The sequence below is a fragment of the Sphingobacterium psychroaquaticum genome (assembly GCF_900177625.1).
GTDB classification, from domain to species: Bacteria; Bacteroidota; Bacteroidia; order Sphingobacteriales; family Sphingobacteriaceae; genus Sphingobacterium; species Sphingobacterium psychroaquaticum.
In genome coordinates this window covers 57,672-115,342 of record NZ_FXAU01000008.1, presented here as the reverse complement: position 1 = coordinate 115,342, position 57,671 = coordinate 57,672, and the positions used below count along the sequence as shown (strand labels likewise).

The following is a 57,671-nucleotide window of genomic DNA, read 5'->3' as shown; positions in this document are numbered from 1 at the left end:
AGGGTCGGTTTTCTTATATTTCAGGAATTGAGTGAATGCGGTTAAAAGCATAACCACTACAGCAAAAGCTCCTTGCCATTTATTATAGTGTGGTATAGGGTCGATCGGCGGTGCCACTTTTGTACCAAATAAAGCATTGAAAACCGGAATAGAGGTCGTCGCAATCATTTGTACACAAGCTACCGTTAAAACGAGCGCACCTATAAACAACCAGAACTCACGGGAGTAAATATCTTCCTCTTGTTTTGTTGTTGGTATATCCTTATATCGCCAGATCAATAGGCTAACCATAATGATTAAAAAGGATATATTAAAGATAATCAGCTGTCCGGACATACCCAGACTGGTAAACGAGTGAACGGAGGTCTCCCCTAAGATACCGCTTCGTGTAAGGTAAGAAGCATAAATTACCAATACGAAACTAATAAGTGTAAGGAAGGTTGCTGTAAAGAAACCTTGTCCTGAGTGTTTAAAAGCTAATATAACGTGTACGGCAGCAATTAGTGTTAACCATGGAATGATTGATACATTTTCTACTGGATCCCACGCCCAGAAACCGCCGAAGTTTAATGCTTCATATGCCCAAAAAGAACCCATGATAATTCCCGTTCCCAATATCATTACAGCAAATAATGCCCATGGTAATCCGGGAGCTGCCCATTCTTTGTAGCGCTTAGTCCAAAGGCCCGCCGCCGCATAGGCGAAAGGTACAATCATGGAAGCAAAGCCCAGGAATAGTGTAGGAGGGTGGATAACCATCCAATAGTTTTGTAATAATGCGTTCAAACCTCGACCATCCGGAATTAGAGATAGGTAGTTTGGATCACTGAATATTGGTGCTTGCAGGGCGTCACGTAGTAATATAAATGGAGAACTACCGATACGGGTACCGAAAAACTCAACACCTAACAACATGGACGCTAGGAAAGTCTGACATAGCATCACAAAGGTCATTACGGGTGATTCCCAAGACTTTGCTTTAAAGAGCAGAATAGAGCCGAGAACAACTTGCCAGAACATCCATAGCCAGAAACTACCTTCTTGTCCTTCCCAAAAAGAAGAAATTATATAATGTGTGGGAAGAGATTTAGAAGAGTGTGCATAGGCATAATGGTACTCAAAGAGGTGATTATAGATAATGTAAAAGAGTATACTACCGATGGTCACGACGGATATCAGGTTTACCCAAAAAGATATTCTACCTATCTTTTTCCAAGTACGATTTTCGGGTTCTTGTGTTGCGAAAAAATAACTGATCAGCGACAGTAGTGCTGCCCCAAATGATAAAATAACAAAGAATTGACCGATTTGACCCGGTAGTAGATTTTCTCCAACGTAATTGACGTCCATTTAGTAAGGAATATTAATATAAAAGATTAATTCATTGCTGTTTGCGGAGCGGCATTTGTTTCAATCACCTCTACCTCATCTTGATTGTATTTTGATGGACATTTCATCAAAATTTTACTTGCATGAAAAATGTTACCTTCCATTTTACCGGTAAGAACAAGCTGCTCGGAACGTTCTATGTCCTGCGGCTTGGAACCATTAAAGACAACCTGACACTCCGTGCTATCGTTGTCATACATGTAGAATGAAAACCGATTTGCGTCCTTGATAGGATCGTAATGAAGTTCCTTTTGTTTGTTAAGTACACCAACAACATATAGCTCGGTTTGCTTCTCCTTGGCTTCCGAAAATGTTGAATATGTACTGGAATCCGTATAGATTACCAGTATCATAGCGATCGCTACGGCGATGATTGCGATTAAGATAATTGAGCTTTTCTTCATATTACACTATCCCTGTATTACTGCAAAATTACGAAATGCTTTTTGAAGGTTATAATTTGCACCTGAAGTGAGGTTATTTGTAGTCGTTCTAAATAGCGGTGCTTTGCTTTGTTAAAACACTTGTTTTGAGGTGTTTGTGTATTTGTTTTGGTCGTTCGTTTAGAGGCCGAAGCTCATTCCCAACATCAATATTACACGAATTAAACAAATATTTTATATCGTTTTTCTAATTCTATCTGCTTATGTTTCAATATCGTTGACCTCTGTGCTGAATTTCTCGCCAGAAAATCGGGTAACTAGCATAGCTGCTACGGTATCTCCCGTTGCATTAAGCACGGTTGCTAACGGATCAACAAGCGTCCCTATAATCATAACAGCTGGTATTGCTTCCGGTGGTAAGCCATATACAGAAATCATAAGCATTTCTCCAATGTAGCCACCATTAGGAATTCCGCCTGCTACGATCGTTACCAAAACTGTGATGCCGACAGCTGTCAATATGGTATCCCACTCGAAGAAGTTCCACCCTAGTAGGGTAAAGGCTACATATATTTTAAGGATTGAGGAGATAGCAGATCCATTTTTGTAAAGCGTATTGCCTAATGGAATAACCACGTTGGCTATTGCAGCAGGTATACCTATTCGTTTGGCGGCTGCGAGATTTGCCGGCATGGTTGCTAAGCTGCTACAGGTACTAAGAGCTGTTAGTGAAGGATAGATGTTGTTGCGCCAGAATAAACTTACTCCTTTGTTGCCGTACGCAATAAAGGCATAGACACTAAAGGCAACAAAGAAAAAGACAAGGCCGAAAATATAATACAAGGCTAAAGGTTTAGCATAAAAACCGAATAATTGGGGGCCTAAAGTTTTTACTTGAAACGCAAAATAAGCCCCGAGTCCTATGGGCGCACCCTTCATGATAAGAATGAGTAATTGTTTTAGGACTTCATTCCCGGACTGTATGAAAGAAATAAAAGGTTTTGCTTTTTCACCTGTATTGCGCGCAGAAATTCCAACTAGAAAAGAAAATATCACAAAGGCAAGTATGCTCTGGCGTGACAAGAGATTTCCAAATTCGCTTACTGTTAAGAAGCTTACGATACGATCGCCCCAAGACGATGTTGATGCATCCAGAGGGTCATCTACAAAAGAGCCGGTATCTACAGCCGAATTTACGGGGAATATATAAAGTACTGCAACAGTGGCTAACGCTGCAATAGCAATGGTGACCAAAAACACACCCGCCATGATACCGATTATTTTGCCCAGTTTATTCTGTTCTTCGATATTAGCAACGGAAGAGGAAATGGCAAAGAATAGGAGTGGGATTATGGAAACAAACAGTAGATTGAGGAATATATCACCCAAAGGCTTGATATAGACCACCAAGTCTGGGAAATAAAGACCAATAATACTTCCCGCTATAATACCGAGAATCAAGAGGATAATACTCCCGTAGTTTTCTAATGTCTTGTTCATATAGTACGACTAAAATAGTAGTTTTTTATATTAGTTTTGTTAAAAAATGTAGGATATGGAATTTGTGACCACGGGCGATGGCTCGAAGACCCTTTACCATGCTGCTGTAGGGGAGCATTATCACTCGACACACGGTGCTTTGCAAGAAAGTAAACATGTTTTTTTGCAATCTGGAATGGTTTATTTTTTGAACTTGTATGGCCGCCAAGACTGTTCCATTCTTGAGGTGGGTTTTGGTACAGGTCTAAACTTTCTAATGACAGCAGATTATGCTGCTGAACATCATGTTACGGTTGACTACTGTGGTATTGAAGCTTTTCCGTTACCACAGGAGACTGTGGCGGCTACGGGGTATGGTGATTTTGTGGGCGATGATGTGTGGGAGCACTTTTGTGCGGCTTATCCACAAGCGCTAGAGGAACAAGTTGCGCTTGGTTCCGAACTGACGCTAACTATTGCGCCCCAAAAAGTTTTGGACTTTGTTAGTGAAAAGCAATTTGATGTTATTTATTTTGATGCATTCGCGGCGGTTCACCAACCTGAAATGTGGAACGATGAAACTCTAGCACATGTGTGTCAGTTTCTGAAACCAGGAGGAGTCTTCGTTACGTATGCTATAACGGGAAACTTAAAACGGTCGATGAAAGCATTGGGATTCAAGATCGAGAAGGCGCCGGGCGCACCTGGGAAGAGAGAGATGTTGCGTGCGGTAAAGGTTTAATTATTCCTTCGTATCGGTCTTGAGTTAGTTTTTTCTTTGCTGTGAAAAAAAATAAAATAAATTGTAACGTTTTATGTAAAGGGTGTACTTACTGGATAAATAGCAATTCAAAATTGCTACGAAGCATTTAGAAAACGCTAAAAACATATAAACATGAGACAAGAAACATACAGTTGGAAAAATAATATCTGGGGTACACGTATTAATCTGTATCAAGATAAGACATTGCTTGGAAAGATGAAAAATTTCACGTTCAAGCCAACCTCAGAGGTTATTTTGGGGGATGAAAAATACCATTTCGAGACGAAAGGTCTTTTTGAGCAGTATACACGGATTGTAGATAAAGAAGGACGTATCGTTGGAGATATTGATTACGAAGCATGGAGTAATAAGGCAACGGTACAGTTGTTTGATAAAAAATATTTCTGGAAAGCAGATGACTGGATGCGTTTAAGATGGCGGTTGGTAGATGATAAAGGTGTAGCGTTGGATATCCAAAGTAGCTATGCAGGAAAAGGAGAAATACGCAGTGAGGGGGGGAGTGAATTATTGTTGATGACCGGTATTTTCTTACAGAACTACTTTATGAGTTACGGGAGTGTGATGTTAATGCTGCTCTTAGTCCTTCTGTGTGTTTAAAACATACCGATCGTAAATTTGAGATTAAAGAAAAGAGCTGTCCGAAGGGACAGCTCTTTCATACTCAATATGTGTTATTCTATGGGTTTATGCACCTAGTTGAACACGTTTGAAAGCTGTTACAGTCAATCCTTTAGATACAGAATCTAAGAATTGAGCAATAGTTTTAGAAGAGTCTTTCACAAATTCTTGGTTTAACAAAGTACTTTCTTTGTAGAATTTGTTCAATTTACCTGCTGCAATTTTCTCTACCATTTCTTCTGGTTTGCCTTCTGCACGGATCTGCTCTTTAGCAATTTCTAATTCACGCTCGATAGTATGTGCATCAACACCATCTTTATCGATAGCAACTGGGTTCATTGCTGCGATTTGCATAGCAACGTCTCTACCAGCTTCTTCTGCACCAGCAGCATCAGCTGAAAGACCTACTAATACACCTAAACGGTAGTTACCGTGGATGTAAGCAACGATTTTATCACCAGATACGATTTCGTATTTAGAAACATCAATTTTTTCACCAATTACACCTGTCTGCTCGATTAAAGAATCAGCGATGTTTTTACCATCAAGTTGTAAACCTTTTAGTTCGTCTAAAGAAGCTGGTTGGTTTGTTAATGCTACATCTGCAATTTTCTCTGCGAAAGCGATGAAGTCAGCATTTTTAGCTACGAAATCTGTTTCACAGTTTACTTCTACTACGATACCTGATTTTCCATCAGCAGCAGCTTTAGCAATGATAACACCTTCGTTAGAGTCACGGTCTTGACGGGCAGCAGCTAATTTAGCTCCTTTTTTACGTAAATAATCAACAGCCGCTTCGAAATCACCATTCGCCTCAACTAATGCTTTTTTACAATCCATCATACCTGCGCCTGTTTGTTGACGCAATTTGTTTACATCTGATGCAGAAATTTGTACTGACATGTTTTATTTCTTTTAGAATATTTACAATTTAATGGAAAAACCGGACAAACCCATGTTTACCATTTGAAGCAGGCTTCAAAAAGGCTAACACTTGTTTATCCGGTTTTAAATAAGAATATTATTCTCCGTCTTTCGCTTTACGAGGGCGTTTTCCAGCGTTAGCATCTGAAGCATCTGTTGTATCTACAGCAGCTTTAGCCGCAGCAGCATCTTTTTCAGCTTCTTCTTCTTTGTCGCGTTTACGCTCTTCTAAACCTTCTTGGATAGCTTTACCAATGATACCAGCGATTAAGCTAATAGATTTTGTAGCGTCATCATTAGCTGGGATTGGGAAATCAATGTTTGAAGGATCAGAGTTTGTATCCACCATAGCAAATGTAGGGATGCTAAGTTTCAACGCTTCAGCAACAGCGATATGTTCTTTCTTCACGTCGATGATGAACAATGCTGCAGGAAGACGGTTCAAATCAGCGATACCTCCTAAAAGGTTTTCTAATTTGATACGCTCACGCTGAATCATTAATTTCTCTTTTTTAGATAGTACATCGTATGTACCATCTTTTTGCATTTTATCGATGTTAGACATCTTTTTGATAGACTTACGCACTGTTGCGAAGTTTGTAAGCATACCACCTAACCATCTTTCTGTAACGAAAGGCATGTTCACGTCTTTCGCTTGTTGTGCGATAATTTCTTTCGCTTGTTTTTTCGTAGCTACGAATAAAACTTTACGACCCGATTTAACGATTTGTTTGATAGCTGAAGCAGCTTCTTCTAATTTCGTTAATGTTTTGTTCAAGTCGATAATGTGGATACCGTTGCGTTCCATGAAAATGTACTTAGCCATTTTCGGATCCCACTTACGAGTAAGGTGACCAAAGTGAACACCTGCATCCAATAATTCTTGATATGTTGCTCTTGCCATTTTGTGTTCCTCCTTTGATTAACGTTTACTGAATTGGAATCTTCTACGTGCTTTACGACGTCCTGGTTTCTTACGCTCAACCATACGGTCATCACGTGTAACCAAACCTTTAGCACGTAAAGCTGGTTTAGCTTCTGGGTTAAGCTCTACTAATGCTTTAGCAATCGCTAAACGCACAGCTTCCGCCTGACCTTTTACACCACCACCTTGAACGTTAACTTTCACATCAAAATTTCCAGCAACACCTGCTACTTCTGTAGATTGAGTAACGATGTATTGCAATGGCAATGTTGGGAAATATTCTTTGTAGTCTTTACCATTTACGGTAATGATTCCGCTACCAGCAGTTAAGTAAATGCGGGCAACAGCAGTTTTTCTTCTTCCTGAAGTATTAGTTGTTGACATGTTTGCTCTCCTTAAAATTTAACTGGTTTTGGACTTTGTGCCTCATGTTTGTGCTCTGTTCCAGCATAAACGTAAAGGTTTTTGAACAATTGACGACCTAAACGGTTTTTAGGTAACATCCCGCGTACCGCTTTCTCAATGATGCGCTCTGGGTGTTTCGCCATTAATTCTTTTGGAGAAACGAAACGTTGACCACCTGGGTAACCTGTGTAACGAACATAAGTTTTGTCGCCCAATTTGTTTCCAGTCAACTTGATTTTGTCTGCGTTGATAACAATCACGTTATCGCCACAGTCTACGTGTGGGGTGAATGTTGGCTTGTGTTTTCCACGAATTACTTTCGCAATTTCGCTTGCCAAGCGCCCCAAAATCTCTCCTTCAGCGTCAACAACAATCCACTCTTTATTTACGGTGTTCTTGTTGGCAGAGACAGTTTTGTAACTTAACGTATTCACTTGCTTTTATTTAATTAATTAATAAATATTTTTAAACCTATTGTAATCACTACAATTAGGCTTGCAAAAGTACGATATTTTTCTGATTATTTCCAAATTGATTTTATTTTTTGATTTCACCTCCTTTTTTATGCTTTTAACCCCTTGTTAAGCCTTAGTTCATGATGCTTCTCGATTCTTCTCCACAAGCTTTGTCGCCACCTTTGTCAGTTTTTTATGACGCAATACATTTTTAACATGTTTTAAGATAGTTTAAGTAAACTATTGCTTTTTTTTGCCATCTTTATAAGAGTATTGTGAATCCGTTATAAGAAGGAGATAAATGAAGAGATGTAAAGTAGTTGTATATGGTAGCTTAGTTATGCTCCTTGGGTTAATGGCTCCAAGGATGCTTTCTGCACAGGATACAACGCTCGATAAACCGTATAAAGAACAATTGGTATTGGTGGAAGGGAAGTTGCGTAGTGGAAATATCGCTGGCGCACTGGAAACCCTGGACGATGTTATTGCAAAATACCCGAAAGCGGCAGAAGTGTATTACGCGAAGGCACTCCTGTTTGGACAAGCTCGAAATTTTAATATTGCTATCCCTGTCGCGCAGCAGGCCGTAGCGCTGGAACCTTCAAATCTTATTTTTTCTAATTACTTGGTTGGCCTTTATAAAGGCAATAATGATTTGAATAGTGCCTTAAGTGTTATCGATTCTTCGATTCACTATCACCCTGAAAATGTAGTGCTATACAGAGAGAAGATGATGGTGTTGCATAATGCAAAACGTTCCGAAGAGGCATTGGCGATTTATGATTCCACTCGAGAAAGGTTCGGTGTGTCTGATACGTTAGATATTATCAAAGGTGAGATTTTAGTCGATTTGGAGCGTAACGAGGAAGCAGAGCAGTTGTTACTCCCTTGGGCCGCGAAAGGATCTAAAATAAGACAAATATATAGTACATTAGGCTACTTATATCTCGATAAGAAAAAGGTGAAACCTGCCATACAAATTCTTGAACGAGGATTAGCAAATACCGGAGAGAATATCTTGTATTTTGACTTAGCGGATGCCTATGCGGCAAGTAAAAAAGATAGACAAGCGTTTGATTGCCTAGCAAAGGCTTTTGATGCGAGTGATGTGGATTTTCCTGAAAAGTATAGAGTGATGATAACGGCTTTAAGTGGTAAGACATCGCTGAGTCTTGATCAAGTGCAAGCATTAGCAAATTTACTGGTGCTTCGTCATCCTCGGGTCGCGGATAGCCATGTGGCGAAGGGGGAGGTTTTGTGGCGAAGAGGAAATTTACAGGAAGCGCGATCTCTGTTTTTGACGGCCGTTAGTATGAACCGCGGACATGTGGATGCATGGCGTATGCTCATGAATGTGGAACTGGCACTAAACCAGGTAGACGATGCTATAGCCCATGGTTTTGAAGCATTGGAGTCCAATCGTAATAATCCCATGTTGTTGTATTTTACAGGCTTAGCTTACATGGTTAAGGATGATACCGATAATGCACGTAAAATGTTAGAAACAGCACTCGATAACAGTGGTGATGAAAATACGTATGTTCAATCGTTGATCTACGCTGGTTTGGGGGACTTGTATCATAAACTGAAGATGTCTGATGTTTCTGATGTCGCCTATGAGGAAGCTATAAAATTAGATAGCACCAACGCGACGGCGATGAACAATTATGCCTATTATTTATCTGAACGTAATGAAAAATTAGATTTGGCAGAGAAATTATCGCGGAGTTCAAATGAACTGGATCCTACATCAAGTACCTTTCAGGATACTTATGCTTGGGTTTTGTTTAAGCAAGGGAAGTATAGTGAAGCGTTAAAGTGGATCGAAAAGGCGATGGTTGGAGGACAGCCTTCGGCTGTTCTGTATGAACACTATGGTGATATCTTATATAAAAATGGGAATAGTAAGGAGGCCGTGAAGCAATGGGAAAAGGCACTAAGCAGTAATACGGAAGCGGGGATAGATATGGACAAGTTAAAGTCGAAGATAACAAAACGAAGCTATGTGGAGTAGATGGATTATAATGGTGCTTGTTGTAGCGACTGTGAGTGCTTGTAAGACTAAGAAAAAAATTGTTCTTCCTTCGGATGCGACACCGACGGACGTAACAGCTGCCCATGTAAGTAGCATTAAAAGTTTTGAGATGTCTAATTTAGACTTTCATAGTTTTACGGGCCGTGCAAAGACCAAGATCGAAATGGGAAAGAGCGTGCAGGATGTGACTTTAAATGTTCGGATACAGCGCGACAAAGCGATTTGGATCTCTGTAACAGCTTTACTGGGCGTCGAAGCCGCTCGGGTATTGATTACGCCCGATAGTATTAAGGTATTGAATAAATTGCAAGGAGAATATCTAGCTAAACCATTTGATTATGTGCAGCGGTTTACAAATAAAGGGGTTACATTTGCCATGGTGCAGGATCTTTTAATGGCTAATGTATCCTCCAGCCTGTTACGGACAAATAATGTACAGGTTGCCAGTGCCCAGGATGAGTTTATCGTTGTAGGGATAAAAGAAGATCTATCCTATCAGTATCGGATAAACAAAGATAACAGGCCTTTTAATTTTTTGATGGAGCGTATCGGTGCAAATCAGAATCTACAGGCTTTTTATGGGGATTATACGAAGACGGATGGATACAATTTTCCGCAGCGTATTGCGTTAGACATGTCAGGAGGTGATGTCGCGTTAAAGGCACAGCTTGTTTTTAATAAGGTAGCTTTTAATGAAAATATAGAGCTTCCATTCACGGTTTCTGATCGCTACAAAGTGATTGATTAGCGGATCGCGAATAAATTATACAAAATAATTACATTCGTAGGTGGTATATACCTATTTTTGTTGGCTTAATAAAACCCGATATATAGAAAGATAAAGGCGGTTCATGGATTTTAAAAAGATACTATTTAGTTTTTTCTTCGTTAGTTGCCTTTGTGTAGGTATGGTAGCAGCGCAAAGTAGTGCCGAGTTACGTAAACAAAGGGAAAAAATTGATGCGGAGATTGCAGAGATTACAAAGGTTTTGCGTGCGAAGACACAAGAGAAGTTGCTTTCGCAGCAGGAAGTGAATGCGTTGAGTAGACAGTTGGATCTGCGTGAAGATAAAATAAGTACTATTAATTCGGAGTTGCGCCTTATTAATGGTAATATTCAAGCCAATACAAAGGTTGTTAATCAACTAAAGGCAGAATTGGAAAAAATGCGTAAGGATTATGAAAAGATGATTCTTTTTGCCTTTCGTAATAAAAGTGGGTACAATAAATTGATGTTTATTTTTGCTTCTAAGGATTTTAATCAAGCTTTTAAGCGCGTGAAATATTTACAGCAATTTAATGATGCGCGAAAGGTTAAAGCTGCAGAGATAGAAAATACGAAGAAGCAGATTGAGTTGAAAATCGCTCAGTTAGAGCGAGATAAGCAAACGCAAAATAAGCTTCTTCAGGAACAACAAGCAGAGAAAAATATTATAGCGAAGGATCGTGCAACGCATGCCGGAGAGTTGAGCCAGTTGCGTAAGGAGGAGTCGAGTTACAAGGGGCAGTTGAGTAAAAAACAACAGGAGAAAAAACGTATCGACGCGATGATCCAAGCAGCTATCCGTCGGGAGATTGCTGAAGAGAGACGGAAGGCGGAAGAAGCAAGGAAGAAAGCCGCAGAAGAAGAAGCGAAACGTACAGGTAAGACTGTGGCGGAGGTAGAAAAAACAACACCGCGGAAGTCAGATAGTGAAGTGTTACGTTCTACGCCAGAAGCGGCTCGTTTGTCTGCCGACTTTAAGTCCAATCGCGGACGTTTACCATGGCCAGTCGGACAAGGAAACATTGTGCGGGATTTTGGTTTTGAAACCGTAGAGCGTGGTGTCGGAATGGATAATATGGATGTCGCTATTCGCACAGGAAGTAACGCTGCTGTGAAGGTTGTATTCGAAGGTGAAGTGGTGCAGGTGTTTGGAAATGTGGTGGTTATCAAACATGGGGAGTATTTTACATCCTATGGTAATCTACGCAGTGTTTCGGTAGGACGCGGGCAAAAGGTAAGCCGGGGACAGCAAATTGGTACAGCTGCAGAAGATCCGGATTTAGGTTATTCTGTCGTAAACTTCGGGGTATTCCAAGGACAGTCGGCTATGAATCCATCTTCCTGGTTAGCAAAATAGTTACAAGGATTTAAGAGAGAAAATTATATATTTGTAATATACCCCATACGGAGCGGGTGTTAAGAAATTAAAATTATGTACACATCAGGATTATTATTTATCGGAACACAAGAAATTATTATTATCGTTGTTTTGGTACTATTATTATTCGGCGGTAAGAAAATTCCAGAGTTAATGCGCGGTTTAGGTCGTGGTGTTAAGGAATTTAAAGATGGTCAAAAAGAAGACACTACAGAGAATAATAATACAAACACAACGAATAGTAACAATAACCAAAACTAATTCGTTATTGTTTTCAGTTAACAAAAAGTTTCATCCTTACACACGGTGAAACTTTTTGAATTTTATGTATATACTAAACTTGGAGGAAACTTCGTTTATACATAAATTATCTATGCACAAAACCTAAATAAGGCGTCATTCATCATATTCAACCTATGAAGAAACATTATTTATGGGGACTACTATTAACGTTATCTGGTATTTCCTTTGGAGGGTATGCCCAAGAGATGGCGATAGCCGAGAGTTCGGAAATTACGTTCCTAACTGAAGCAGTGAACACGCAGAAAAAAGGCCTTGTTGCCAGTCTGGATTCCCTAAAAAAACTTCCTTATAACGATGCACTGCACAACAACGAAGATTCCTTGATTTATCAGCGTATGCGAACGATTCAAAAGACGGTTCCGCTTGCATATAACGAAAAGATCAAGTTCTTTATTGATAAGTACGTATCGCAGAATTACAATCCCTACATGAGTAAGCTCCAGGGATTGTCGCAGTATTATTTCCCGATTTTTGAGGAGATCCTAAAGGCGAATCACCTACCAGATGAGGTGAAATACCTCTCGGTTGTAGAGTCATCACTGGACCCACATCTGGTATCTCGGTCGGGGGCTGTAGGGTTATGGCAGTTTATGTACGGCACCGCAAAGATATATGACCTGACGATGGATCGGAATGTGGACGAACGTAAAGACCCCTATGCGGCCTGTCACGCTGCAAGCCGATACTTCATGGATGCGTATGCGGAGTTTAATGATTGGTTGTTAGCATTGGCCTCTTACAATTGTGGACGAGGGGCTGTTCGACGTGCGATCCAGCGATCTGGCCTTACCAATCCTTCCTTTTGGGAGCTATCTCCGTTCCTGCCTCAAGAAACCCAGAATTATATTCCTAAGTTTATAGCAATGACCTATGCGTTGAAATATGCGGATCAATACGGGATTGGTACAGCAGGCGTTGGGTTTGATTGGGAAGCCAAAACGATCATGGTCGATCGAAACGTTGACCTGAAACGAATAGCACAAGCTGTAAACCTTTCCTTAGAGGAAGTGAAGAAATTTAATCCATCGTATAAGTCGGCGGTAATTGCCGCCACTTCGGATCGGCCCAAACGACTGATTCTTCCACAAACTCAAAACCTTAACGACAGCTTATTATATGCGGCATTGCACCATATTGATGCAGCTCCCGTTGTTTATGCGGCCACAGAAAGTTCAGACAAACCATCTACTGGAAGTGATAAGACGTATAAGGTTAAACCGAATGAAACGTTAAGTACGGTGGCGAATAGATTTGGAACTACGGTGCAGAATTTGAAGGCCTGGAACAATTTGACGTCAAAAAGTAGAATTGCGGGAAGGACGTTGATTGTGAAAAATGAAGAGGTAAGCCGATTGGCTAGTGTACCGAAAAAAAATAATCAGTCCAGCGGACCCCGTTTTCAAAGTTACGTTGTTCGTAAAGGTGATACGCTATCCGATATTGCGAATAAATTTAAAGGCACCACCGTTACGCACTTAAAGAATGATAATGGTCTTAAGGGAAGTTCCTTACAAATTGGACAAAAACTGAAGGTGAGAACCTTATAAGATCGTGTCAAAAAGATAAAAAATACAGGCGCAGCTTAGGATAACCAAGCTGCGTCTTCTGTCTGATCATATTCGCTAAGTTCAACTTCCACATGTTCTTTGAGGATCGTTGAAAGCTTAATCCCATAGTAATCACTAAATATTGGAAATTGGTGATGCGATCTGTCAATCAGTACCGCTGTACGCATTTTTTTCAATGGAATATCAAGGAACATACCTAAACCGTAAGCCATAGTACGTCCGCTATTCAATACATCGTCGATTAATATAATAACTTTGTTTTTGGCCGTTTCAATAGGGGTGTCTATGCTTGCTTCTAAGCTTCTTTTTGATTTTTTTATGGTTACTTTAATCAATTCGAAACCCTTATCTGGCGCAATTTCTTGTAATATCTTTTGTAAGCGCTCCGCAAAAACATAACCCCGTTCGGCGATACCAACTAATACGATAGAATCTTCTTCAAAATTATCTTCAAGAATCTGGTAGGCAATACGAATAGATTTTTGCTTGATCTGATCCTTATCTAAAACTAACGTTCTTTTACTGGACATGCTGTTGTTTTTTGTTGCTTGTAAAAATACTAAATTTTTTAAAGTCTTTTTTTATTTCTATAATTGGCGATAACTTATTCCACGATAAGTGTACCTTAATTGATTAACATGCATATTTAACGTGAAACGAGATGAACTAGATATCGTACGATCTATCAACGACTCAGATCCGGAGGCTTTCAAAGAAATCTTCGATTTGTATTGGAACAAGATCTATAAAAGAGCGTTGCAAAAATTACCTAAAGAGGAGGATGCAAGTGACATTACACAGGAAGTTTTCTATGTAATTTGGAAGAATCGTGCTTTTTGGAACGTTACCACAACAATTGAGGGCTATCTTTTTTCCATGTTACGTCATAAGATTTATGACTTCTATGCCAAGCAGGACCGCTTGCCTTTGTTTATTTCTCTCGATAATCAAGAAGAATACTGGGACTACTATTTTGAAGACGCAACCAAGGAAGATGATTTTGCCGTAAAGAACGCTGCTGTCAAAGCTGAAATTGAGGCTATGCCTGAAAAAATGCGTGAAATATTCTTGTTAAGTCGCTTCGAAAATCTCTCTGCCATGCAAATAGCTGCCAAATTGGGGATATCTGTGCAAACGGTCCGTAACCAGATATCTAGTGCTTTAAAACGTCTTAAAATTAAGTTTGGAGACAAGACTGCGTGGATTATATTTATCTTTTTTATAAAATTTTGATTTTTTTCTCGTGTCTTATAGTATGTTTTTAAGAAAACACAGACTATATAGTAAAGAAGTCAAAATATCCTAAATGAAAGTACTGACCGATAAGAAAAGAGAGATTTGGAAAGGTATCGTGAATAAAGCACGTGCCGATGGCGATTATAGCCTAGAAGTCGTATCGTTCGCTCGTTCCCGTAAGCTAATAGTGATTCGGTGGACCGCAAGCGTTGCAGCAGCCATTTTAGTTATTTGCGGTGCTTATTATTTGGCGATCAAACCATTATCAAGCCCGATGCTCCATGAATCCGTGCTTGCTCAAGTATATCAGGATACTACTTCGCATACGACATTAACATTGTCTTCAGGAGAAGTGATTGTATTGGATGGGTCACAGGCCAAAAGCGAGGATGTGGCTGAACTTCAAGGTGAGGGCGGTTTAGATTTTCGGAAGCTGGAATCAGAAAGTTTAGCACGTAGTGTGCAAACCATGGAAACAGGACGAGGGAAACAAAGCCATGTTATTCTTTCGGATGGTACGAAAGTATGGTTAAATGCAAATTCAAAACTACAGTTCCCGGGACGTTTTTCGAATAGCAATAGGGAAGTATCTATCGAAGGTGAAGTGTATTTTGAAGTCGCTAAGAATAAAAATCAACCATTTATTGTAAAGTCTGAACACAACCATGTGCGCGTCTTAGGTACGCATTTCAACGTGCGTAGTTACCCAACGGAAACCATGAAGACAGTCACCCTATTGGAAGGGTCTGTGGAGGTTCGCAGTGCCGACATGAGTAAGAAATTAACCCTGAAGCCAGCAGAACAGAGTATACAGCAGGGAAATGAAGGCTTACATGCTCGTGTGGTCACCAATCCTGAGGCTGTTATTGCCTGGAAAGAAGGTCAGTTCTACTTTGAAGATGCAGATGCTCAGTCAATTGTAAAGGAATTGGAGCGGTGGTATCCGGTTCGGATCCACTTAAAAGAACATGACGAAACAAAACGAATCTCTGGGCGGATTCGTCGTGATGACTCGATGAAAGAGGTCGTGGAAATGCTGCGCTTCTTTGATATTGAAGTTTCTATCACAGAAAGATAATTTAAATTCAACCTAACACACCAGTAAATTACTTAACCATTAACCACTTATGAAAAATTGTATTTTCAAGTTTAAAGACTTGAGGAAGCATCGTCTGTGCTTTTTTGTACTCCTTATTGTGGTACTTTCCACGAACAGTGCGCTGGCACAGATTCGTGTTTCCATCAAGCAGAAGCCGTTGACAACGGTATTTAAGGCCATTGAAAGCCAAAGCGACTTTGTCTTTTTGTATGATAAAGATGTCGCTCGTGTATCTTCAGTTACACTAAACTGTTCGAATTGCAGCATCGAAGAAATTGTTAAGCAATTGGCTAAAGAAACAGATTTAGACTTTCGGGTTAATGATAAACAGATTTTGGTCAAGCGTAAAAATGCCCCCAAGAAAGTCGTCGAATCAGCGGTTTTAACAGCATCTACGGTGGACAGTTTGGTAGGACGTGTGGTGGATGAACACGGTCAACCTATTGTTGGAGCGACTTTACTTATCAAAGGAACGAAAATCGGAACCTCCAGTAATCAGATGGGTTATTTTGCCCTTAGGCGTCCTGAAAAAGGGGTGATGGTGATGTGTAACATCATTGGTTATCACCCACAAGAGGTGGTTGTTGCGGACCAAAAAATGGTAATGCTCCGGTTGGTTACTAAGGCCCAAAAGATTGAAGATGTGGTGATCTCTACTGGTTTACAGAAACGGGAGCGAAGCAAGCTTGTTGGTAATGTATCTTCGATAAAGGGTGAAGACCTAGAGGGAGCTGGCATCACTACCGTGGATAAAGCACTTCGTGGAAAGATGACAGGCGTGTATGTTCGTTCTAATTCTGGACGACCTGGAGAGGCTGGATCTATCGTAATTCGTGGTAGCAATACTATGACGGGAAGTGCAGAACCACTAATTATATTAGATGGGATGCCGATGCAAAACGGTGAGGTCGCTGGGATGGATAAAACAAGCTCTAATATCAATAGTTTGTTGACGAACGGAATCGGAAATATCCCGCCAGAGGATATCGCTACGATCGATATCTTACGTGATGCAACTGCAGCTTCTGTATATGGAGCACGTGCAGCGAACGGTGTTATTGTGATTACCACGAAACGCGGTGTAGCAGGAAAAGACTACATCAATTATAGTACAAAACAGGGATTGACCTTAAGTCCGAAAAATGGTTTTGACTTTATGAACTCCTCAGAGAAACTGGCCTACGAACGTCAGTTGTACAATGATTTTCACCCAGTCTACGGTGGACGCGCCGTGCAATTGTTGTTACAGGCAGATAACGGTGTTATTTCGAGAGAACAAGCCGATCAGGAAATTGCTCAATTGGGGCAAGTGAATACCGATTGGATCAATGTACTTTACAATCTAGCATATCAGCAATCGCATAATGTTTCGATGAGTGGTGGTAGTACGAAGCTGCAATATAATGTGTCTTTAAATTACCAGGATGCGAACGGTACATTGATGGAAAATAAGAATAAGCAAGGAGGTATGAGCGTGAAACTGACGCGAAATGTAAACGATCGCTTGCTGATTGATTTTAACTTGTATTCGACCATCAAAAAGAATGTTGAAGGACAATCTGCTTTGGATCCATTCCGGTACGCGATGTTTGCAAATCCGTATGAAAAGCCTTTTAATACAGATGGTTCATATGCATGGGACAAAACTTATCGTGATTTAACGACCGATATCGGTTTGTCGCAGGCCTTGAATTACGAAACGCTAAATATCGTTAAGGAATTACGGGAAAACACATTGAGCACGGACTATAATAATGTGCGTGGGCAATTTGGTGTGGAATGGAAGTTCTTAGATGGTTTTCAATACCGTGGCTCTGCGGTGTTAAACTACACGAATGTGCAAACAATGGATGAATCGCGCGGTGGAACATACCGTTCATACGCTACTAATTGGTTGAATACTGCGCGTACGGTGAACTCGGGAGGTGGTATTCTTGCGAAATATAACCAAGGATTCTTGGAAGAGAACTCTGGCAAAACAATAGATTACACGGTGCGTAACACCATTGAATACAACAAAACCTTTCAAGAGAAGCATTATGTGCAAGCTTTTCTAGCGAATGAAGTTTCTGAACGGACCAATAATAGATTTTTTCACTATAACCCGGTATACCTGCAAGATTACCGGATGGCGGGATATCCTTCATGGGACGATGTACCACCGTCAACCTCTAAAAAATTAGCGCTGGATCAGTTAGGTGGCACATATTATGAGAAAGATCGTTCAGTTTCTTTTATTAGCTCTTTTGCCTATGCTTATGCGAATCGCTATGTGTTAAATGCCAATTTTAGATCTGACGGTGTGGATATTATTGGTTCAAAGAACCAGTTTACGCCGTTGTGGTCAGCGGGTCTAAAATGGAATGCGCATGAGGAAGTATTTGTAAAAGAGAATATGTCTTGGTTAAATCGTTTGGTATTCTCTTTTGGATATGGATACACGGGAAGTATAAATCGAACTGTTTATCCTTTTCATACCTACAAGTTAACCGCTTTGGTGTATGATGATGTGGTAAAGGCACAGGAATTTGTGTATGGAAATCCTGTTTTAAAGTGGGAGAGAAAACGAGATATCAACTACGGTGTTCAATTTTCGGTGTTTAACAGCCGTCTAAATGTGGAAGCTAACTACTACGATAATAAGGTGACAGACCTCTTAGATAAAGTGGTGTTACCCGCTTCTGTGGGGCGTACCTCTTCCTTGATTAATGCTGGAATACTATCTAATAAAGGATGGGAGCTATCCGCTCGTGTGGAAGCCGTAAAAACTACGGATTGGCTTTGGGAAATTGGAGGGAACTTGACCACCGTTAAAAATAACCTCGATAGGGTGTATTATAAGAAAACACCAACGATATCGAATTTGGCACCACAAAATGTGGAGAATTATGCCCTACGCTCTTGGTTTGGGTATAAGTATGATCATATTGATCCTAATAATGGACATATGATGGTGCAAGCACAGCGTATTGATGCGCAAGGTACCGTGATAGGGGATGAAATTATTGACTTGTCAAAAATATCTTCTGCAGACCTGCAGACGAAGTATCGTACGTATTATTTGGGACAACAAGACCCGAAATTGTACGGTGGATTTAATACACGTGTACGCTACAAGAATGTGACGTTCGCTAGCAACTTTGTCTTTGCCCACGGCAACATGATTAAGGGGTTTCAAGATCGCCGCGAGGGACCGAGTGGGATGACGGATGATATCACGGCCGGACGAACAAATCGGTTGAAAAATCAAATATATCGCTGGCGTCAACATGGGGATATCACGGATATTCCGTTTTACTCTCCAAGTAAATCTTATTATTCAGAATACCTGGTTGACCGCGATATCGAGTCGGGAGCTTATATAAAATGTACAGAGTTAGGTGTAAACTGGCGTGCGAACCCAACAAACTTAGGCCGTTTTGTAAAGCAATTACAGATCGGTTTGATGGCCAATAATTTATTTACAATTTCTCCTTATTCGGGTAGTGATCCGGAAACACAAATGGCTTTTGGATATCCGACCACACCGAGCTATACCTTTTCCCTAAACATTGGATTCTAACATGATGAAAAAGATATTAACCTACATATTATTTAGCAGCGTGCTGCTGCTAGGGGGGTGTAAAGATTTCTTAGATCTACCACCAAAAAATCAACGTGCCGTAACGACGTTGAACGATGTGAAATCTGCTTTGGCAGGTTATTTAGACGCTTTTGTCCGGACTAACACAAAGCCTATAATTGGTCCAAGTCCCATTATTACCGAAGCACAAAATATGATGTTTGAGGCGTATTCGGATAATTTTGATTTCGCAGGTAATATGTCTCAGTATATAAATGCAAAGAACATTCATGCACAGGAGAAGTTTTATGCGAATAAATTGTTGTTCAATGATACGGAGACCACTGATTATATCTGGAATAATTACTACGCTGCAATTGGTTTTTTGAATGCATTGATTGATCAGTGTGATAATTTGAAAGATGCTGATCCGAGTGAGTTGAAGCGCGTGAAAGGCGAGATGTTGGTACATCGTGCTTTTTATATATTCAAATTGCAACAATATTTTGTACCGATGGATAAAGAGGAGTTGGGTATTCCTTTGTATTTGCATACGGGGCAAGAGGAAATTGATATCGTGATGGATCGCAAGAAATCGTCCGAAATCTACCGTGTCGTTACAGGCGACCTGAAGGCGGCATTGGAGTATTACCAATCAGAAGGACCGAACGATGGTTTTAACAGATTCTTTAATGCGCGTTTTATCCAGAACCTTTTAGCCCAGGTATACTGGTTTAAGGCGGAATCGTCAGCCAAGGAGTCGACCGATTATGAACAGGCAAAAGTTTATGCCGAGGCGGCTACGAAAGATGTGGATGCACTAATTCCTAATACATTGGTGGCATTCCAAAATGTACAGCGGAACCTTAATCCGGACTACCCCGCTGTTTACCAACAGAGTGTAAGTTTCGGTATGTTGATGCCGATCTATGGCTCAAACCTCGATTATATAGGTTATTCGCCAAATAGTCTAAAGGTGCCGGCCGATTTTTTCAGTCTCTTTGATGATACGGATATACGTAAAGCGGCGTACTTTACCGGTAGCGTGATGTCAAGTACCTGGCCGGATGGTATGGTAAACGGCCAGAAGCATATTCGTATTCATTTGTTCACACCTGAAGAAGCGTACCTAATCTTAACAGAAAGTCAATATCGTCTCGGTCAACAAGATCAGGCGTTAGCAACACTGAACAAATTTAAAGGTTTCCGTGGAGCGAAAGCCAAAGCGGGGCTGAATGGAACGGAACTTCTACAGGAGATCGTCAACGAGCGACGTAAGGAGTTTTTCTGCGATACAGACAAGCGTTGGCTTGATTTGAAACGCTACAACATTGGAAATATAGAACGTAAACTTCGTTTCTTTAATAAAGAATATACTGTTAAGGTAGAAGCCGGCGATTACCACTATGCGCTGCCGATCCCGTTGACTGAGTTGCAGGAAAATCCGGCCATGGTCCCTAATATGGGTTGGAATCCTATTGTTTTTTAATTTTTAAGTTGGAATCAAAATGAAAAAGACTATATATATATTGGCGATGCTCTTGGCGCTACAAGGGTGTAAGAAAGAGGCGTTCAACTACGCTACCTATCAAGCTGATGCGACAGATATTGACTCTGTCTATTTCTCTACGGGGAGCACTACGCTCATTGCTGACGGTAAAGCTACACTGCAGTTTGTACTGGAGACGTACCGTAAGGTACAGATTGAAAGTTCCCAAGGAAAAACAAAGGATACCATGATGTTTGTGGATTACCGTACATTACCAACAGGCGACGTTAAGGTGTATGCGGATGGGCAGTTGCTCTCAGCCATGGAGTACCGTACGAAAGAAACGACCAAATCGAGCTTACAATTTTATGCACAGGTAGGAAATGCAAAATCTTCGATTAAGCAAGTTCAAGTGAAGCAACCCAAGGTGATGGGTGAGAAGCGATATGTCGATATCATATTTCATGTGTTGGAGCTAAATCCTACAGATCCAGCGTTTGACCCCCTGACGAATCAAGAAATTACTCCAGCTCAATTAGCGCAAGCGGTCACATATGCCAATGATGTTTTTAATAATGTTTACGGTAAAGATCCAAATGGTGGAAGCGCTAATTTGGAATTTCGCTTAGCAAAAAATAACGCTACTGGCGCTACTTTAGCACAACCGGGATACAATAAGATCTTGTATGACGCTTCTTGGAAAACATCGCCGACGGCACAATTTTCTGCTGTTAATTTTACGTCGAAAATCGATTCTACCGTAGCTTATCAATGGGACAAAACGAAGTTCTTGAATATTTATATCTACCCAATAGCCGCGAATAATAGTTTGGGAGATAATAGAGCGGCCTATCAGATTGTTCCAGCAGGTCAGACAGCGATTCCTGGTATTACAAACACGATCACTTCGGAATCCCAGATTCCGGCTAAGAAATTTTTCACAACCTATGGATTGGGAATTCACCGCACAGTTTTCTTTCCCGGAATGGATAGACGGATAGAAATTGCACAATACTTAGGTGTTTACTACGGACTCTACCCGACGCATAATAGTGTGCTGCCCATCATTGACCACGTCTCTGATACGAAGAAGTATCAAATAGGAACCGGAAGTGCCAATGTAACGAGCGGCTTGCTGAAGATTGGTGTCGATGGTGAGAAATTTTTAGCCAATAATCCGATGGATGACGTACGGTATGCCTCGCTACGAAATTGTTTTACACAGCAGCAAATCGATCGCATCCGTCTGGTGATGGAACGCTCCCCGGTACGTAAGGCATGGACATTAAAATAGATCTTAAACTATAAACAAAAAGATAAATGAAAAAACTAGTAATGCTGCTGCTCAGTGTAATTCTTGTGAGCAGCGTAACAGCACAGTATAAGATTAAGGTAAAAGGCTATGTAACTGGACAGACGGAAGGTCATAATAATGTTTATCTATATAATCAAATAAAAAAGGACACCGCTGTTATTAAAGACGGTTATTTTGAATTTAATATGGTGGAACCAACCGCTGGCTCACGTGCCATAGCGATTGAATATGATCAAAAGAAACATCGTATGTATTCCCCGGTTGTTTTATTCTGGGATCAATCGGGAACAATTGAGGTGCGTTTCGACATCCAGAAAGGGTTATCTTCTACGACATTAAGCGGTATGCCATCTGCCGTGACTTTTGCCAATCACAGTGCAGCGCGTAGTAAAGCTTTTATGGAGATCCGAGCCCAAGTGCAAGCAAAGTACGGAGCTGATGCCCTCAAACAAGGAGCTGATGCGAACAAAGAGGCGATGGCTTATATGGAAAAGCTTTCGGCTCAAAAGTATGACTCGTTATTAAATACGTTTGTGGATGGTAAAAGTATGTTAGCACCGGTTTTAATTCTTAGTCATATTTCTAATCTCCCTACGGATAGATTGGAAAACTACTACAGCCGTCTGTCTAAAGCGGTGAAAGAAAGTGAGGAGGGCCAGACGCTGAACGCGAAGATTCAAGGCTTGAAGAATGCTTATGTAGGGGCAACGGTCACAAATTTCAGTTTACCCGATGAGAACGGAAAGCAACGCTCTTTTGAAGAGTTTAAAGGTAAGTATATACTGCTTGATTTTTGGGCTTCCTGGTGTAGTCCATGTCGGGCTTCCTTTCCGCGTATCCGGGAAGTGTATGACAAACTGAAAGGTCAGAATTTTATTGTTATAAATGTTTCTATCGATAAGAATAAAGAAGCGTGGTTAAAGGCCGTAGGAGAAGAAAATAATCCGTGGCCACAGCTATATGATGATAGTAAGATGGCTTATGCTCGGTTTAATGTTAGTGCCGTTCCTACGTCATATCTTATCGATCCATCTGGAAAAATAATCATGAAAGAGATTGGTTTCGACCCAAAAGGTGGTGGGGCAATGGAACTTAAACTGGAAGAGATATTCAAAACTAAATTTTAATTTAACAACATATTACAAAACGAGATGAAGAAGTCGATAATGGGAATGGCTGCGGCCATATTAGTTAGTCTGAGCGCGAATGCGCAGCAAAAGGAGTTTATTACTGTTACGGGGAAAGTTAATTTTCCGCCAAGTAAAGAGCACCAAGAGAAGTATCCATTTACATTGAAAGATAAGCCAATGAAGGATGCAAAAGTTTTTCAAACAATCCAATTAAACGCAGATAGTACGTATACGATTAAGGTGCCTAGTAAAACTCCTCGTTTGTATTCACTCGATGTGTATGGATGGGACCGTATTACATTTTGGGCCGGAAATGACGATTTGAAAATCAATTTCCGTGGAGAAGATACGGCAAAGATGAAAATTAAAAACCCGCCTTACGTATTTATCGAATCGGAAGGAAAAGACAATCAGCTGATTAATATGTTAAACTGGGAAGTTTATCAGAACTACCAAAATACAATAGCGATCGGGAAGCGTCAATACATGGCTTCGCAGAAGAAAGATACAGAGATGCACAAGTCTTTGACGGATATGATGATGGAGCAGTATGATAACCTAAATACGAGAGCTAAATGGTATGTACGTGCTTTTAAAAACGATCCACAGGTTGTATATGCTTTAGGTTACTTAAGTCCAAAGCGCGATCAAGACTTGATTATCGGTACGGTTGATCCTTTATTGAAAAAATATCCTTGGTTGACCGAAGCGCAAGAAGCAAAGGATAATATCGATAAGGCTCTTGCTGCTGCTAAAAAGACAGAGATGGGGGTAAAGTTCTTGAATATTACGCAAGCCGATCAAAATGGTAAAGAGGTGAAACTGTATGATTATATGAAGGGCAAAAAATATGTTCTAGTTGATTTTTGGGCATCATGGTGCGGACCGTGTCGCGCAGAGAATCCACATGTACTTGCCGTATATGATAAGTATAAAGCTAAAGGGTTTGATGTGTTTGCGATTTCTTTGGATGATAAGAAAGACAACTGGTTAAAAGCAATCAAAGATGATAAATTGCCGTGGATCCAAGTCTCGGATCTTAAAGGTTGGAAGAATGAAGCAGCACAATATTATAATATCGGTAGTATCCCTTCTAACTTCCTGTTAGATCAAGATGGAAATATTATTGCGAAGAACTTACGTGGTGCGGACTTGGAGAAGGAAGTAGCGAAATTATTAAACTAATTATCATACACCTATGAAAAGGATTTCTTTTATAATAGGTATAATGCTCTTGCTGCTTTCGCAGCAAGAGTCTTATGCGCAAATGGCTGCAGCCAAGAAAGTAAATTGGGATGTCGAACATAAAGTCTCTTTAAATGCGACATCTGGTTATGTTTGGAATATTATTAAGGATGATAAACTATCGACTAAAGCATCAAATGGTTTTGTGAAATCTATTACTATTGATGATGCGACCATGCCAATTGATCGTACTGTGTATTTCGCTGATGGAACTAAAAGAGGGGAAAGGGTAACACAAATGGAAGATCAACATAAATTGATGGTTATTCATGTTGCTAAAGAGTCTTTAGATCCAGGTATCGATGATTTAGAGATTGCCATTTTCAATCAAGCGAATGATGCGGATACGGTTACGGAGCTCACGTGGCGGATTCTGATCAAAGGTGATAAAGAGGCGAAAGAGAAGGCTAAAGCAAAGATCTTAACAGAGCTCAAACAATATGAGTTGGGCATACAAAAGATGGTACCAAGCAAATCTATTCCTGCAATGCGCATGCAATAGAAAGGCCGATCGTTGAGTATACAAAAAAGCCCTTCTCTATAGAGAAGGGCTTTTTTGTATATTGTTTAGGGTGACTTAATTCAAATTCTTATTGTCGTCATTCGATCCCGCGTTCGCCGTCATTGTTTTAGCATCATCAATTGGACGTCCACCATTATAATAATATCTCTTCCAGTATGCTTCGTTCAGGTTGCTAATCATCACACCACGACTCGAAGCTGCATGTGCAAATTTATCGTCTCCTAAATACACACCTACATGGGTAATTTGTTTACTGCGGATTTTGAAAAATACAAGATCTCCAGGTTGAAGATCACTTTTTCCGATTGGCTTAACATTTGCATATTGATTTCTGCTGTTGTAGCCAATTGTGGTGTTGAAAACATTTTCATACACCGCTAAAGAAAACTTCGAACAATCGATTCCACGCTTAGAATCTCCACCCAACCGATAAGGTGTACCCAACCATTCGTAAACAAATTGGTACAGCTTCGTGTTAGTCATTGCGTTGTTCGCAACACCCATTATTTGAGAAAAGTAATCTTTGGCTAGGTTATCGGGATCCGAGGAAGTTGTTTTTTTGGTTTGTGCCTGCGACACTAGACATAAGCCTATGAATAGCATTCCTGCTACTAATTTCTTTGTTTTCATTTGTTCGCTTTAATTACAACTTTTTTAATCATCCAGGTGTTTTATAAACAAGGACAAAAGCAAAATTAACACTTATGTATTGGGAATCCAAGTAAACTGACATTTATTTAACAAAGTTTTAACGATTTTTAACATATGATTTTTTGGCTAACGGTAAATCTAGGACGATGTAGTATTGTCTATTTAATACTGTTTCAAGGCTGTTTTTAATATTTTTTTAATAAAAAATGTAAAATAGTTTGAATTTATCAATTATTTAGTTTTATCTTTAGACCGATTTAAGAAAAAATGATACAGCACACTATTATTTCAACGATTATTATTACCACCGGGCATAAACAGCGGAGGAAGTAATTCTATTGTCTAATAAAAAGTGTACATAAGATATAGAGCCTTCCTCAAAATGGAAGGCTTTTTTTGTGCCATAAACAGAACCATCTATTTTAAAACGACTAAATACAGAAAAATGAAAGTACTTAAGTTTGGAGGAACCTCGGTCGGGAGTATCGAAAGCATCAAAGCGGTGCTGGATATTGTCAAAAAAGCATACGATGACGGTGAAAAACCACTGGTTGTCTTGTCTGCTATGTCGGGGGTAACCAACCTATTAACCCAAATGGCCGAGAATGCGGCGGATCGTGTTTCCTTCGATGAAGATATTAAGAATCTTGAAGAACGCCATTTTGCCGTTGTGAAGAAACTGATAGCTGTTAAGTATCAGAATCCGGTTCTTACCAAGCTGAAGCTCTTGATTAATGAGCTTGATGAAATATTGCAAGGGGTATTTGCGCTGAAAGAACTTAGTGCGCAAAGTAAAGACCTAATTGTTTCTTTTGGGGAACGTTTTTCGAACTATATGGTAGCCAAGATTATGGAACAATATGTGCCACAGGCCGAGTTTCTTGATGCTTCGCACTATGTGAAAACCGATAGTAATTTTGGGCATGCTCATGTAAATGAGGAGCTTACTAACCAACTTATTCAGGCGCTGGGACACACGCATAGTGATAAACTATTGTTTGTAACCGGTTTTATTGGCTCGAATGACAAAGGTCGTATAACGACATTAGGTCGGGGTGGATCAGATTATACTGCCGCTATTTTTGGTTCTGTGCTACATGCATCAGCGATCGAAATATGGACCGATGTCAATGGGATGCTTACGGCAGATCCACGGATCGTCAAGAAAGCCTTCTCGTTACCGGTTCTTTCCTATACCGAAGCCATGGAGCTTTCATATTTTGGAGCCAAGGTGATTTATCCGCCGACGATGATTCCTGCTTTCATGAAAAAGATTCCAATCGTAATACGTAATACATTTCAACCCGATTTTGAAGGAACTGTTATACAGTTTGATAGTGGGAAATCGGCTTTTCCGATAAAGGGAATTTCTTCGATATCCGATATCTCTGTTATCAATCTATCGGGGAGTGGAATGATTGGAAAGTCCGGCTTTAGTGGGCGTCTGTTCACGTTGTTGGCGCGTGAGCAAATTAATGTGGTATTAATTACACAGTCTTCTTCCGAGCATAGCATCACCTTTGCTGTTAATCCAGACGATGCGTATAAAGCGATTCGCTTAATTCAGATTGAATTTGAGTTGGAGTTGGAAGCCAATAAATTGCTGATGCCGACTATTGAAGACAATCTTTCCGTGTTGGCTATAGTGGGCGAAAATATGAAGCGTACACCAGGCATGTCCGGGAAACTGTTCCATGCCTTGGGGCGTAATGGTATCAATGTGCGTGCAATTGCACAAGGCTCTTCCGAATTGAATATCTCGGTCATCATCGGTAAAGAGAACTTAGCTAAGGCGTTGAATGCAGTGCATGATGCTTTTTTTGCTGAGCTGAAGAAGACATTGCATGTGTTCAATGTGGGAACAGGAAATATTGGTTCTACCTTATTTAAGCAGATCTATGAGCAGCATGACTTTTTGCTTGACCATAATGATATTGAAATAAAGGTTGTCGGCTTGTCTAATTCGCGTAAGATGTTGTTTGATGCGGATGGTATTGACTTAGCACAGTGGAGTGAGCAGGTGGAACACCAAGGCGAGGTAGCGGACTTAAGTGGGTTTATCGAGCGGATGAAATTAATGAATCTGCCGAACTGTATTTTCGTAGATAATACGGCCAGTAAATTGCCTGCAACATATTATGAGGATATCTTTAAGTCTAATATATCGATTGTCACATGTAACAAGATTGCAAATTCAGGGGATTATGCGCAGTATAAATTACTGCATGATACAGCACGTAAGCATGGCGTAGACTTTTTCTATGAAACCAATGTGGGCGCAGGATTGCCAATCGTTCGGGTATTAAAAGACCTGATGATGAGTGGAGACCGGATTATTAAAATTGAGGCTATTCTTTCCGGGACGATTTCTTACATCTTTAACAATTTTACAGGAGATGCATCCTTTTATGAGGTCGTTAAGAAAGCGCAAGAATTGGGTTACACGGAGCCAGATCCACGTGATGACTTAGGGGGGATTGACTTTATGCGAAAAATGTTGATTTTGGCACGTGATGCCGGATATACCATTGAACCAACCGATGTGGACTTAGGAGCTATCCTTCCGCCATCGTGTCTTGCGGCGGCATCTGTAGATGATTTCTATACGGAACTACTAAAGGCTGAGCCTTATTTCAATGCCCTGAAAGAGGAAGCTGCCAGCGCGGGTAAAGTGATGCGCTATATTGGTAAATTGGAGGATGGTCAGGTTTCTATTTCCTTACAGATGGTCGGTGATAATCACCCATTTTATGCCCTCTCGGGAAGCGATAATATCATCTCTTTTACAACAGAGCGCTATAAAGATAGGCCTTTGGTCGTGAAGGGCCCTGGAGCAGGTGCAGAAGTTACGGCAGCCGGTGTTTTTGCGGACATGGTTAATGTGGGAGCATAGTCGTATTATAATGAGCAATAATTTAACAACAGTAATGGAAGATAAAAGAATAGATTTCCAAAACGTTAAGAATGAAGTACGTGTTTTTGCACCAGCTACAGTAGCCAATATGATTTGTGGTTTTGATATCCTGGGCTTTGCCGTCGATTTTCCGGGCGATGAGGTTAAGATGTATCGGGTGGAAGAACCTGGGGTGCGTATACGTTCCATTGAAGGGGATGAGGGGCGTTTGCCACTGGATGCGGATCGTAATACAGTAAGCGCTTGTGTAAAAATGCTATTGGAGGCTTTGGGTATTCAAGAGCAGATCGGTGTAGAGATAGAGTTGATAAAACACATGCCTATCGGAAGCGGGCTGGGGTCAAGTTCAGCAAGCACTGTAGCCGGGCTTTTTGCTATAAATAACCTCTTGGGAGATCCATTAACGAAGGAAGAGCTGATGCCTTTCTGTGTGGAAGGTGAACGTTTAGCCTGTGGACACGGGCATGCGGATAACGTTGCTCCAGCCTTGATGGGAGGGATTACTTTAATCCGCGGATATAATCCATTGGATGTTATAAAACTGCCGGTACCCACAGAGCTCTATGCTGGGATTGTTTTTCCTAAGGTCGATGTGCCGACACGTGATGCACGTCAGTTGATTAAGGAGAAAGTATTGTTAAAAGATGCGGTAACACAATGGGGAAATATCGCGGGGTTAATCGCAGGTCTGTACGATTCTGATTACGACCTGATTGGTCGCAGTATGCACGATGTGCTGATTGAACCCACACGCGCCATTTTGATTCCCGAGTTTTATGAAATGAAACAATTAGCATTAGAAGAGGGGGCACTCAGTTTTGGGATCTCTGGTTCAGGACCATCGGTAGTTGCTATTGCGCGCGGTAAAGATATTGCGGAGAAAGCAGCTACTCGTATCCAGCAACATCTAACGGCTTGCGATATCGAAAGTTTTAAATACGTGTCTGCCGTTAATGTCGATGGACCGAAAGTAATATAAGAACACTATTATGAAACTATATAGTACAAATAATAAAGATTTACGGGTTTCCTTTCAGGAGGCAGTTTTTAATTCCCTTCCGGCTGACAAAGGGTTGTATATGCCTGAAGTAATCCCACAATTAGACCCTGCTTTTATTCGAAATATTGAGCAGTACAGTTTACAAGATATCGGTTTTACGGTAGCAAAAGCATTGATTGGGGATGATATCCCTGCCGATGCGCTAAAAGCAATTGTTCACGACGCGATTAATTTTGATGCGCCTGTAAAATTGTTGGATGCGGGGATGGGTGTTCTCGAGCTCTTTCATGGCCCATCCTACGCTTTCAAAGATTTTGGCGCTCGTTTTATGAGCCGCATCATGGGGTATTTTTCACAGGAAGGAGATCAATTGTTGGACGTGTTGGTTGCCACTTCAGGGGATACCGGCGGAGCGGTTGCACTGGGTTTTCTTGGTGTGGAAGGTACACGTGTGACAATCCTATATCCGAAAGGGAAAGTCTCTAAGGTACAAGAGGAGCAGTTGACGACCAATGGTCAGAATATACGAGCCTTGGAAATTGAGGGTACTTTTGATGATTGCCAGGCATTAGTGAAAAAAGCATTTAATGATGAAACGCTAAATGATGTGCTGCGTCTGACATCTGCCAACTCGATTAATATCGCGCGACTGATCCCGCAAACCTTTTATTATTTCTGGGCTTATGCACAGTTGAAGGCACAAGGAGTGAGCGAAGTGGTATTTACGGTGCCAAGTGGAAACTTTGGTAATATCGGCGCTGGATTGTTGGCTTACAAAATGGGGCTGCCTGTCAAACATTTTGTTGCGGCAACGAATGTAAATGATACCGTACCACGCTTTTTGTCAAGTGGCGCCTATAGTCCTAAACCATCGGTGCAGACGCTTGCCAATGCGATGGATGTCGGCGACCCAAGTAACTGGGTGCGTATTATGGATCTTTTTGGTCGTGATCTAGAAATGGTGCGTAGCTTGATAAGTACGTATACGTTCAATGATGCGGAAACGAAGGTTGGTATGCAGGAGTTGTTTGAACGCTATGGTTATGTCGCATGCCCGCATACAGCTATTGCCTATCTGGCGGCACGTCAATATCAGGAGGATGCTCCTGGAACCTACGGCTCGGTGTTTTTATCAACAGCACATCCGTGCAAATTCCCGGACGCCATCTCGAAGGAGGCCTTTGCTAAAGTAACGTTGCCGCAAGGTGCAGAAGCGTTAGCTGAAAAAGAAAAACTAGCAACCGTGCTCCCGGTTGATTACGATTTATTTAAAGATTATTTGCTTCAGCATAAATAATTTCAAGATTGTTGTTTAATGGAGAGTCCCCAGAAGTTATCGTTTTAACGCCTGGGGCTTTCTTTTTTATAATACTTGAAATGTCGTTAATACCGCGGCATGATCGGATGCCCAAACATCATCAATGTCGGGGCTACTACGCACGATCTTAGAAGATAAAGTACGCATCTTACCTTTATAGTAGATAAAATCGATACGCGACATTTGCATCTGTCCGTAGATGACTGCCGTGGTGCCTCCTTGATATTTTAGCTCGTCAGGGTTTTGTTCTCTAAAACTATCTTTGAAGCCTTGTGTAGCCATGTATTGAGAGGTTGGAAAGTTTACCGCGCCATAACCGAAGTGCAGGGGCTTGGTCCGATCGGTCCAGTCTAGATGACTACAAGAATTAAAATCGCCAGCAATAATTGTGGGCATATCGGGACTCTCCTGATGCGGTAGAATATCTTTATTAATGAGGTTCGTAATATCTACAAGTGATAAAGTGGCATCCTCAGCTTCCCAGACCTTAGGGTTAAGTCCATAGCTTGCGTAGCTGGAGGTGTATTCTGGACGGTAGGCGTAGCGTAACCAACAATCGTTAACTAAGATTTTCTTACCGTTATTTAGTTTAATTATTCCAGGGTTCGATTTGAAAGATTCGCTGGAAGGAATTTTATCGATCGGAAATCGACTAAAGAGCGCCAGGTTATCTTTAGCTGATTTCGTTTGCAGATGGAAACCTAGTGCTTGCGCAATGGTATCTTGTGCACCGTAGCCTTCTTGCATGGTGATGATATCGGCTTGTGATGCACGAATAAGATCGATCACTCGATTACGGCCCTCTGTTTTACCCAAGTGTACACCGCCGTGCCAGATGTTCCATTGCAAGACCTTGATGATATCGTTGTTTTTTCCGTTACTGTAAGCAACCCGTTGTGTCGCGTAGTCGGTACTTAGTTCAGGGGTATGTTTTTTACCTGACAGTTGTATGATAGGTATATTCCCTACCAGCTTGTTTCCTGGTATTGCATTCTCTGTGAGATCGAGAGCTACCAAAAAATAGTTGACGCCAGGTTGCATATACTGTATTGGCTCTCCTTTCTGGCGAATAAACCTTAATTTGCTTTCCGCCTTTGGTCCGCGACCAAATATTTCTTGACGCAGGGAGGATTTAGGCTGTTGTCCTGTATAATACAGGTGTACTTTGTCAATATCTTTTAGATTCTCCATGGCCGATAAATCGAGCTCCAGTTGATCGAGCGATAGTGGTTTATCTGTGCCTTGCACAATGATACGTAATTTAATAAATTGTCCACCTTTACTTCCTTGTTCGAGATCCCATTCGTTGTGGATTACCGTGGCATGGAATAACTTTTGTTTTCCATGGTGGTGCACGATATGGAGGTCATCCTGAGGTTTTACAAAGGCCATTCGCTTATTGCCGTAGTAGTCATTTCGGCCGTTGCGAAGGTGGTAAGACTGGTGTCCTTTGCCCACCCAATTGACAGACATACTTTCTGTAAAGTCTTCAAAATTATAATAACCTATTAAATAGCGAAATGATGGATGTGTGCGTTCAATCGGGGTATCTTTCCAACGTTGTAGCGTTGATAACGGAAGTGCGGTACGCCAGATGCGAACCTCATCGATGCTGCCGCCGAAGGTATGCTTTTTCTCATTTACGCCGATAGCGCCGGGAAGGATGGCGAGCGCCGTGTCACGATGAGCTACTTCCTTTCCATCTAAGAATAAACGAGTCGTCCGTCCGTCGCAACTGACGGCGACATGGTGCCACGCATCATCCATTTTTATGCTGGATTTTAAGTTCGCGCCTTTGCTGTATAGATATCCATCTTTAATAATTAAAGGCATATTATCGCAGCTATTTAAATCGCTGTACTCCCCGCCGGCGATGATTGCTTCTTCGGGCTTCCAGGTGTTGTCATCGCCTTTAATCCACGCCTCCAGTGTCCATTTTCCATCTATGATACCCATACCGGTACGTACGTCATTATCCAGTCCGTCCATTATTAACACCTTGTTTTGGATCGGGCTGACTTTTTGTTGAGCTTGGACGGTGGTAGCGAAGCAGGCTAACGTTATGGCGCCAATTATAGGATAGAATGGTTTCATATTTCTTGGTTCTTTTATCAAAGATAAAGGTTCGCATAGTGTAAAGCTGGAGATCCAAACGCTTTTTACGTCCTCTGGATGCCTTTCCATAAAGAAGTGGTTTGTTCAATCGATTGTGTTGTGGGGAATAGATCGTTTCGTATCAAATATTTTACGACATAAAAAAAAGCCATATCGTACTTAAAGTGCGATATGGCTTTTTTTATTGAGAAAGCGTAACGTCTATTTATTCGACTGTTTAACGCTATTTCTGATTTTACTGTGCTTTTTACTGTAGAAGAAGTAAATAATTACCCCAATTAGTAACCATATACCAAGTCGCTCCCAACTTTCAATAGGTAAGGAGGCCATAAGGAGAACACACACAATAACACCTAAGATTGGTAATACAGGAACAAATGGTGTTTTAAATGGACGTTCTAACTCTGGGTTTGTTTTACGGAGCACCAAGACGCCAATACAAACTAAGGTAAAGGCAAAGAGGGTACCGATACTCACCATATGTCCAAGATCTGAAACCGGAACAAAACCAGCAAAGAGAGAAACGAAGATCATAAACACAACATTCGTTTTCCACGGTGTTTGGTTTTTACCTAGATCGGAGAACATTTTTGGTAAAAGACCGTCTTTACTCATGGAGTAGAAAACGCGACTTTGTCCTAAAAGCATCACTAAGATTACCGAGGTATATCCAGCGATGATGGTGATAATTAATGCCGTATTTAAAAAGGTGTAGCCTGTTTTCGCAAACGCCGTAGCTACGGGTTTGGCATCGCCTTTAAACATCTGGTAATTTTCTAACCCTGTTAGTACGTATGAAAACAAAACATAAAGGATTGTACACACTACTAAAGAACCAATAATACCGATCGGCATTCCTTTTTTAGGATCTTTAGCTTCTTGTGCGGCTGTACTTACAGCATCAAAACCTACAAAGGCAAAAAATAAAACACCCGCTGCACGAAGGATACCACTGATACCAAATTGACCGAAATACTCACTACTGAAGAAAGACCATAAGCCCATCTCTCCACTTTTTACCATTTCTTCACCCACGTTGGTCGGAATGAAAGGATCGTGATTCGCTGGGTTGATAAAACTCCATCCCAAAGCAATGAAAATTAATACCACACTAACTTTAAGTACAACTAAAATATTATTTACGGCGGAAGATTCTTGCGTTCCACGGATTAAGAGCAGGGATAATAAGCATACGATTACGATCGCAGGGATATTAATAACACCGCCTTCCCACGGGCCTTTTAAGAGTTGCTCTGGGATATGCATGCCAAAAGTGATCAATAGTTCGTTGAAATATTGTGACCAACTTACGGCAACAGTTGCACTGGCAAGTGCATATTCTAAGACTAAATCCCAACCAATAATCCAAGCGACAAACTCGCCCATTGTTGCGTAGGAATAAGTGTATGCGCTTCCGGCGACTGGAATCATGGATGCAAATTCTGCATAACAGAGACCGGCAAATGAACAGGCCAAGGCTGCAATAATGAAAGAAAGAACAACGGCAGGTCCTGCATTTTCTGCAGCAGCAATACCGGTTAATGAGAAAAGACCCGCTCCGATGATGGCCCCTACACCAAGAGAGATAAGGCCGGTACTGGAAAGTGTGCGCTTGAGCGTGTGTTCGCCACTTTCGCGAGCCTCTTGAATAATTTGAGGAATTGATTTTTTGTAAAGCATAAATTAGGTAGTATTAATGATAGTCGTTGTGTTAGTAGTTATTTTTTTGATTTAAATTTACTGTATGAATCCAAGATGTATATCCTTACATCCTCGGGTGAGGCGGTCTGGATAAACTCTAAAGTCGGACGGAATTGTTCCCTAAATAAAGGAAGTTCCGTATCGTTCAACGGAACAACGGAAAGTATAGTTTGGTCGGAGAATAGGCGGTCCACCTTACGTTTGTTTTGCTCCGCAAGAAGTAAGTCCAGGTTTTTGCGCGCCTGCTTACCTTTCTTTCCGAATAGACGCGATGGTGATAAGCGAAGTCCACCTCTGGTCTGAGAAGCTTCCGTTACTTTTCCTTGATTTTGGGCCTGTTCTATCTCTGCAATCAGTCGGCTATCGGTCAAACGGCTTACCACGACTTCGTCAATTATAATGCTTTTATTATCGCGTGTTAAGTAGATCCGTTGCACGCCGCCAGCATAGATAAAGGCGGTATCAACATTGTAGCCTATTTGTGTAAATGTTAGGTAATCATTAAGCTGTCCGCCGATCGTGAAATTCCCTTGACTGTCTGTTTTTGTCTCTTCTTTAGTGCGAAGGTTTTTTACTTTGACATCTTTAACGCGTTGGCTGCTTTCCAGTTCATGAACAATCCCCTTGACTTCTTGTGCCTGAACTTGCGCGGAAAGATTCGTCAACACGCTAATGAATAGGCATAGGCCTACCTGATACATATAATTTTTAATTCTCATATACTTATTTTTTCGGCCATACATTATTATCAGGGTTAATATCAGGATAAACATGATCCGGGTCGATAACAACTTTTGTTAGTTTTTCTGTAGTCTTTAACTTAAAAGTCCACGATTTATTGCGTTGCCAGATCTCGACAGGCAATTTCTTTCTTATTTTTTCTCCTGATTCCGTAGTCGCTTCAATGACAACGGGCATTGGAAGTTTTTGTAAGTTCTCGACCGTAATTAAAGCACCATTTTTCGGGTCCAGTTTGTCGTATTCTACTCGGCTTATTGCTTGGTCTAGTGACCAGTTATTTTTAAACCAACCGCGCCAAAACCAGGCTAGGTTCTCTCCGGTTTCATTTTCAATAGTGCGGAAGAAGTCATCCGGAGCAGGGTGTTTGTATGCCCAGTAAGCAATATAGTTGCGAAATGCTTTGTCAAAACGCTCCGCACCAATAATCTCATCACGCAATAAACGAAGACCGTATCCCGGTTTGTAGTAAACAAGTGTTCCGATGTTCCGTTCTTTCATATTTTGGGGTGATGACATGACAGGTTCTAGCGAAGGAGCTGAAAATGCGCGGGTCATACTATTGCGGTTTCCAAAGCGTTTGTGGTATTCACCTTTGTTGAATGCTTCAGTAGATAATTCATTGATAAAGGTATTGAAACCTTCATCCATCCATCCGTGTAAGCGTTCATTACTGCCTACAATCATAGGAAACCAGTTGTGGCCGAATTCATGATCGGTAACCCCCCATAGGTTTCCTCCCTTTGCCTGGTGACCACAGAACGAAATTCCCGGGTATTCCATGCCACCAACATTTGATGCAACATTTACAGCCACAGGGTAGGGATACTCCATCCATTTTTTGCTATAGTATTCGATCGATGCTTTGGTGTATTCGGTGGAACGTTCCCATCCGTTGTTTCCACTGCTTTCTACGGGATAGGCCGATAATGCCAAGGCTTTTTTACCACTCGGATTATTGATTTTTGCACCATCAATAATAAACGCTGGTGATGAGGCCCACGCAAAGTCATGCGCTTGATTTAGTTTGTATTTCCACGTTAAAAGGGCCTTGTTGGGGCGAGATCCTGGTGCTGTCACCTCCTGAGCCGAACGGATAAATATGGTTTTATCACTTTGCGCCGCTTGATTATAGCGTTGTAATTGTTCTGCGGTCCAAACATCCTGTGGATTGAGGAGCTCTCCGCCCGCGACAACAATATGATTGCCGGGTGCGGTTATCTCAATATCATAATCCCCATACTCTAAGTAAAACTCACCTGGTCCCGTATAAGGTTCCGTGTTCCAGCCTAAGATATCATCATATACACAAACCCGAGGATACCATTGCGCTATAGTGTAAATTTTACCGTTTCGGGTCGTTAATATCCCGGTTCTATCTGCTCCATATTCAGGCACGGTATAAGAGAATGACAAATCCAATGTTACTGTCCCTCCTTGCGCCGATAAGGCTTTAGGAAGTTCCAATCGCATTCGTGTATCGACAATTTGGTACGTAGCTTTGGTGCCATCAGCAAAGCGGATGTTGTCAAATGTAAACCCACCGTTGAACGTGGAATTAGGGGATCCATAACGACTTTCGTCTAAAGGGATTGTGGCTTGGCCGCGGGAATCTTCATGGAAAAGATTTTGATCCAATTGAAACCATAAAAAGGAAAGTTCGTCTGGACTGTTGTTGGTGTAAGTGATTCGAACAGTGCCGTTGACATTGTCCGTTTGATCGTTTAAGGCAACTTTAATAGTATAATCGGCTTTATTCTGCCAGTACGCATGTCCTGGTTTTCCACTGGCGGAACGGTATGCAGATCCATTGTTCGTGTAAAAGATAGGATCAAAGGCTGCCGTATAATCATAGATGCTTTGTGTTTGCGCAGACAAGTTGCTACATAATAGGCTTCCCGAAAGCGCTATAAACAAAAATCTCTTTAACATATCTTATCCTAATTTTTTGGTGTATTCGGATTCATCAAAACCCAAAATGATTCCTTTAGCTGTTTCAATAACCGGGCGTTTGATCATACTGTTGTTCGCTAAAAGAACGTGATTGGCCGAAGAAGGATCGACTACCGCTGCTTTCTCCGGATCCGTTAATTTGCGCCAAGTTGTTCCTTTTTTATTAACCAAAACCTCCCAGCTTACTTCCTTTTGCCATTCCAAAAGCTTTTCTTCTGTCGCTGGTTCTTTCTTGAAATCATGAAAAGTGTATGCAACTTTGTTATGATCAAGCCAGTCTAATGCTTTCTTTACTGTGTTACAATTTTTAATGCCGTAAACATGTACCATAAAAATGAATTGTGTCTATGAAAAGTAAAGATATTAATATATTTAAGAAGAGACGAATTCAGTTTTGGGAAAATAATGGTGCTTTATATAGTGTATTTTTTACACTAAGTATTGTTGGGTATTGTAAAAAAGTAGTATCTTTAGTCAGAATTATAATTAAATCGACAATATCTTAAAATAAAACAATGAGCCTAAAAGATTTTAAAGGTGTTTTGACGGGTAGTCAAGTGCAAGAGCTTTTTGAGATTGCAAAAACACACAAATTCGCATTGCCAGCAGTAAACGTTATTGGTACCAATTCTATTAACGCTGTTATGGAGACTGCTAAGGCAGTAAATTCCCCAGTAATCATTCAATTATCTAATGGTGGCGCACAGTTTTATGCGGGTAAAACATTAAATAATGACGGGTTGAAAGCGTGTATCTTGGGTGCTGTTTCGGCGGCGCAACATGTACACTTATTGGCGGAGCACTATGGTGTTGCGGTAATTTTGCACACAGATCACGCGGCGAAGAAATTGTTGCCTTGGATCGACGGTTTATTGGATGCAGGTGAGAAATTCTTTGCACAACATGGCAAGCCTTTGTTTTCATCGCATATGTTGGATTTATCTGAAGAGCCGATTGAAGAAAATATTGAGATATCAAAAAAATACTTGGAGCGCATGAAACCGCTAGGTATGACGGTTGAAATCGAGTTAGGTGTTACAGGTGGTGAGGAAGATGGTGTTGATAACTCGGATGTTGATAGTTCGAAACTTTATACACAACCAGAAGAGGTAGCGTATGCATACGAAGAACTTTCTCAAGTTTCTGATAAATTTACAGTAGCGGCAGCTTTCGGGAATGTACACGGGGTGTACAAGCCAGGAAACGTGAAGTTACAACCTGTAATCTTACATAACTCACAAGAGTTTATCCGTCAGAAATTTAACCTTTCTGCAGAGAAGCCGGTAAACTTTGTATTCCATGGTGGATCAGGATCTAGCCCAGAAGAAATTGCAGAAGCAATCTCTTACGGAGCTATCAAAATGAATATTGATACGGATATGCAATGGGCATATTGGGATGGTGTTCGTGCGTATGAAGCGAAAAACCACGATTACTTACAAGGACAGATCGGTAACCCAGAGGGGGAAGATTCTCCAAACAAAAAATACTATGATCCACGCGTATGGTTACGTAAAGGTGAAGAGGCTTTTGTTACACGTTTGACACAAGCATTCGAAGAGCTTAATGCAATTGATATAAACAGTAAGCTGTAATGCGATAGGCGAACAGCAAATTGCTAATAGCCGTTGATATAAAATGGTTCTGGGGCGCAATACCGCAGAACCATTTTTTATGCCTTATATTCAGGTAAACTTTAACTAATTTTGCTTTCTTAAAACGAGGTCGTATACGATGAAGATAACATTGCTTTGTATTGGTAAGACGGATGAGGGATTTGTGCAGACTGGTATTGAAAACTATGTGAAGCGCTTGAAGCACTATATTACATTTAATATCGTGGTGTTGCCTGATATTAAAAATGTAAAAAACTTGAGTCAGGAGCAACAGAAGACAAAAGAGGGCGAATTGATCCTAAAAAATATGAGTACATTGGATTTTGTTGTGCTTTTGGATGAGCGGGGAAAAGAATATCGTTCTGTGGATTTTTCTAAGTTTATCGAACAAAAAATGGTGGGCTCGGTGAATCATCTTATTTTCGTAATTGGTGGACCGTATGGCTTTTCGTCGGAGGTTTATGCGCGAGCAAACCAACAGATTTCATTATCGAAGATGACGTTCTCCCATCAGATGATACGTATGTTCTTTGTGGAGCAGCTTTATCGTGCTTTCAGCATTATGCGAGGGGAACCCTATCATCACGAATAATTTTTGGTGTATTGTGAAAAAGGATGCTTTTTTGCATCTCATATATAAAAGGAGGTTAAAATGGACTTAAATAATTTTAAGCGAGATTATAAGTTTAAGAGCGAAGAATCTTATAGCGATGGAAGAAGAAATAAAACACTTATCGTTTCTTGTATCGTTATTATTATTGTGTTGTACTACGTTTTCAAGTATATATAGTTGGTGGTTTGTAGTTCGTAGTGAGGAGTTTGTAGTACAGAGAGCATAGTAGGTGGCTGCCAATAGGGGAACCATATCTTTAAGATTTGTTGGCGTATAGAAGTGGTCGCAAATCTTTCAACAAGATACAAAATTTAGCTGTGCTCTACAAACGACCCAACTACCGCACGCTGGCGCGAGCCTTTGGCTCGTGTCCTCTCAAAAGAGTCCAAGCTACAAACTCGAACTACTGAACTAATCCCAACTAATTAGGAGCTACAAGCTTGCCCGCAGTAGGCGGGTAAGAAATAGTAAGGATAAACTCTTGTCTAACTAAAATAAGAAACCTTACTTCTGCTGCAACCGTTTAAAAGCGTTCCACGCTGCTTTATCCGTTTTGAAGGTCAGATCGTCCTCCTGAAGATCGGCTATAGGAATAAACCGAAAGACCTCCATTTTCTCCTGTTGCTTTTCATTCGAGAAATCGAATGGGCTTTTCTTTAGTTCAAATGTAATAGGACTGACGGCTTTTATTTGATAGTAAATAGATAAAATTTGACTTTCGTTAAAGCTCGATTTTTCATAGAAATCTGTGGTGTATAGATGGCTCAATACTTCAACCTCGAGCTCGCATTCCTCCATGAACTCCCGCTTTAAAGCGTCAATTAATCCTTCTCCATATTCCAATCCACCGCCCGGGAATTTTGTGAAAGCGACCTTTGATAATTTCTCATCACTGATCAGCACTTCGTTATTTTCGTTCACGAGTATGCCATATACCCGTACATTAAATAAATACATCGTTTACGCCAAAATTATAAAGGTTGAAACCCGTTCTCGATACTCATCTCGTCAACCCCGAAGAATGAATAGTGCTTGGGTAAAAACCATTGTACCGTGTTCATAATCGTGTTGAAATCTTTTTCCGTCGCAAATTGTGTTGGCATAATATTAAATACCAAATCCTGTGAAGCGCGTTCTTCATCGGTGTAGTTACGGGCAATAAGCATCATTTTGGGATTCTTAACCCCTGAATACTGTAAGAACTCTTTGACTTGCCGACGTAGGTAGCCCGGAAAAATATCCTCGGAAGGTTGACCCACCAAAATATCTTCATCTTGTCCGATACCGAGGTACTCGCTTGGATTTGAGAACAAGCTCACTTCAGAATAAAAAGATTGGTTCAGTCTCAGGTTTACTAAGTCCCCGTATGAAAATACCCAATCTGGCTGTCCTGATTGCGCATTGATAGCGACTCCGAATCCCTGTTCTAAGATAACATCCAGTTGATTCTGTAACACAAAAGCTTGAAAACTCTCGTCTGTACCAACCGTTTGTAGTTGGATGTAGGGAAAGCCGTCGTTACTCATGATAACCTCCGGATCGCCAAGCTTTAAATTGGCGCCCGCAATATGGGCCAAAAAATCATCCCGCCATTGTTCATTGCGATCCGTAAAAGGAACTTCCATTAATTGATTGATAATGATGGTCTTTTCTAAATCGCCTAAAAAATTGGGCTGCTGCTCGTTCTTGTTCGGATTCTTACTCATTACTTTCTGCTACTAAAAAGAGCCTAAAAGTAACTATTAATTGCTGTAATGAAAAACTTCTTTACCATTTTAAGCAAGTGATAAACGAAGGGAAGAATTGGGATAGAACTTATATTTTACTACTTTTGTTAAAACCGTAGTTTAACTATGTCTGATATTACCATGAACATAAGTAATGATTTTGAAACTTCAAAAATCAGTTTTGAAGACTTTCGCGAAATCATTCTAAACGATTATAAACTCGCTGCGGAAAGCAGATATGTAAGTTTGTTGGGACGGAAAGAAGTTTTGACAGGGAAGGCTAAATTCGGAATTTTCGGTGACGGAAAGGAAGTGGCACAACTTGCTTTGTCAAAAGTTTTTAAGGAAGGCGATTGGCGTTCAGGATACTACCGGGATCAAACTTTTATATTTGCCTCCGGGATATCCAATATCTATCATTTTTTCTCCCAATTATATGCAAATCCGGATTTAGAGGCGGATCCTTCTTCGGGAGGACGACAAATGAATTGTCACTTTTCGACCCAATTGATAGATAGCGCTGGAAATTGGTATAACCAAACCGAACAAAAAAATTCGGCTTCTGACATCTCTACGACTGGTGGGCAGATGTCGCGCGTGATGGGTTTAGGGCTTGCTTCAAAACTTTACCGTGAAAATGATCAGCTCGAGTATCTCAACTACTTTTCCCAAAAAGGGAATGAAGTAGTATTCTGTACGATTGGGAATGCTGCTACATCGGAAGGTGTTTTTTGGGAAACCCTTAATGCCATGGCGGTAAAGCAGATTCCTGTGGTTTTATCGGTATGGGATGATGGTTATGGCATTTCGGTTCCGAATGCAGTCCAGACAGCTAAGTCGGATATTTCTGAAGCTATTCGTGGCTTTCAGCGAGATAGTGCTGGAACATCTGGCGTGGAGATTTTTAAAGTCCGTGGTTGGGATTATGCAGCGCTATGTGAGGTATATGAACGGGCTGCAAAGTTTGCGCGTGAGGAACATGTTCCTTGTGTGGTACATGTTACGGAATTAACGCAGCCACAAGGGCACTCCACTTCGGGGTCGCATGAGCGTTACAAGTCAGCAGAACGCCTGGAATGGGAAGATGCCTATGATTGCAATGTTAAATTTCGAGAGTGGTTGTTGACCTCTGGCGTTGCCAATGCAGAAGAACTTGCTCATATAGAAAAAGAGGCCAAGGCCTTTGTACGAACCGAACAGCGCCGTGCTTGGGCTGATTATCATAAAACTATTCAGGTGGATCTTGATGAGAGCATCGCTCTACTTTCAGAGATCCCGCATCCGATGGTTGATCTGCCATTAAAAATGCTACAGTCCTTAGCTGAGCCTTCACTCAAGGAAGTGTATGCGAATGTGAGACGTGCTATTCGAGACTTACGCCAGGTGAATGTGGCAGGAAAAGAAGCACTTGTTTCTTGGTATAAAGAAAAGATGGCTATTAATCATAGCCGGTATAATGATAAATTGTTCAGTGATACGAATGAATCGCCTTTGTCTTTAGTCATGACGGATACGGTGTATGACGATGATGCTGCGGTAGTCGATGGACGCGAAGTGCTCAATGCTTGTTTCAAAGAGAATTTTATCCGAGATGAACGTATTTTAGCTTTTGGTGAAGATGTCGGGAAGATCGGCGATGTGAACCAAGGATTTGCGGGACTGCAGGAGAAATTCGGTGAACTCCGTGTTTTTGATACCGGTATACGGGAGTCTGCTATCATCGGAAAGGGGATTGGTTTGGCCTTGCGTGGATTAAGACCTATTGCCGAGATTCAGTATTTGGATTATCTGATTTATGCAATGCCTGTACTGAGTGACGATTTGGCTAGTTTAAGTTATCGTACAAAAGGAACGCAAAAGGCGCCTGTAATTGTTCGTACACGGGGACATCGTTTGGAAGGAATCTGGCATTCGGGTTCACCGATGACTGTTTTGTTAGGTGGTTTGCGGGGAATGCATGTCTGTGTACCCCGTAATATGACCCAAGCAGCCGGTATGTATAATACCTTGTTGCGTTCGGACGAGCCTGCACTTGTTGTGGAATGCTTGAATGGCTATCGATTGAAAGAGAAAATGCCATCAAATGTAGGTGAATTTACTGTTCCAATAGGCGTGGCAGAACTTATTCGCCCAGGAAAAGATGTAACGGTTGTATCGTATGGGGCAACTTTACGAGTCGTACAAGAGGCTGCTATAGAGCTTGAAAAGCTCGGTATCTCTATTGAGATTATTGATGCACAATGTTTGTTGCCTTTTGATCGGGAACAACTTTCTGTTAAGTCGCTTAGTAAAACCAATAAACTACTCGTTGTTGATGAGGATATGCCTGGAGGTGCAACAGCTTACCTTTTGCAGGAGATTTTGGAAACGCAAAAAGGATACTTCCTTCTCGATGGACAACCGCGTACGCTGTCGGCAAAAGCACACCGTCCTCCGTATGGGTCGGATGGTGATTACTTCACAAAACCTTCCGTGGATGATGTTGTGGAGGTGGTCTATGAGATGATGAGTGAGTATAATGAGCAAGAATATCCCAAGCTTTATTCGTAATTGGGATATTCTTGCGGTTGACTCCGAAAGAAATTAAGATCTAAATAAAGAAGCGGCACCCATCATGGCCGCTTTTTCTGCATATTGACCCGTCCATATTTCAAAAGCACGAAAATCTGAGGCATTATAGCTTTCAATAATCGGCCATGCTTTAGCAATGCTACCACCTAAGATAAAGGAGTGGCATTGGTGTTTCTCCGAGAAAAAGCACAGAAAGTCATATAACGATTTAGCATATTCCGTGAGTAAAATATCAAAGGCTTTTGTTTGACGGTGTTTTTCTATAATATCTTTAAATCCTTTTTCGGAGATACCAGAAAGTTCTTCGAATCGTTTGGTGAGCCAGCGTGTTACAAGGTACTCTTCGAAGATCGTATCATTATAGGGGCTATTCCAAAGATCCGCATCGAACGCTTTTTGTCCACGTTTCCAAACAGCGGATCCGAGTCCTGTTCCGAGTGTAATCCCCAGCATAACTGCACGCTGGTTTAGGTCGCCGGCAAAAACCTCTCCTTGTAAAAATGCCGCCGCATCATTAATAAACCTTATTTCAGTTTTATAATCCAGGACTTCTTGTAGCGCTTCCTGTATATTAAGTTGGTATAGCGCATCGTACTTATCTTGATTTAACATTAATGATATTCCTTTCTCATAATCAAAAGGTCCGGGCATGGCAATTCCGAGATGGCTTATAACGTGTTCTGTTTTCTGTAAACTATCTGTGAGACAGTCTTTCCACGATAATAAAATCGATTTAGCATCCGATTTAGAATTAACATGGCTTCTAGAGATTGTAGCCTCTAGAATTTGCCATGTCGAAATATCTACTATTGCTGATGTGATGTGTGTTCCGCCAATATCGGCAGTTAATACTAAATTATCGCTCATTGGTGTACGCCATATTCCGTAAAAAATGATCTGCAAGGGTCAATGCAGTCATTGCCTCAACAATAATAACCGCACGCGTAACAACGCAAGGGTCATGTCTTCCTTTTCCTGTTATTGTGGTAGCTTCACCACTTTCATTTAGCGTTTCCTGGTCGCGCATAATGGTTGCTACAGGTTTAAATGCTGTTCTGAAGGTTATATCCATCCCATTAGAAATTCCGCCTTGTATTCCGCCAGAGAAGTTTGTTCTGGTGCGTACATTATCGTTTTCTTTTATGAAGATATCGTTGTGTTCAGAGCCGCGCATCTGCGAACCAATAAATCCAGAGCCGTATTCAAATCCATGCACGGCGTTAATGCTAAGCATAGCCTTTCCTAGATCAGCATGTAGTTTATCAAATACCGGTTCCCCTAGACCTGCCGGAACATGACGGACAATCGTTGAAACTTGTCCACCAATGGTGTCACCTGCTTTACGTACTTCGTCGATCAGTGCAATCATCTCATTAGCTGTGGCAGGATCGGCACAGCGCGCAATATTATTTTCACGTCTTTCTAAGAGCGCATTTAGATCCGTTGTGTCTAAATTTGGTGCTTCAATAGGTCCAACGGAGGAGACGTGTGCAAAGATTTCGATACCATGTTTTTTTAGGAATAACTTCGCCACGGCACCTGCGGCAACGCGAGCAGCTGTCTCACGGGCAGAGGAGCGACCGCCACCACGATAATCACGGATACCATATTTCTGCTGATACGTGAAATCGGCATGCGATGGACGATATTTGTCAGCTATATGTGAATAATCCTTGGAGCGTTGATCCTCGTTGGGAATCAAAATTGCTATGGGAGTACCCGTAGATTTACCTTCAAAAACACCCGATAAGATTTGTGCGGTATCGCTTTCTTTACGTTGCGTGGTGATCTTAGATTGTCCGGGTCTCCGTTTATCAAGTTCAGATTGAATAAAATCTTCGTCAATATCTATATTTGGTGGGCATCCATCGATAATAACACCAATAGCTTTGCCATGCGACTCGCCAAAGGTTGTTATGCTAAACAGAGTGCCAAAAGAATTTCCAGCCATAATTGTGTATTATTCGGTAAATATACCAATTCAGCAATAACAAACTAGGGGTAATTGCTGAATTGGTGTGTTTATTCCACGATTTTGAAGCCCTGAGATTTCAAATGTTCCCAGAATAGTGGGTATGACTTTTCAACAACCATGGGTTCGTTTATGGTTATGTTGTTGAAAATAAGTGCTAATGGGGCGAATGCCATGGCCATTCTATGATCCTCGTAGGTGTCAAAAGTAAGGGGTTCTGACAAAGCCACACCTGCCGTATGAAGGTGATATATATCACCATCGGTAATTAGTTCAGCTCCAAATTTTGAAATCTCTTGACGTAATGCAGCGATACGGTCTGTTTCTTTAATTTTCAAGGTCTCTACGCCTGTGATCGAGATGTCGCGTTTTAATCCCGCAGCTAAGGCAACTACAGTTTGTGCTAGGTCAGGACATTCCTTAAAATCAAACAGTTTTTCGGTAGAAATATTGTCGGTTTTAATAAGGTGTAAGCCATCTATCTCAAACCTACTTTCGACCCCAAAATGTTGCATAATATCTGCAATGGCGATATCGCCTTGAAGACTGTTTCTTTTGAGTCCCGGCAATATAATATGTCCATTGTCGGAAAGAGCAACAATGGAATACCAATATGAAGCGGCACTCCAATCCGGTTCGATATAGATCGTAGTTTCCAAAAATGGTTGTTTGGCAATAGCGACACTATTTTCCGACCAATGGTGTTTAATTCCTGCTTCTTGAAGCATGTCTAGTGTCATGCTGACATAAGGTTTAGAGGTCAGCTCGCCTTCAATATTTAAGGTCAGTCCCTGCTCTAAAGTAGCAGCTACCAGGAGGAGAGATGATAAGTATTGACTACTTACATCACCTTTAATCCGTAAGTTGTCCGCTGTTTGCTGGAAGCCTCCCACAATACGCAACGGTGGATATCCTTCTGCTTTCTCGTAGGTAATATCGGCACCAATGGAGCGCAAGGCATCTACTAATATTCCGATGGGACGCTGTTGCATCCGTTCGGTTCCCGTCAATGTAAAGCTACCATTAGCAAGATTGAGGTACGAAGTAAGGAAACGCATAGCTGTTCCTGCCGGACCAATATCGATTGTTTTGTGTGTTGCCTGCGTGTCTTGGGCTTGTTGTAGTGCCTGTTGCATAATCACCGTATCTGCTGCCTCGGAGAGGTTTTCGATCCGGACGAGACCCTGGCTCAATGCTTCAAGAATAAGCGCACGGTTACTCTCTGACTTAGAGCCAGTCAATTGTACCGTGCCGCTTATTGCTTTTGTTGGGTGGGTTAGGCTAATGCTTTTTAAACTCATTATGCCTCCGCAACAGGTTTAGTGTTCATGATTTCGTTTTGCTTACGAATAGATTCGTTATGCAATAATTCAAGATATTTTGTTGCAAAATCATCACTTAGTGTTAATGCTTTTGCTAATTGTAATCTTTTTTCTACGATTTCATCCCAACGGTTTACTTGTAGGATGGTCACATTGTTGTCGCGTTTGTATTCACCAATTTTTTCAGCGATTTTCATACGATCACCAATTTGTTTCAAGATAGCGTCATCTAATTTGTCGATTTGCTGACGTAACTCCGCAAGCTTATCTTCGAAAGCCGGGTTGTTTGATTCTGGACGACGAACAGATAGGTTGTCGATCAGTTCGGCTAATGCGGCTGGTGTTAATTGCTGTTTAGCATCTGTCCATGCCACAGAAGGATCGATGTGTGATTCAATGATTAATCCTTGCAAATCCATATCCATCGCTTTTTGCGCAATGTAAGGAATCAATTCTCTATTTCCACAGATGTGGCTTGGGTCATTGATGATAGGTAGGTCTGGACAAGCCGATTTCAATTGAATCGCAAGATCCCACATCGGTTCATTACGGAAAGCTGTTTTCTCGAAAGAAGAGAACCCACGGTGAATCGCAGCTAGCTTTTTAATGCCGGCACCATTGATACGTTCCAAAGCACCAATCCAAAGTGAAAGATCTGGGTTTACTGGATTCTTCACCAATACAGGGATATCAACGCCAACTAAAGCGTCAGCAATTTCTTGTACGGTGAATGGGTTTGCTGTAGAGCGCGCACCTACCCATAATACGTCTACGCCCGCTGCTAAGGCTTCTTCCACATGTTTTGCTGTCGCAACTTCTGTCGCTGTTAATAAACCGGTCTCTTCTTTAGCGCGTTTTAACCATGTTAGTCCGATACTACCGATTCCTTCAAATTCTCCAGGACGTGTTCTTGGTTTCCAAATACCAGCACGAAGGATGTTTACTTTGCCGGTGTTCGCTAGTAAGTGTGCCGTAGAAACAAGTTGTTCTTCCGTTTCTGCACTACAAGGACCTGCAATAATTAAAGGTTTGTCGCCTGTATCTAACCAAGAATTCAAAGGGACGATGTCTAATGTATGTTTCATTTTGTGTTTTTTTTATATGTTAAATAGGGTGGGTTGATTTACACTTTTTCGTTTTTGAGGTATTCCCCCATGATATTGAAGTTTACGGTGTGCTTTAGTACTTTACGGATTGCAGCATCATAATCACTTTGTTTTTTCCATTCTACGTCGACATAAAAGTCGTACTCATTTCGTTTTCCTACAACGGGCATAGATTGTATTTTACTGAGGTTCACGTTTTGTTCGGCAAAGCACTGTAATACATTTGCCAGGGCACCGACGGCGTTGCCTGTCTGAAAGGATAGGGATGCCTTGTTTGCATTTTTTTGTTCAATTACCTGGTTTGCCAAAATAAGAAAACGCGTTGCATTTTTCTTGTTGGTTTCGATTCGCTTTTCCAAGATATTGAGACCATACAGTTTCGCTGCCAGAGCACTTGCGATTGCAGCAGTATTTTTAAGCTGGTTATCGGCAATTCCTTTGGCACAAGCGGCTGTATCCATACCTTCTTTTACGGTCCACTCGGGATAGTCACTTAAAAACTCGTCACACTGACGAATAGCAATAGGGTGTGATTCGACAAACTTAATATCAGTTATTTTTACGCCTGGCAGGGCCAAAAGATTTTGCTGAATATTTAAGTGTACCTCACCAATAATATGAAAACGATAATCGCGCAAGAGATTGTAGTTTGGTAAAATACTCCCGGCAATCGAGTTTTCTATGGCCATCACCACGTAGTCAGCCTTTCCTTGCTTTAGCATTTCACAGGTCTTCTTAAAAGATTCACATTCGATGGTTTCAATATCTTCACCAAAATACTTGAAGGCCGCTTCTTCGTGGAAGGATGCTTTAACACCCTGTATTGCTATTCTTGTTTTCATGTCTGTGTTTAAGGGCAAATAAAAAGGTCCCGAACATTTGCTCGGGACCTTCTGTTTAATTTTATGTGTATAAACATATCAATCCCGGCTCTTATCGTTAAAATAAAAGAAACCAAAATAAAAATATGTTGTGCACTTTGTCATCTGTCAAACTTTATGGTTCAAATGTAGAGGATATATTTTATATATGCAAAATATTTTTTTTAAATATATATTATTGATGCTTTTATTGTTGTTTATTTTGCCATTTTATATGGTTATTTATTGATTTTTTTTGCGTTTTTTTTAATCAGTTTTTCATCTCTTGTTTTTATGTAAAAATCTTTTAATTAGATGTTTAACTATTTTTAATTTGTTTTTTAGTGTTGTTTTTGTGTAGTTAATCTTTTGTTTTTATGTTATTTATTAGCTTTATTTTTGTGTGTTTTTTGTTTGAAAAATAACTGTAAAATTTATATTAATTTAATGTTTTTTTAACAGAATTTTAGCGTTTATTTATTGATTTTTTATTGGATCTGGCTGTGACGTAGGTATTCATACGATAAAAATGGAGGCGTTTTCCAAAAGTTTTCGTAGACTTGAGCCTCTAATTGTTGTATTACTTTTCTATGTTATACGTATTATTAAGTGTGCTTTGTAGCGTCACCGTATCTGTTATTATTAAGATGGCAAAAAATAGGGGATTTAAACATCTTCACCTTATCGTGTGGAACTATCCTGTGGCGACGTTAATGACTTATTTTTTTCTTAAACCGGGTCAAATTGACTTTTCACAAGCCGTTTTACCATGGCATTTGTATATACCGCTAGCGTTGTTGTTGCCGGTTATCTTCATTTGCATTGCCTATTCCATAGAGTTTAGCGGTATAGTGAAAACGGAGGTGGCCCAGCGACTATCACTCTTTATTCCACTAATGGCTGCCATTTTTATCTTTCATGAAGAAATGGCCAATACGAAACTGATCGGTATTGGGATTGGTTTGTGTGCCATATTTTTCTCGATAGGTTGGCACAAACGAAGTGGGGTAGAGAATATGAGATGGATTTATCCGGCATTGGTCTTTTTTGGTATGGGCGTTATTGATGTCCTTTTTAAGAAAGTTGCCTTGTATCAACAAGTCCCTTATTCCTTCTCTATGCTGATGGTATTTGCTTTAGCGATGTTTTTTACTATTGTATTGCTTTTGTTCAGGGTTGTCATAAAAAAAGAACCTATAAATATAAAGTCTGTTGGTTGGGGAATCCTGTTGGGATTGTTTAATTTTGGGAATATCCTGTTTTATATGAAAGCGCATCGCGCTTTACCGGAGAGCCCCTCCGTCGTTTTTACAGGTATGAATATTGGCGTGATCCTGCTTGGAGCCTTAATTGGCGTAGTTTTTTTTCATGAACGCCTAACATTGTATAATAAGATCGGCTTAGCCTTGGCGGTCATTTCTGTTTTAATTATAGCATATCTGTGAGTTTATTTGAGGATACATATTTTACGATTGCGGAACCTACAGAAGGTATTTTTAGGGATAAGGGAAGTAAGTTTATTGCTTATGCTTATCCATTTCGGGACGAACGTGCTGTAAAAGATATTATAGCCGAGCTGAAGTCTTTGCACCCCAAAGCAAGGCACCATTGCTGGGCTTATCGGTTAACTCCCGATCGTACTGTTTATCGGGTCAATGATGATGGCGAGCCCTCGGGTACAGCAGGGCGTCCTATCCTGAATGTATTATTGTCTAAAGATGTCACCAATATTTTTGTTGTAGTTGTTCGTTATTTCGGGGGGACGTTGTTAGGCGTTCCGGGATTGATCAACGCGTATAAAATGGCAACCTTGGAAGCGCTTGAGGCGGCAACTGTAGTAGAGCGCACTGTAAATGATATGTATCGTATTGATTTTGATTATTTGCAGATGAACGATGTAATGCGCTTGGTGAAGGAGGAAAATTTACCTATCTTAAAACAAGAGTTTGATAATGCTTGTTCCATAGAAGTAGAAATACGAAAAATGCAGGTTAACCAAGTTGTTCAGAAGTTGGAAAAACTGGACAATATTCGATATACTTATTTAACCACCTTATGATTGCAGATTCAGAATTGATATTAAACCCGGACGGTAGCATTTACCATTTGAATTTACTGCCTGAAGATTTGGCATCGACCATCATTTTTGTCGGGGATCCTGACCGTGTGGGCGAGGTGTCTAAGTATTTTGATCATATTGAAGTGCGTAAAGGTAAGCGTGAATTTATTACGCATACGGGTACAATAAATGGCAAGCGTGTATCTGTGATTTCTACCGGTATAGGTACGGATAATATTGATATCGTATGCAATGAAATCGATGCTTTAGTAAACATTGATTTTGAAACGCGTATGTTGAAGACAGACCTGACGAGTCTTGACATTATTCGTATTGGTACGTCTGGATCTATTCAAGGAGATATTACGATGGGAACCATTATGGTGAGTGAGTATGCCATTGGGTTTGACGCGTTAATGCAGTATTACGTAAAAGAGTATTCTGCCGAAGAAGAGGTTATTCAGGAAGCTATTCAGCAGCATTTTAATACACTGAGCTTTAAACCGTACGTTGGTCGGGCAAGCCAAAAGCTGCTGCAGCAATTCGCTACAGATCTGCCAAAAGGAATTACGATGACTGCGCCTGGTTTTTATGGGCCACAAGGTCGCTCTGTGCGTTCCGTGAATGTTTATCCCGATTTAATTCAACGGGCTAATTCTTTCCGTGTAAACGGCCGTTCGATTACCAATTTAGAGATGGAAACGGCTGGTATCTATGCGTTGGCCAATATGTTTGGTCACCATGCCCTCTCTGTAAACGCGATCTTGGCAAGCCGGTTGAGTGATACGTTTTCCAGTAATCCGAAAGAGATTGTTGAAAATGCGATTCGTTACGTTTTGACTAAAATTTAGTTGTTCAGTCCCTTGCGGCTTGAATCGAATCGTAACAAGATAAATAGCAATATTGTAAAACTCCATAAAGAGGATCCTCCGTAGCTTAAAAAAGGAAGGGGGATACCAATTACTGGGACAATACCGATAGTCATACCGAGATTGATAAAGAAGTGGAAAAAGAGGATGGAAGCCACCCCGTATGCATAGATGCGGGCAAAGGCCGTTCGCTGTCGTTCCGCAATATTCACTAGCCGTATAAGTAGGGTCAGATAGAGGGCAATCAAAATGACACTTCCTACAAACCCCCATTCTTCACCAATTGTACAAAAGATAAAATCCGTGCTTTGTTCTGGAACAAAATTGTATTTGGTCTGTGTTCCTTGTAAATATCCTTTACCCCAAAACTGCCCGGAGCCAATTGCAATTTTTGATTGATTAAGGTTGTAGCCTTCGCCCCGTGGGTCATCTATTTTTCCTAAGATAACATCGATACGATTTCGCTGGTGTGGCTGTAAAATATGCTCATAGGCAAAATCTACACATAAGATGTAAATGGAACTTAGGGCAAATAGTAGACCTATATTAATAAGGTGTTTTCTTTTTTTACGTAAGTTATAAGCAAAAAATCCACAGATCAAGAAGATCACGCCAATAAGGATCCATTGGTTGATAAGCAAAGCTAGAACAAACAATAAAATTGCTAAAGCCGCCAGGATAAGAAGACCGTTGCCCACATAACCTTCTCTATAAAACACAAAGATTAAAGAAAAGAATACGAGCGCCGACCCTGTATCTTTCTGGAGCATGACCAAAGCAATGGGTAATGCGACAATCGCAGCACCTGTCAATAAAGTGCGCATATTGGGCGCTTTACTTGATTGACTACTGAGATACGAGGCTAAAAGCAAACAGGTCGCTAGTTTTCCAAATTCGGAAGGTTGTAAACGAAAGCTACCGAGAGGGATCCATGATTGATTTCCACCAACACTTCGTCCTACGACCAGTACGGCTATAAGAAGCAGAATGACCACCGCATAGATGAAAGGGGCAGAGGATAAAAAAAACTTGGCATCGATAATCAGAATACTGAAACCAATGATCATCGCTGTGAAAATGTATATGGATTGCTTACCGTAGTTTGTCTCCAAACTAAAGAGTCCTGGATGTTCTGGATTGAAGACGGCTGCATGGATGTTAAACCAACCAATTATACACAGGGTTAACCATATCAGTATCGTAATCCAATCGATACGCCCAAAAAAGCTTTTTTCTGTAGTACTGTTCATTAACGTCTTGTTACTTGGCTATGGTGAACAAACATTTCTTTTTTCTCATCCCGCACCGCTGCAGTTTTTACCACCGCTGCTGTATCTTTTTTTGTTTTTGTTGAATCTTTCTTTACCTCTTCTTTCTTAGCCGTTTCTTTTGGAAGGAAGTTCGCATTAAAAATACGATCCTGCGTGTATTTCGGTAAGGAGATGGTGTCTTTAAGGTACTTTTCGACTAACATATTAACCATTGGCCCGGCCCATACGCCTCCAAACCCTGCATTCTCCACAAAGACAGCGATCGCAATCTTTGGGTTTTCACGTGGAGCGAAGGCAAAGAAGACAGCATGGTCTTTACCGTGTGGATTTTGTGCCGTTCCTGTCTTTCCACACATTTCCACTCCCGGTACACGTACGCTGTATCCAGTTCCACCAGGGACGTTTACCGCACGGCTCATCCCTTCGATTACTGCTTCGTAATATTTGGCATCAACACCGGCATGTATCTTTTCTGTATATTCTTTACGGATAATTTTCTTTTCACCAATTCCTTTTACCAAATGTGGACGGTAATAAAAACCTCTATTTGCTACAATGGCCATGATATTTGCCATTTGTAGTGGTGTAATTCCCATCTCGCCTTGTCCGATAGATAAGGAAATGTTATATCCCGATTTCCATTTGTCGTTGCCGTATCGTTTGGTATACCAGGATGAAGTTGGAATAAGTCCAGGTTTTTCACCCGGAAGATCAATCCCAAGGGTGTGACCAATACCAAACTTACCAATTGCTTCACGCCATAGATCATAGGCTTTGGTAGAAGGCATGCCACGGGAATCAATCATCCGCGCGTATACATAACCGTAGTATGTATTACACGACTTCTGAATTGATTTAATCAATCCTGTAGGACCATCCACGTGTGTACAGCGCATAATCGCACGACCACCCCCATAACGGTAGCCGCCTGGACAATTAAAAACAGTATGTTCATCGATAACGCCCGCCTGTTGCGCCGTTAATGCTGCAACGACCTTAAATACTGATCCCGGTGGATAATACGCCTGAATAGGACGCACGAACATCGGTTTAGTCTTATCGTTCAGCAGTTTCATATAGTTGTTGCCGCGTTCACGACCGACCATCATATTAGGGTTGTATCCCGGGCTACTTACAAAGGTTAGGATTTCTCCAGTGGATGGTTCAATAGCAACAATAGAACCCATCTTTCCTTTCATGAGCTTTTCGGCAAGTACCTGTAGGTCTTTATCAAGCGTTGATATCAAGCCATCACCCGCAACAGCTAAAGTATCGTATTTACCTTCCATAAATACACCTTTAGGTCGATTCAGAGCATCCACCATTTGGTTTTTAACTCCGCGTTGCCCTCGTAGTAGATCTTCATAGGATCGTTCAATTCCAGTAGCTCCAATATAGTCGCCGGGACGATAAAAGCCTTTTGATCGTTCGATATCACGCTCATTGGCTTCAAGGGTATAGCCTAAAACCTGCGCGGCGACACTGTCTGGATAACTACGCACAGTTCTATTTTGCACATAAAATCCACGGAATTTATAAAGATGTTCTTGTAATTGCGCATAGGTTGTGGAAGGCAATTGTTTTTCAAAGGGAGAAGCTCTATACGGTGAATGTGCACGTGCTTTATCCATCCTCTTTTTAAAACCTTCAACCGGGATATCAATCAACTGGCATAATAGAGCTGTGTCTATTTCTTTTGCTTCTTGTGGAATAACCATCAAATCATAAACCGGCTCATTCTGCACGAGGACTTTACCATTACGGTCAAATACTACACCTCGCGCAGGATATACAACCACCTTACGTAAGACGTTGTTATTAGCGGACAGCAAGTAGCTCTTGTCAATTATTTGGATATAGAAAAGCCGCGCCACAATAATGATAGCGATAGCAATAAAAATACCTTGAATGACGAATTTTCGTGCAAAAAAACTGTTGTTCATGAACGCAAAGTCCTTTTTAAATGTTACTAATGCGTGATTTTTTTCTATAGACTAACAAGCTCATTAACAGGATAGTCAGTACTGTAAATATACTACTTAAAATGATGCTTGCCAGCGTGTATAGGAAATTTGTAAAAGAGAAAGTCTCGATGATAAACAAAGTGAAATGGTGTACTAAGGTCCCAAAAAAGACATAAGAGAGAAACCACTTTGTTCCCATTTCTGCCAAAGAAGGTGTGTTGAATGACTCTTGCATATCTACTTCCAAGGTAATCTTATGAAAGAAAATGCGAAATAGAGCTAATGCCACGCAGGCTGCCGCATGGAGCCCCAACGAATCATAGAAAGCATCTATTGTTAACCCAGTTAAAAAAGAGAGGGTGAAGAGCAATAGATTTGGCATTCCTATTGGTAATAGGAAGATAATTAAAATATATGGGTAGAAAGAAACAAGGTTATAATAGCCAATGTTTTTAAAGAGCGCTATTTGTAATAGGATCAATACTAAGAAACGTATTACGTTGAAAATAATAACCTTACCCATTGTCTTGTGTTGCTTCGAGTTCCTGTTTTTCTTTAACCAGCAAATCCTTCACGATGTACACGTGGTTAAGGTTGCTGAAATTGGTCGTCAGCTTAATCTTTAAGTCGAGGAAGCTCTCTCCGGAGGTGATACCCGTCTCTACGATATGTCCCACTTGAATTCCTGCAGGAAAAAGAGAATAACCAGAGGTATACACTTTTTCTCCTTTTTTCACTTTGATGTGGTTAGGGATATCCCGTACCATAGCGAATCGCGGATCGATATTGCCGCCCCATACAAGTGAGCCAAAAACTTTAGAGGTATCTAGTGTCACTGATATTTTTGTATCTGGGTGTAGCAGTGACTGAACCGAGCTGAAATGTGCTGACGTGTTTAAAACAATACCAACGACACCATTGGATGTAATAACGCCCATTCCTCGTTCGATGCCATCTGCACTTCCTTTATCTAGTGTGAGGTAATTACTTTTTTGGTGTATACTATTATTCGCAACATTAGCAATGATAAAGGCATAGCGGCCTTGCTCAATTGAATCTACAAGGTGTACCGAGTCTACTACAGGGTTGGCCTGAATCATGTTCTGGACTTGCTGCCGTAATAAAACATTTTCTTGTGTCAATTTCTCGTTGGCATCCGCTAGCGCAAGATAACTTTTCCAGGAATTCACCTGTTTGTAGAATGAGCCTACCATAACATTGGAAGAGTTGAGAAAAGAGGCACGCTGGTAACTGTTATTTCGGACGACCAATACAATAGCGACAACAAAAAAAATAATAAACCAAAAAATAGCGTTGTATCTAGAAAGAAATAGCCAAAGGTTTTTCATTTATTATTGTTGCTTAATCTGTGAAAAAATACGCGATATAGATCCTTATTTTTTCTATACCGCGTATTTTAAAATTTCTATATGTTCGTTAATCCGAATTACTGCATTAAAAACTTAAATCTACCGATATTCTTAAGTGCGATGCCTGTTCCACGTACAACAGCGCGTAGTGGGTCCTCAGCCACATGAACCGGTAATTTTGTTTTCGCCTGTATACGACGATCAAGACCGCGTAACAGCGCACCTCCACCTGTTAAGTAAATCCCTGTTTGGTAAATATCTGCAGATAGTTCTGGCGGTGTAATTTCCAATGCTTTTAGGATTGCTTCTTCAATTTTGGAGATAGACTTATCCAGACAATGTGCAATTTCAGTATACGATACCGTAATTTGTTTTGGAATACCGGTCATGAGGTCACGTCCCTGTACGGCAAAGTCTGCTGGTGGATCTGCTAACTCAGGGAGTGCAGCACCTACCTCGATTTTAATTTTTTCTGCTGTACGGTCACCGATCATGATGTTATGCTGACGACGGATGTATTGTACGATATCCGAGTCAAAATTATCTCCAGCTACCCGAATGGACTGGTCGCATACAATACCTGAAAGGGCGATAACAGCAATTTCTGTGGTCCCTCCACCGATATCGATAATCATATTTCCTACAGGCTCCTCTACATCGATACCGATACCGACCGCGGCTGCCATAGGCTCGTGAATAAGATATACTTCTTTTGCACCAGCAATCTCAGCAGAGTCACGTACAGCACGTTTCTCTACCTCGGTGATTCCAGATGGAATACACACGACCATTCGCAAGGAAGGGAAGAACCAAGATTTTCCGTTGTTTACTAATTTTACCATACCGCGAATCAGGTGTTCAGCAGCCGTAAAGTCTGCAATTACACCATCCCGCAAGGGGCGTACAGTTTTTATATTATCGTGCGTTTTTCCTTCCATTTGCATCGCTTG

The 57,671-nt window shown here is 41.0% G+C and carries 50 protein-coding genes (2 of these 50 cut by a window edge); 24 read left to right on the top strand and 26 right to left on the bottom strand.

The window, feature by feature from the left end:
- The 3 genes from ccsA to B9Y69_RS17595 form a co-directional block, all read right to left on the bottom strand.
- Nucleotides 1-1,350, bottom strand: partial view of a cytochrome c biogenesis protein CcsA gene (gene ccsA, locus B9Y69_RS17605; RefSeq protein WP_085474309.1) — the 5' portion only. The gene continues 1,113 nt to the left of window position 1, outside the view; only the first 1,350 of its 2,463 coding nucleotides appear in the window; the start codon lies at nt 1,348-1,350; its stop codon lies off the left edge, out of view.
- A gap of 26 nt (nt 1,351-1,376) precedes the next feature.
- Complete coding sequence (locus tag B9Y69_RS17600) at nt 1,377-1,793, bottom strand: cytochrome c maturation protein CcmE domain-containing protein (protein ID WP_085474308.1); 417 nt, start codon at nt 1,791-1,793, stop codon at nt 1,377-1,379.
- A gap of 240 nt (nt 1,794-2,033) precedes the next feature.
- On the bottom strand, nt 2,034-3,272 hold the full coding sequence (locus tag B9Y69_RS17595; RefSeq protein WP_085474307.1) for a dicarboxylate/amino acid:cation symporter: 1,239 nt from the start codon (nt 3,270-3,272) through the stop codon (nt 2,034-2,036).
- Between the two features lie 55 nt (nt 3,273-3,327).
- Here B9Y69_RS17595 and mnmD point away from each other — a divergent pair, with 55 nt between their 5' ends.
- A complete protein-coding gene (mnmD, locus tag B9Y69_RS17590) occupies nt 3,328-3,993 on the top strand; it encodes a tRNA (5-methylaminomethyl-2-thiouridine)(34)-methyltransferase MnmC2 (RefSeq protein WP_085474306.1) in 666 nt (221 codons plus the stop codon).
- A gap of 153 nt (nt 3,994-4,146) precedes the next feature.
- Nucleotides 4,147-4,632: a hypothetical protein gene (locus tag B9Y69_RS17585; RefSeq protein ID WP_085474305.1), complete on the top strand. Its 486-nt coding sequence runs from the start codon at nt 4,147-4,149 to the stop codon at nt 4,630-4,632.
- 87 nt (nt 4,633-4,719) lie between these two features.
- Here B9Y69_RS17585 and tsf read toward each other — a convergent pair whose 3' ends face one another.
- The 4 genes from tsf to rplM form a co-directional block, all read right to left on the bottom strand.
- Nucleotides 4,720-5,556 (bottom strand): translation elongation factor Ts, encoded by an 837-nt coding sequence (gene tsf / locus B9Y69_RS17580; protein WP_085474304.1) that lies wholly within the window; start codon nt 5,554-5,556, stop codon nt 4,720-4,722.
- A gap of 118 nt (nt 5,557-5,674) precedes the next feature.
- Nucleotides 5,675-6,481, bottom strand: coding sequence for a 30S ribosomal protein S2 (rpsB, locus tag B9Y69_RS17575; protein WP_085474303.1), 807 nt, complete (start codon nt 6,479-6,481; stop codon nt 5,675-5,677).
- A gap of 18 nt (nt 6,482-6,499) precedes the next feature.
- Entirely contained in the window at nt 6,500-6,886 is a 387-nt protein-coding gene (rpsI, locus tag B9Y69_RS17570; protein WP_085474302.1) for a 30S ribosomal protein S9, read from the bottom strand.
- Between the two features lie 11 nt (nt 6,887-6,897).
- The gene (gene rplM, locus B9Y69_RS17565; RefSeq protein ID WP_085474301.1) at nt 6,898-7,341 is read right to left on the bottom strand and encodes a 50S ribosomal protein L13; all 444 of its coding nucleotides are present in this window, start codon (nt 7,339-7,341) and stop codon (nt 6,898-6,900) included.
- A gap of 322 nt (nt 7,342-7,663) precedes the next feature.
- Between rplM and B9Y69_RS17560 the strand changes: the two genes are divergently transcribed.
- The 5 genes from B9Y69_RS17560 (at nt 7,664) to B9Y69_RS17540 (ending at nt 13,391) form a co-directional block, all read left to right on the top strand.
- Nucleotides 7,664-9,376 (top strand): tetratricopeptide repeat protein, encoded by a 1,713-nt coding sequence (locus tag B9Y69_RS17560; protein ID WP_085474300.1) that lies wholly within the window; start codon nt 7,664-7,666, stop codon nt 9,374-9,376.
- Nucleotides 9,366-10,145 carry a lipoprotein insertase outer membrane protein LolB1 gene (locus tag B9Y69_RS17555; RefSeq protein WP_085474299.1) on the top strand — a complete coding sequence of 260 codons (780 nt, stop codon included), beginning with the start codon at nt 9,366-9,368 and terminating at the stop codon, nt 10,143-10,145. Before B9Y69_RS17560 ends, B9Y69_RS17555 begins: the two co-directional genes overlap by 11 nt.
- Nucleotides 10,146-10,305: 160 nt before the next feature.
- Nucleotides 10,306-11,520 carry a murein hydrolase activator EnvC family protein gene (locus B9Y69_RS17550; RefSeq protein WP_234991301.1) on the top strand — a complete coding sequence of 405 codons (1,215 nt, stop codon included), beginning with the start codon at nt 10,306-10,308 and terminating at the stop codon, nt 11,518-11,520.
- A gap of 75 nt (nt 11,521-11,595) precedes the next feature.
- A complete protein-coding gene (gene tatA / locus B9Y69_RS17545) occupies nt 11,596-11,802 on the top strand; it encodes a twin-arginine translocase TatA/TatE family subunit (RefSeq protein WP_085474297.1) in 207 nt (68 codons plus the stop codon).
- Nucleotides 11,803-11,957: 155 nt separating this feature from the next.
- On the top strand, nt 11,958-13,391 hold the full coding sequence (locus B9Y69_RS17540; RefSeq protein WP_085474296.1) for a lytic transglycosylase domain-containing protein: 1,434 nt from the start codon (nt 11,958-11,960) through the stop codon (nt 13,389-13,391).
- Nucleotides 13,392-13,426: 35 nt separating this feature from the next.
- Here the strand turns inward: B9Y69_RS17540 and B9Y69_RS17535 are convergent, their stop codons facing one another.
- Nucleotides 13,427-13,942 carry a phosphoribosyltransferase family protein gene (locus tag B9Y69_RS17535; RefSeq protein WP_085474295.1) on the bottom strand — a complete coding sequence of 172 codons (516 nt, stop codon included), beginning with the start codon at nt 13,940-13,942 and terminating at the stop codon, nt 13,427-13,429.
- Between the two features lie 121 nt (nt 13,943-14,063).
- Between B9Y69_RS17535 and B9Y69_RS17530 the strand changes: the two genes are divergently transcribed.
- The 8 genes from B9Y69_RS17530 (at nt 14,064) to B9Y69_RS17495 (ending at nt 24,990) form a co-directional block, all read left to right on the top strand.
- The gene (locus B9Y69_RS17530) at nt 14,064-14,645 is read left to right on the top strand and encodes an RNA polymerase sigma factor (RefSeq protein ID WP_159451882.1); all 582 of its coding nucleotides are present in this window, start codon (nt 14,064-14,066) and stop codon (nt 14,643-14,645) included.
- Between the two features lie 73 nt (nt 14,646-14,718).
- A complete protein-coding gene (locus tag B9Y69_RS17525) occupies nt 14,719-15,726 on the top strand; it encodes a FecR family protein (RefSeq protein ID WP_085474293.1) in 1,008 nt (335 codons plus the stop codon).
- Nucleotides 15,727-15,775: 49 nt separating this feature from the next.
- Nucleotides 15,776-19,309: a SusC/RagA family TonB-linked outer membrane protein gene (locus B9Y69_RS17520; protein ID WP_085474292.1), complete on the top strand. Its 3,534-nt coding sequence runs from the start codon at nt 15,776-15,778 to the stop codon at nt 19,307-19,309.
- A 1-nt stretch (nt 19,310) separates the two neighbouring features.
- Nucleotides 19,311-20,798 carry a RagB/SusD family nutrient uptake outer membrane protein gene (locus B9Y69_RS17515; RefSeq protein WP_085474291.1) on the top strand — a complete coding sequence of 496 codons (1,488 nt, stop codon included), beginning with the start codon at nt 19,311-19,313 and terminating at the stop codon, nt 20,796-20,798.
- A gap of 19 nt (nt 20,799-20,817) precedes the next feature.
- Nucleotides 20,818-22,092, top strand: a complete 1,275-nt coding sequence (locus tag B9Y69_RS17510) for a hypothetical protein (RefSeq protein WP_085474290.1) — start codon at nt 20,818-20,820, stop codon at nt 22,090-22,092.
- Nucleotides 22,093-22,118: 26 nt separating this feature from the next.
- Entirely contained in the window at nt 22,119-23,240 is a 1,122-nt protein-coding gene (locus B9Y69_RS17505) for a TlpA family protein disulfide reductase (RefSeq protein WP_085474289.1), read from the top strand.
- Between the two features lie 24 nt (nt 23,241-23,264).
- Complete coding sequence (locus tag B9Y69_RS17500; protein ID WP_085474288.1) at nt 23,265-24,428, top strand: peroxiredoxin family protein; 1,164 nt, start codon at nt 23,265-23,267, stop codon at nt 24,426-24,428.
- 13 nt (nt 24,429-24,441) lie between these two features.
- Nucleotides 24,442-24,990 carry an SRPBCC family protein gene (locus tag B9Y69_RS17495; protein ID WP_134433602.1) on the top strand — a complete coding sequence of 183 codons (549 nt, stop codon included), beginning with the start codon at nt 24,442-24,444 and terminating at the stop codon, nt 24,988-24,990.
- A 75-nt stretch (nt 24,991-25,065) separates the two neighbouring features.
- On the opposite strand, the gene B9Y69_RS17490 is transcribed toward B9Y69_RS17495, so the two are convergent.
- Nucleotides 25,066-25,641 carry a C40 family peptidase gene (locus B9Y69_RS17490; RefSeq protein WP_085474286.1) on the bottom strand — a complete coding sequence of 192 codons (576 nt, stop codon included), beginning with the start codon at nt 25,639-25,641 and terminating at the stop codon, nt 25,066-25,068.
- 466 nt (nt 25,642-26,107) lie between these two features.
- On the opposite strand from B9Y69_RS17490, the gene thrA reads away from it, so the two are divergent.
- From thrA to thrC, 3 genes are read left to right on the top strand one after another with little or no spacing between them, the layout of a single operon-like run.
- Entirely contained in the window at nt 26,108-28,555 is a 2,448-nt protein-coding gene (gene thrA, locus B9Y69_RS17485) for a bifunctional aspartate kinase/homoserine dehydrogenase I (protein ID WP_085474285.1), read from the top strand.
- Between the two features lie 10 nt (nt 28,556-28,565).
- Nucleotides 28,566-29,555, top strand: a complete 990-nt coding sequence (locus tag B9Y69_RS17480) for a homoserine kinase (protein WP_234991300.1) — start codon at nt 28,566-28,568, stop codon at nt 29,553-29,555.
- Between the two features lie 10 nt (nt 29,556-29,565).
- Entirely contained in the window at nt 29,566-30,873 is a 1,308-nt protein-coding gene (gene thrC, locus B9Y69_RS17475; protein ID WP_085474284.1) for a threonine synthase, read from the top strand.
- Nucleotides 30,874-30,939: 66 nt separating this feature from the next.
- On the opposite strand, the gene B9Y69_RS17470 is transcribed toward thrC, so the two are convergent.
- The 5 genes from B9Y69_RS17470 to B9Y69_RS17450 form a co-directional block, all read right to left on the bottom strand.
- On the bottom strand, nt 30,940-32,988 hold the full coding sequence (locus tag B9Y69_RS17470) for an endonuclease/exonuclease/phosphatase family protein (protein ID WP_085474283.1): 2,049 nt from the start codon (nt 32,986-32,988) through the stop codon (nt 30,940-30,942).
- A 222-nt stretch (nt 32,989-33,210) separates the two neighbouring features.
- Nucleotides 33,211-34,689 carry an amino acid permease gene (locus tag B9Y69_RS17465; RefSeq protein WP_085474282.1) on the bottom strand — a complete coding sequence of 493 codons (1,479 nt, stop codon included), beginning with the start codon at nt 34,687-34,689 and terminating at the stop codon, nt 33,211-33,213.
- A 38-nt stretch (nt 34,690-34,727) separates the two neighbouring features.
- Nucleotides 34,728-35,429 (bottom strand): hypothetical protein, encoded by a 702-nt coding sequence (locus B9Y69_RS17460; RefSeq protein WP_134433599.1) that lies wholly within the window; start codon nt 35,427-35,429, stop codon nt 34,728-34,730.
- Nucleotides 35,430-35,433: 4 nt separating this feature from the next.
- Nucleotides 35,434-37,380, bottom strand: coding sequence for a M1 family metallopeptidase (locus B9Y69_RS17455; RefSeq protein WP_085474280.1), 1,947 nt, complete (start codon nt 37,378-37,380; stop codon nt 35,434-35,436).
- A 3-nt stretch (nt 37,381-37,383) separates the two neighbouring features.
- Complete coding sequence (locus tag B9Y69_RS17450; RefSeq protein WP_085474279.1) at nt 37,384-37,731, bottom strand: arsenate reductase; 348 nt, start codon at nt 37,729-37,731, stop codon at nt 37,384-37,386.
- Between the two features lie 185 nt (nt 37,732-37,916).
- Between B9Y69_RS17450 and fbaA the strand changes: the two genes are divergently transcribed.
- Nucleotides 37,917-38,996 carry a class II fructose-bisphosphate aldolase gene (fbaA, locus tag B9Y69_RS17445; RefSeq protein ID WP_085474278.1) on the top strand — a complete coding sequence of 360 codons (1,080 nt, stop codon included), beginning with the start codon at nt 37,917-37,919 and terminating at the stop codon, nt 38,994-38,996.
- 139 nt (nt 38,997-39,135) lie between these two features.
- On the top strand, nt 39,136-39,609 hold the full coding sequence (rlmH, locus tag B9Y69_RS17440) for a 23S rRNA (pseudouridine(1915)-N(3))-methyltransferase RlmH (protein WP_085474277.1): 474 nt from the start codon (nt 39,136-39,138) through the stop codon (nt 39,607-39,609).
- A gap of 525 nt (nt 39,610-40,134) precedes the next feature.
- Here the strand turns inward: rlmH and B9Y69_RS17435 are convergent.
- Nucleotides 40,135-40,587: an NUDIX domain-containing protein gene (locus B9Y69_RS17435; RefSeq protein ID WP_085474276.1), complete on the bottom strand. Its 453-nt coding sequence runs from the start codon at nt 40,585-40,587 to the stop codon at nt 40,135-40,137.
- Nucleotides 40,588-40,601: 14 nt separating this feature from the next.
- Nucleotides 40,602-41,336 carry a hypothetical protein gene (locus tag B9Y69_RS17430; protein ID WP_085474275.1) on the bottom strand — a complete coding sequence of 245 codons (735 nt, stop codon included), beginning with the start codon at nt 41,334-41,336 and terminating at the stop codon, nt 40,602-40,604.
- 147 nt (nt 41,337-41,483) lie between these two features.
- Between B9Y69_RS17430 and B9Y69_RS17425 the strand changes: the two genes are divergently transcribed.
- Entirely contained in the window at nt 41,484-43,907 is a 2,424-nt protein-coding gene (locus B9Y69_RS17425) for an alpha-ketoacid dehydrogenase subunit alpha/beta (RefSeq protein ID WP_085474274.1), read from the top strand.
- Between the two features lie 33 nt (nt 43,908-43,940).
- Here B9Y69_RS17425 and B9Y69_RS17420 read toward each other — a convergent pair whose 3' ends face one another.
- From B9Y69_RS17420 to B9Y69_RS17400, 5 genes are all read right to left on the bottom strand, one after another.
- Nucleotides 43,941-44,795, bottom strand: coding sequence for an ROK family protein (locus B9Y69_RS17420; protein ID WP_085474273.1), 855 nt, complete (start codon nt 44,793-44,795; stop codon nt 43,941-43,943).
- Nucleotides 44,785-45,879 (bottom strand): chorismate synthase, encoded by a 1,095-nt coding sequence (gene aroC, locus B9Y69_RS17415; RefSeq protein ID WP_085474272.1) that lies wholly within the window; start codon nt 45,877-45,879, stop codon nt 44,785-44,787. The genes B9Y69_RS17420 and aroC overlap by 11 nt, the downstream gene beginning before the upstream one ends.
- 71 nt (nt 45,880-45,950) lie before the next feature.
- A complete protein-coding gene (gene aroA / locus B9Y69_RS17410) occupies nt 45,951-47,201 on the bottom strand; it encodes a 3-phosphoshikimate 1-carboxyvinyltransferase (RefSeq protein ID WP_085474271.1) in 1,251 nt (416 codons plus the stop codon).
- On the bottom strand, nt 47,201-48,307 hold the full coding sequence (locus B9Y69_RS17405) for a chorismate mutase (protein WP_085474270.1): 1,107 nt from the start codon (nt 48,305-48,307) through the stop codon (nt 47,201-47,203). Before B9Y69_RS17405 ends, aroA begins: the two co-directional genes overlap by 1 nt.
- Before the next feature lie 38 nt (nt 48,308-48,345).
- Nucleotides 48,346-49,170: a prephenate dehydratase gene (locus tag B9Y69_RS17400; RefSeq protein WP_085474269.1), complete on the bottom strand. Its 825-nt coding sequence runs from the start codon at nt 49,168-49,170 to the stop codon at nt 48,346-48,348.
- Nucleotides 49,171-49,778: 608 nt separating this feature from the next.
- Between B9Y69_RS17400 and B9Y69_RS17395 the strand changes: the two genes are divergently transcribed.
- From B9Y69_RS17395 to B9Y69_RS17385, 3 genes are read left to right on the top strand one after another with little or no spacing between them, the layout of a single operon-like run.
- Entirely contained in the window at nt 49,779-50,633 is an 855-nt protein-coding gene (locus B9Y69_RS17395) for a DMT family transporter (protein ID WP_085474268.1), read from the top strand.
- Nucleotides 50,630-51,247: an IMPACT family protein gene (locus B9Y69_RS17390; protein ID WP_085474267.1), complete on the top strand. Its 618-nt coding sequence runs from the start codon at nt 50,630-50,632 to the stop codon at nt 51,245-51,247. Before B9Y69_RS17395 ends, B9Y69_RS17390 begins: the two co-directional genes overlap by 4 nt.
- A complete protein-coding gene (locus B9Y69_RS17385) occupies nt 51,244-52,098 on the top strand; it encodes a nucleoside phosphorylase (protein WP_085474266.1) in 855 nt (284 codons plus the stop codon). The genes B9Y69_RS17390 and B9Y69_RS17385 overlap by 4 nt, the downstream gene beginning before the upstream one ends.
- Here B9Y69_RS17385 and rodA read toward each other — a convergent pair.
- From rodA to B9Y69_RS17360, 5 genes are all read right to left on the bottom strand, one after another.
- The gene (rodA, locus tag B9Y69_RS17380; RefSeq protein WP_085474265.1) at nt 52,095-53,366 is read right to left on the bottom strand and encodes a rod shape-determining protein RodA; all 1,272 of its coding nucleotides are present in this window, start codon (nt 53,364-53,366) and stop codon (nt 52,095-52,097) included. The genes B9Y69_RS17385 and rodA overlap by 4 nt on opposite strands.
- Entirely contained in the window at nt 53,366-55,330 is a 1,965-nt protein-coding gene (mrdA, locus tag B9Y69_RS17375) for a penicillin-binding protein 2 (protein ID WP_085474264.1), read from the bottom strand. The genes rodA and mrdA overlap by 1 nt, the downstream gene beginning before the upstream one ends.
- Nucleotides 55,331-55,346: 16 nt before the next feature.
- A complete protein-coding gene (locus B9Y69_RS17370; protein WP_234991298.1) occupies nt 55,347-55,733 on the bottom strand; it encodes a rod shape-determining protein MreD in 387 nt (128 codons plus the stop codon).
- A 133-nt stretch (nt 55,734-55,866) separates the two neighbouring features.
- Nucleotides 55,867-56,700 (bottom strand): rod shape-determining protein MreC, encoded by an 834-nt coding sequence (gene mreC, locus B9Y69_RS17365; protein ID WP_085474262.1) that lies wholly within the window; start codon nt 56,698-56,700, stop codon nt 55,867-55,869.
- A gap of 98 nt (nt 56,701-56,798) precedes the next feature.
- Nucleotides 56,799-57,671, bottom strand: the 3' portion of a protein-coding gene (locus B9Y69_RS17360) for a rod shape-determining protein (protein WP_085474261.1). Its footprint extends 150 nt past the window's final position; only the last 873 of its 1,023 coding nucleotides appear in the window; its start codon lies off the right edge, out of view — the gene reads right to left on this strand; it ends in the stop codon at nt 56,799-56,801.

Excerpts from the sequence above, each read along its gene's own strand:
- B9Y69_RS17395 (WP_085474268.1), top strand. The coding sequence starts at position 49,779 with ATGTTATACGTATTATTAAGTGTGCTTTGTAGCGTCACCGTATCTGTT.
- B9Y69_RS17520 (WP_085474292.1), top strand. The coding sequence starts at position 15,776 with ATGAAAAATTGTATTTTCAAGTTTAAAGACTTGAGGAAGCATCGTCTG.
- B9Y69_RS17480 (WP_234991300.1), top strand. The coding sequence starts at position 28,566 with ATGAGCAATAATTTAACAACAGTAATGGAAGATAAAAGAATAGATTTC.
- B9Y69_RS17385 (WP_085474266.1), top strand. The coding sequence starts at position 51,244 with ATGATTGCAGATTCAGAATTGATATTAAACCCGGACGGTAGCATTTAC.
- B9Y69_RS17585 (WP_085474305.1), top strand. The coding sequence starts at position 4,147 with ATGAGACAAGAAACATACAGTTGGAAAAATAATATCTGGGGTACACGT.
- tsf (WP_085474304.1), bottom strand. The coding sequence starts at position 5,556 with ATGTCAGTACAAATTTCTGCATCAGATGTAAACAAATTGCGTCAACAA.
- mrdA (WP_085474264.1), bottom strand. The coding sequence starts at position 55,330 with ATGAACAACAGTTTTTTTGCACGAAAATTCGTCATTCAAGGTATTTTT.
- rlmH (WP_085474277.1), top strand. The coding sequence starts at position 39,136 with ATGAAGATAACATTGCTTTGTATTGGTAAGACGGATGAGGGATTTGTG.
- B9Y69_RS17405 (WP_085474270.1), bottom strand. The coding sequence starts at position 48,307 with ATGAAACATACATTAGACATCGTCCCTTTGAATTCTTGGTTAGATACA.
- B9Y69_RS17490 (WP_085474286.1), bottom strand. The coding sequence starts at position 25,641 with ATGAAAACAAAGAAATTAGTAGCAGGAATGCTATTCATAGGCTTATGT.
- B9Y69_RS17495 (WP_134433602.1), top strand. The coding sequence starts at position 24,442 with ATGAAAAGGATTTCTTTTATAATAGGTATAATGCTCTTGCTGCTTTCG.
- rpsB (WP_085474303.1), bottom strand. The coding sequence starts at position 6,481 with ATGGCAAGAGCAACATATCAAGAATTATTGGATGCAGGTGTTCACTTT.
- B9Y69_RS17510 (WP_085474290.1), top strand. The coding sequence starts at position 20,818 with ATGAAAAAGACTATATATATATTGGCGATGCTCTTGGCGCTACAAGGG.
- B9Y69_RS17540 (WP_085474296.1), top strand. The coding sequence starts at position 11,958 with ATGAAGAAACATTATTTATGGGGACTACTATTAACGTTATCTGGTATT.
- rodA (WP_085474265.1), bottom strand. The coding sequence starts at position 53,366 with ATGAACAGTACTACAGAAAAAAGCTTTTTTGGGCGTATCGATTGGATT.
- B9Y69_RS17560 (WP_085474300.1), top strand. The coding sequence starts at position 7,664 with ATGAAGAGATGTAAAGTAGTTGTATATGGTAGCTTAGTTATGCTCCTT.
- B9Y69_RS17515 (WP_085474291.1), top strand. The coding sequence starts at position 19,311 with ATGATGAAAAAGATATTAACCTACATATTATTTAGCAGCGTGCTGCTG.
- thrC (WP_085474284.1), top strand. The coding sequence starts at position 29,566 with ATGAAACTATATAGTACAAATAATAAAGATTTACGGGTTTCCTTTCAG.
- B9Y69_RS17370 (WP_234991298.1), bottom strand. The coding sequence starts at position 55,733 with ATGCCAAATCTATTGCTCTTCACCCTCTCTTTTTTAACTGGGTTAACA.
- B9Y69_RS17555 (WP_085474299.1), top strand. The coding sequence starts at position 9,366 with ATGTGGAGTAGATGGATTATAATGGTGCTTGTTGTAGCGACTGTGAGT.
- B9Y69_RS17420 (WP_085474273.1), bottom strand. The coding sequence starts at position 44,795 with ATGAGCGATAATTTAGTATTAACTGCCGATATTGGCGGAACACACATC.
- B9Y69_RS17600 (WP_085474308.1), bottom strand. The coding sequence starts at position 1,793 with ATGAAGAAAAGCTCAATTATCTTAATCGCAATCATCGCCGTAGCGATC.
- B9Y69_RS17505 (WP_085474289.1), top strand. The coding sequence starts at position 22,119 with ATGAAAAAACTAGTAATGCTGCTGCTCAGTGTAATTCTTGTGAGCAGC.
- B9Y69_RS17455 (WP_085474280.1), bottom strand. The coding sequence starts at position 37,380 with ATGTTAAAGAGATTTTTGTTTATAGCGCTTTCGGGAAGCCTATTATGT.
- B9Y69_RS17460 (WP_134433599.1), bottom strand. The coding sequence starts at position 35,429 with ATGAGAATTAAAAATTATATGTATCAGGTAGGCCTATGCCTATTCATT.
- aroA (WP_085474271.1), bottom strand. The coding sequence starts at position 47,201 with ATGAGTTTAAAAAGCATTAGCCTAACCCACCCAACAAAAGCAATAAGC.
- B9Y69_RS17465 (WP_085474282.1), bottom strand. The coding sequence starts at position 34,689 with ATGCTTTACAAAAAATCAATTCCTCAAATTATTCAAGAGGCTCGCGAA.
- B9Y69_RS17425 (WP_085474274.1), top strand. The coding sequence starts at position 41,484 with ATGTCTGATATTACCATGAACATAAGTAATGATTTTGAAACTTCAAAA.
- B9Y69_RS17500 (WP_085474288.1), top strand. The coding sequence starts at position 23,265 with ATGAAGAAGTCGATAATGGGAATGGCTGCGGCCATATTAGTTAGTCTG.
- rpsI (WP_085474302.1), bottom strand. The coding sequence starts at position 6,886 with ATGTCAACAACTAATACTTCAGGAAGAAGAAAAACTGCTGTTGCCCGC.
- aroC (WP_085474272.1), bottom strand. The coding sequence starts at position 45,879 with ATGGCTGGAAATTCTTTTGGCACTCTGTTTAGCATAACAACCTTTGGC.
- fbaA (WP_085474278.1), top strand. The coding sequence starts at position 37,917 with ATGAGCCTAAAAGATTTTAAAGGTGTTTTGACGGGTAGTCAAGTGCAA.
- tatA (WP_085474297.1), top strand. The coding sequence starts at position 11,596 with ATGTACACATCAGGATTATTATTTATCGGAACACAAGAAATTATTATT.
- B9Y69_RS17430 (WP_085474275.1), bottom strand. The coding sequence starts at position 41,336 with ATGAGTAAGAATCCGAACAAGAACGAGCAGCAGCCCAATTTTTTAGGC.
- B9Y69_RS17470 (WP_085474283.1), bottom strand. The coding sequence starts at position 32,988 with ATGAAACCATTCTATCCTATAATTGGCGCCATAACGTTAGCCTGCTTC.
- thrA (WP_085474285.1), top strand. The coding sequence starts at position 26,108 with ATGAAAGTACTTAAGTTTGGAGGAACCTCGGTCGGGAGTATCGAAAGC.
- B9Y69_RS17595 (WP_085474307.1), bottom strand. The coding sequence starts at position 3,272 with ATGAACAAGACATTAGAAAACTACGGGAGTATTATCCTCTTGATTCTC.
- mreC (WP_085474262.1), bottom strand. The coding sequence starts at position 56,700 with ATGAAAAACCTTTGGCTATTTCTTTCTAGATACAACGCTATTTTTTGG.
- mnmD (WP_085474306.1), top strand. The coding sequence starts at position 3,328 with ATGGAATTTGTGACCACGGGCGATGGCTCGAAGACCCTTTACCATGCT.
- B9Y69_RS17550 (WP_234991301.1), top strand. The coding sequence starts at position 10,306 with ATGGTAGCAGCGCAAAGTAGTGCCGAGTTACGTAAACAAAGGGAAAAA.
- B9Y69_RS17450 (WP_085474279.1), bottom strand. The coding sequence starts at position 37,731 with ATGGTACATGTTTACGGCATTAAAAATTGTAACACAGTAAAGAAAGCA.
- B9Y69_RS17400 (WP_085474269.1), bottom strand. The coding sequence starts at position 49,170 with ATGAAAACAAGAATAGCAATACAGGGTGTTAAAGCATCCTTCCACGAA.
- B9Y69_RS17435 (WP_085474276.1), bottom strand. The coding sequence starts at position 40,587 with ATGTATTTATTTAATGTACGGGTATATGGCATACTCGTGAACGAAAAT.
- B9Y69_RS17535 (WP_085474295.1), bottom strand. The coding sequence starts at position 13,942 with ATGTCCAGTAAAAGAACGTTAGTTTTAGATAAGGATCAGATCAAGCAA.
- B9Y69_RS17525 (WP_085474293.1), top strand. The coding sequence starts at position 14,719 with ATGAAAGTACTGACCGATAAGAAAAGAGAGATTTGGAAAGGTATCGTG.